The following is a 50,429-nucleotide window of genomic DNA, read 5'->3' as shown; positions in this document are numbered from 1 at the left end:
TTAGCCCGGAATCTGGCGCTTAATCTCTACCGTGACTATGGCTTCGACAACATGGCTCAAGCTCAACGCAAAGCTGGGCATGGGCTCAGTTTACTAAAATCTCTTTTTAGAATGAAATAGCCCTGGGCAGCTGCTACAGCTTATCCAAGGGTAATTTCAAAATGAGTTGTAATCAGCATAACCCAGCAATTGCCTCGATACTAGTCAGTATCAGATAAGAGGCTGACCAAAAGCTTGTTAAAGCTCCGATAAAATTTAGATTTCGAAAAAATGAAAATGATGATTTTCACTTAGATCATAGATTAAATCAAGTTAATATATGCGTAAGCACAAGGAAATTCTATTTATTTGAATCCTTTTGCGAGCGGGGGATTTGTTTTTAGAGGTTCAGACTATCAGAGATCACAATCTGGTAGTTGTAAGGGGGCCTACAGGGTAGTGCCATTTTCAAAATAGAATAGGAAATTATCGAAATCAGTTGATAGCCATTTTGCAATGTAGTTTTTCCAGCTACGGTATGGTTTCTCTATATTTCACAAGGTAGTATTTACCTCGCGTTGATTGATTTCTACCGTTTCTACCTCGGTGGCTAAACTTAGTCTATCAAGGTGTTCTCATTTTAAATTTTGCACTCTCTTCATCTATTGAAAAAAGTTATAAAGTTACTGAAAATCGGAGGCCATAGGCTGAAAAACTTTCAGATTCTGTCTCCTAATTTCAAATTTGAGCCGCATTCGTTTTTTCCGTGTTATTTGATTATTCCTACACGCTGCTTGAGTGAGAGGTTGAAATAACATGGTGAACTTAGGCGATCAAGTTTGTTTTGTCATTGTTGTTATCTGGACGATTGACAAAGTCAGAAGCTTTTTTCAACCGCCAAGATAGTGAAATAAACTTTTGCTGGGGTATAGTCTACTGCTTGATATAGATTCTCTTGGAGTGAATTTTAACTGTATAAGAGATGATTTATATAAGATTCTAGACCTAGTTATATGTAGGCAGCGGTCGTAAGATCACTGATCTATTTATCTCTTTAGTTCCCATATTAGTTTAATCTTTCACTTTTTTTGATGGAAGATAAAAATAAATCCCAAACAGCACTAAGCGTTTATGCTTTGTGTTTGATAGCGTCTCGTTAAATATTTTTCGCATTACTCATACATAAATGAGTAGTTTATCGAGACTCTTAAGGGGGGCCTTGAGCGAAGTAAAAGGTGTTTCATCGTAATTAAATACCTGGTCTAAATTAACCGATGTGGAGCGCTCTTATAACATCGGCTAAATCTTCGCTGCATTGTTTTAGCTAGAGATTTTCCCTGTAACATTTGACTAGAATTATCTATGGTTATTAACTTTAATAATGCTGGTGCCTTTGGCGGTGTCAACGGTGGCCAAAATGTTCTTTCTAACCCAACATCACTGCAATTTGGCCCTGATGGACGGCTGTATGTGTCCGAACAAAATGGAGCAATTAATGCCTTCACAGTGGCAATTCAAGATGGTGAATATATCGCAACAGCTCATGAAGAACTACTCCTGCCCAATGGCAGTGGGGTTGTTAAGTCTATTCAAAATCACAACGACGATGGAACGCTTAGCAGTGCAAGCAATCGTCAGGTAACCGGTATTTTGGTTGCTGGCACAGCATCAAATCCGGTACTATACGTTTCTTCAAGCGATCCACGCATCTCGACAAATGGAGATGTAAATCTTGATACTAATTCAGGAGTTGTTACGCGCGTAACCTGGACAGGAAATGAATGGGATGCCGTAGACATCATCCGTGGCTTGCCACGTTCAGAAGAAAATCATTCCAACAATGGCATGGTGTTTAGTGCCGATGGCACTAAGCTTTATCTCACAGTTGGTGGGAACACAAACAACGGTGCGCCATCTAAGTTTTTCTCATACACAGGAGAATATGCACTGTCTGGTACGGTGCTTGAGATTGATCTCAACGATATTAATAGTCGCACGATTCTAACTGACCCTACAGCGGGACAAAACGGCCAACCACGGCAATATATATACGATTTGCCAACCCTAGATGATCCATCTGTTGCCAATGACGGTGTTAGAGAAAATGCCAATGGTTTGGATGTGGCTGGCCCCTGGGGCGGTAATGACGGGTTTAATATGGCAATTCTGCCATCTGATGCTCCATTGCGTATTTACGCTGATGGCTTCCGTAACCACTATGATTTGGTGCTCACTAAAGCTGGAAAACTATACACACTTGATAACGGCTCCAATGGCAACCTGGGTGGTAATCCTATTCTCGATGCCAATGGTGAGGCAACAAATCAGCCGAATAATGGTGGTTTCGGCGATCCAGAGCCCCTTTTCCTAATTGAGGATGGTGACTATTATAGTCATCCTAATCCAGCACGCTCTAGTCAAGACCTGGCTTGGACGGTCTATGACGACAGTGGAAATCCTGATACCAACATCACTCCTAACAATGTCTCTAAGCTGTCTGACTTAGTACCTGATAGTGTCAATATCCAAAGTGGTTTCATCATCGACCCAAGTAAATTCACCAGCAATCCGGCTCGCCTTTCCGAAAGCGGTATCCGCGTCGGAAACAACAGTCCACAGAGTAAATCATTAGTCAATATCGGGTCATCTAGCAACGGCCTTGTGGAGTATACCGCCGATGCATTTAATGGTGAACTTCAGGGAGATCTTCTGGTTGCCCAGTTCAACGGCAACGTTGGGCGTTTAGATTTGAATGCAGATGGAACCGCCGCCACCTACGAGACAATTAATGGTCTGAGCGGTCTAGCTCTACCCCTTGATGTTACAACTGGGCCAGATGGAAGCGTTTGGGTCGCTGAATTTGGAAGTGACCTGATTAGCGTATTTTCACCATCAGATGTTGTTTTGTCCAATCCTACAGATGCTGATAATGACGGTATTTTAAACATCAATGATCCCTTTATTCGAGATAGCAGTAATGGCACTTCCGTAACACTCTTTCCAGGTCAAACCTTGTTATGGGACTTTGATGCAAACCAGGACAATAATCGACCTGGACCAGATGGATATGGCGGTGGTTTGACGGGGGTAATGATCGATGGCACTACTGATTTTGAGGTGTTTTTCCAGGAACCGTCCAACCTGCCTGATCAGAACATTAAGCTTGATAATGTCAAGTTTATTACTGCTGCTGCTGGTGGGACAACTGTCATTGAGAATGTCTCAAATGGAGATCCCACTGTAGCCCCTAATAATGGAGAGTACTTATTTCATACAGGTGTAACTATCGCACCCACTGTTGAGGCGTTTACAATTAAGTGGAACCTGTTTAATCCAGGAGATGCCTTTACCGGAAGCCTTCAGCAGCTTGGTGGCTATATTGGTACAGGCGATCAAAGCAATTTTCTGAAGGTGGTCGCTATTCAGAGTCCTTCTGGTGAAATTGAAGTTTCACTAGAGGACGGTGATGTTATTCAAGCCAATACCTTTATCCAGGCTGATGACCTGTTTAGTGTGGCAGTAACGGACAACAAGCAAATCTTTATTGAATTGTTGGTAGATCCATCAGCAGAAACAGCTACTCCGACTATTACCTATGAGACGAATAGTGGAAATACAACGGTCAGTGGTACCCCTATTAGCTTAAGTGGAACAGCCGTTCTTGATGCCATCAGAGGAGACTATACGGTTGCAGGCCAAAGTACTGGTCTGGCAGTCGGTCTATTTTCCTCTAATAATGGCCAAACCGTGGCTAATACCTTCCAGGCTATCTTCGGCGATATCGAGATTACTGCAGCTGAGGATACATCTTCCACAGTTTTGTATCGGGTCAATGCAGGTGGGGGAGCGATTGCCGCCATTGATGGTGGCCCTGACTGGTCTGCTGACACCAGCGCCAATACCAGCCCATTTCTCTTGCCGGGCAGTAATAATACAGCCACATTCTCAGTCGTTGACCCAGGTGGTTCAGTTCCTGCCACTACCCCAGGAACGATATTCGATACTGAGCGATGGGATGCTTCGGGAGGATCCGAAATGCAGTGGGCGTTTAATACCCCTGACTCTGGGGTCTATGAGGTTCGGCTGTACCTAGGTAACGGTTTCAATGGCACCAGCGCGCCGGGACAGCGGGTTTTTGATGTCGCCATTGAAGGCAACACACCAGTCAATCTTGACGATATTGATCTGTCTGACCAGTTCGGTCATAAGGTTGGCGGCATGCTGAGCAATGTGGTCGAGGTCACCGATGGCACTCTCAATATTGACTTTCTTCATGGAATTGAAAATCCCCTGGTCAATGGCATTGAGATTATTCAGTTGGAGGGTAGTCTCCCCAGCAATACCCCACCGACCATAACAACTCCTGCATCAGTCAGCGTTGATGAAAATCAGACGGCAATACTGGACATCAATGCCACCGATGATGTTGATAGCGAAGGCAATGGGCTAACCTACAGTCTCAGTGGTGATGCTGATGCCGCACTATTCTCCATTGATGCCACAGGAGCTTTGAGCTTTATTACAGCCCCAGACTTTGAAAATCCTGGCGATGCCAACAGTGACAATATCTATGAGGTAGATGTTACGGTCACTGACTCTGGCACTCTGTCGACCACCCAAACCCTTAGCATTACCGTGAGTGATGTGATTGAGTCAGGGACAGTGCTATCGATTGCTGCACCATCACCTAGTTCTGTTCAAGAAACTGGCGATACTGGAGTGACCACATTACTCTTCCCGGTCACCTTTAATACGCCACCCTCAAGTGATGTCACTGTTGAGTATTCAGTTGAGATTAATGGCTCACTGACTACAGGTCTAACCCAGGCACTGGGAGCATCTGATGGGTCAATTACTGTAGATATCCCCAATGATGACTTGGACAATGGCCCTGAAACTGTCAATGTGACCCTAACAGCCATCACCGTTGGTGGAGATGTTGCCAACCTTGGCAATACCACAGCCACTGCAACCGTTACCGAAGATGAGAGCACATCTTCCACAGTTTTGTATCGGGTCAATGCAGGTGGGGGAGCGATTGCCGCCATCGATGGTGGCCTTGACTGGTCTGCTGACACCAGCACCAATACCAGTCCGTTTCTCTTGCCGGGCAGTAATAATACAGCCACATTCTCAGTCGTTGACCCAGGTGGTTCAGTTCCTGCCACTACCCCAGGAACGATATTCGATACTGAGCGATGGGATGCTTCGGGAGGATCCGAAATGCAGTGGGCGTTTAATACCCCTGTCTCTGGGTTCTATGAGGTTCGGCTGTACCTAGGTAACGGTTTCAATGGCACCAGCGCGCCAGGACAGCGGGTCTTTGATGTCGCCATCGAAGGCAACACACCAGTCAACCTTAACGATATTGATCTGTCTGACCAGTTCGGTCATAGGGTTGGCGGTATGCTGAGCAATGTGGTCGAGGTCACCGATGGCACTCTCAATATTGACTTTCTTCGTGAAATTGAAAACCCCTTGGTCAATGGCATTGAGATTATTCAGTTGAATGATGGAGCTCCAAGCAATACCCCACCGACCATAAAAACTCCTGCATCAGTCAGCGTTGATGAAAATCAGACGGCAATACTGAACATCAATGCCACCGATGATATCGATAGCGAAGGCAATGGGCTAACCTACAGTCTCAGTGGTGGTGCTGATGCCGCACTATTCTCCATTGATGCCACAGGAGCTTTGAGCTTTATTACAGCCCCAGACTTTGAAAATCCTGGCGATGCCAACAGTGACAACGTCTATGAAGTGGATGTTACGGTCACTGACTCTGGCACTCTAGCAACAACCCAAACCCTTAGTATCACGGTGAGTGATGTGATTGAGTCAGGGGCAGTGCTATCGATTGCTGCACCATCGCCTAGTTCTGTTCAAGAAACTGGCGATACTGGAGTAACCACATTACTCTTCCCGGTCACCTTTAACACGCCACCCTCAAGTGATGTCACCGTTGAGTATTCAGTTGAGATTAACGGCTTACTGACTACAGGTCTAACCCAGGCATTGGGCACATCTGATGGGTCAATTACTGTAGATATCCCCAATGATGACTTGGACAATGGCTCTGAAACTGTCAATGTGACCCTAACAGCCATCACCGTTGGTGGAGATGTTGCTAATCTTGGCAATACCACAGCCACTGCAACTGTTACCGAAGATGAGAGCACTCAACAGGTAGGAGAAGCAGTCCTCACAGTAACCGTAAATAGTAATAATGTTCAAATCTCAAACTTTGGCAATAACTCTTTTCAACTGACGAATACCGGTGAAAAGGCTATAGAGAGCGTTGAGCTTGATGTTACTAATGCGCTCTATCCAGATAGTGTCTTTGACCCATTTGGTTTAGCTGGGGATACAGCATCAAAAGGTTTAACCATAAATACCTCCGGCGGAACCGGTGTTATTGCCCCCAATAACAACCCCAACGATCCTAATAATCAAACCTATCTTGGTGCCGGTGGTACAGCAGGATTTGAAGCTATCCAACTATTCTTTGATGAGACTAGTAATAATGGCTTTGAACCCGGTGAGACCGTCGGATTTTCCGTAGACATGGATCCAAATTCCATCGCTGGCGCTGCAAAAGCTCCTCTTGATGCTGGTTCAAATCCATCATGGGATGTTGGCGGCGTCTCCGGTGCCGAGCTAATTGGCTCAACTTTCACCGTCACTTTTACCGATGGCAGTACCGCTAGTGGCCAACTTCAAGGGAATAACAATCAAGCTGGTGCTAAGGGTTTAGCAACTCAAGACCCTCAAAACCTCAATGTTTCACTGACGGTTAACGGTCTCAGTGCAGGTGATATCGGCACTTACAATGCAGCTGGCCCCAATGTAATTGTCAATGGTCCTGCCGGGCAGACTGCAAGAATTGTCCTAACCAAAGGCTTTATTCAACCCGTCACAAACAATTTCACTGGAATGTTTGGGGCCCAACTCGACCAGCAACTGGCAGACCTGGCTGCTTCTGATTTCCCCGCCAACAACGCTGTGGAGTTTCAGACGGTCGATATCCTCTTGACTGGTGCAGACCAGGATATTTCTGGACAGTTTGATTTCTCTGGAGTATCGAGTTATAACTTCGCGGGAGAGGACCAGTTGCCTCTTGGCTTTGTTGCTAGCGTCATTGACCCTGCGAATGACAACTTACCGCTAGGGCCGGTTACACAGCCCATTTATCTAAAATTTGATGCGGTCCCAGGTAATCCGGCTGTTTCAATCGTCAGTGGTTCTCAAACTATCAATGAAAATGGGGGTCAGATCCAAATTTCTCTAGCAACGGATGTGACAGTGCCCAGCAATGAAACAGTTAACATCTCCTTCGAAATTGTTCCTGATACAGCAACACCAGGCACCAATGGCGATTATGACTATGTATCGACCAGTGCCACCTTTGATTCACAAACAGGTGTCTACACCGATATTGTAACCATTGCCGGGAGCTCATCTGACGTCACCATTCCCATTGATATTCTGCAAGATACTCTTCAAGAGACGAGTGAAGCGTTTACAGTTAACATTACGGGCGTTAGCTCGAACGCAATCATTGGTGCTTCATCATCTGCAACCATTACCATCACCGATGATGACTCAGCCTCTACGATTCTATATCGGGTCAATGCAGGCGGGGGAGCGATTACCGCCATCGATGGTGGCCCTGACTGGTCCGCTGACACGAGTGCCAATACCAGTCCGTTTCTCTTGCCGGGTAGCAATAATACAGCTGCATTCCCAGCTGTTGCTCCCGGTGCTTCAGTTCCTGCAACTACCCCAGGAACGATATTCGATACTGAGCGATGGGATGCTTCGGGAGGATCCGAAATGCAGTGGGCGTTTAATACCCCTGTCTCTGGACTCTATGAGGTGCGGTTGTACCTAGGTAACGGTTTCAATGGCACCAGCGCGCCAGGACAGCGGGTCTTTGATGTCGCCATCGAAGGTGACATCCTTACCAATCTTGACAATCTTGACCTGTCTAGTCAGTTTGGTCATAGGGTTGGCGGTATGCTGAGCAATGTGGTCGAGGTCACTGATGGCACTCTTAATATTGACTTTCTCCATGAAATTGAAAACCCTCTGGTCAATGGCATTGAGATTATTCAGCTGGGTAGTAACACATCGGCAATGAGTGTGAATAATACTGGTCTAAACAATGGGGATATGCTTTTTGGAGCGAGCGTAACCAACCCAATTACAGGTGCATTAGAAGACACCATAATGACTAGCGTATAAAGAGGACTTTGATCAAGTCTGAGCTTTGGGCGGTTTTCGATGATCTACATAGAGCTTAGGGAGCCGCCAAAAGAGTCCTCTTATAGACGTTAGTATTATCTTCAATTAGAGTAACGTGTGTTGTTTGAGCACTACATTGATCGGGTCAGTCAGTCAGTTCAAGCCTTTGTAAGATGTGAACAAACCGTTTAACTTGTGAAAATCTGCCCCAAGCCCTCAATTTTTGGGGGCCTTGAGCCTAGCCTCCCCCAGAATTGAGGGCTTGGGGATCTCGACATCTGATAGCTAATTGGAACTACCTACTATCGAGTGGGATTGAGGAACTAAGTGCAGCCTCGCGGAAGGCAGGATTATATCCCTTTTGCCCATTCGCAACCATACCTAACACAGGTGTGGGATAGGCTTGTAAGGATTTGATAGCTTGATTTAAAAGTTCCTGGTTAGTTTGATCCAATCGAACAACCAGGGCTAAGCCATCCATGTAGCGACTGATGATAGACGTATCTGCCAGCCCTAACACAGGTGGAGTATCTACAATCACCAGGTCGAAGAACTCTCCATAATGGGAGAGAAGGTGATTCATCTTATTAGAAGCTAGTATGCTGGCTGGATTTTCAACAACTGGTCCTGCCGTCAATACATAGAGTTTCTCGTCAGGATAGACTTGCTGAATTCCCCGGGTCGGTCCAATATTTTCGGTTAGTAAACTACTAAGACCGATATCATTGGAAAGACTTAAGACCTCATGCAGCTGTGGTTGCCGCAAAGCGGCATCAACTAGCAACACTCGCTGACCCATCGTAACAGCAGTTTGGGCCAAGTTTAGCGCCAGTGTTGTTTTGCCATCGCCCAGGGTGGCAGAGCTAATGGCTAGAAACTTAACTGGCTCGGATGGGTGGCTCATCTGCAAATTTGTGTGGATAACTTGCAGAGACTCTAAAAATTCGGCGGAGCTATCGTATTCATCTAGTAAGGAAAGTGCGATCGCACTTCTCGATCTGGATATCTTCGCACCGGTTTTGATCGCCCAAAGTCTTAGCTGACTAAGCAGTTTACGTTTTTTGCGTTGTCCTTTACCTCCCAGACTCTGGTTAAGGAAGAGCTGTTGATTAAAGGGAAGTACACCTAGCAAAGGTAGGGGAATTTGTCGCTGAAGGCCATCAGCTGTGTGGTAAGTTCTATCAAGCTTCTCCAGCAAGAATGCTGCTCCCACACCAAGGGCGAGTCCCATAAAGAGTCCCTTCATCAAATCGCCACCAACATCTGGATTAATTGGGTAGCTACCTGGAGCACTTACCAACTCCCAGGGAATTTCCTGTTGAGCGGCTTCAACTTGAAGCTCCTGGCGGGTTTGTAGAAAAGCATTCAGACTATTTGACGTAATCTCTAACTCTTTTTCAAAGTTGCCATACTGTCGAGTTAAGGCAGGGATCGTTTGCAATTGTTCTGTCAACCTAGTCTGAGCCGTCTTGATCGCGCTCAGCTGAGTCTCTAGAGCCTGGGTTTGAATTGTACCTTCTGCTAAGCGCGTATCCAAAAACTGCTCTGCCTGCTGTTGTAGAAGAGGTAAGAGATTATCCCGCTGCTTCTCTAGAGTCTGAATGGCTGGGTTATTGGGACGAAACCAGGTTAGCTCGACCGCAATTTGAGCCTCAATCTCCTGCATTTGATTTAACAAGCCTTGGTAAGCTGATGACTGTTCTAGGGCCACCTGTATACCATCGTCCTGTTGCAGAGTCGACATCTGAGCTCGAACAGCCACTAACTGTTGCTCCAGTTCTTGCTGTTTTTGCTCTAAGGCAACCTTCTGGTCTAAGAGCTGAGCTGAGCGAGTTGCAGGATCTGTAAAGCTATTTTGCTCCTGGAAGCCTTCTAACTGATCCTGAAGCTGATCAACCTGCTGCTGCTGGGTATCAATCTGTTCCTCAACAAACTTTAAACCCTGACGTAAATAAGTTTGTCGCTCATTAAGACTGTATTGCAAATAGCTATCTGCCAATGCATCCAGGACGGCCTGGGTTTGAGCAGCATTACCACTTTGGTAGGTAATCTGCAGCATTTTGGTATTCCCAACTCGAGAAACATTGATGCCACCGCTGAGAGCCCCGTAGCTTACACCTGGATAGGCAGGCTGTAGGGATTCTGCGACTTCACCTAAGAGTTCTGGACTTTTGAGAATGGCAATTTGGGTAGGATAGTCTAAGCCCCCTGCCCCCTGACTTTGGCCGGTTGGATCTGCCAGGCTGGCATTGTCCGCATTGACGGGCTCCACTAAAATCTGAAAACTCCCAGCGTATTTGGTTTGTTGCTGGAGAGCAGACCAGGCTGAGTAACCAAAAAAGGCTGTGGCAACAGTGATAATCACAAGGGCACGTCGCCGGATTAGACCTATCCACTGCCCACCGCCTCCCTGATTTTGATCAGATGCAGTGGGCGTTGCCATAGGACTTGGTGGTACTAGAGAATGACCGTTTTGGTGAGACCTTACGAGGGACATCTCGGGTAGAGAACCAGGCATAGCATTTGAGGAAGAGATAGGTCAGTGTATCAGGGGCAAATGGGTATTATTGCGGCGGCTGGGGGAACAGGAAGAAAGCTACAGAGAAATGCTTGGCACCATAGGTTACAGCCCTAGCAATAGGAGAGGCAACAATAAATTCAAGGTGCCAGATAGGTCATTAAATGTGTCCTCAAAGGCGGCTCTCGCCGATCGACCCACTAAAATCACATCATTAGGGCGTAGGATAGGATTGGTTTCCTCGTTGATTTCTTGGGATAGATCGACTTTTATCGGTTGCTGACTAACGGTACCGTCAGGATTAAATCTAATCAGGGTAACCTTGCCGCGAGTTCTTCGGTTTAGTCCTCCCGCACTTAAAATAGCCTGATTAAGAGAAGTATTAGCACGAACCTGCTGAGCGCCTGGACTTTCAACTTCACCCAGCACATTGACTTCAATGGTGCCTGTTGAAAGTGTAGAGGCAGTAAAGGCAGTTAACTCAGCAATTGGAGTGTCTGGCGCAGTAGGGACAACTAAGGTATCTCCCTGTTGCAGTACCAAGTCTTGACTAAGGTCACCAGTTTGGAGAAGTTCCCATAGATTTACTTCAAAGAACTGATCGTCACCTTGACGGGTTTTGCGTCGCAGTTGAACATCTCGTAAATTGGCGGATGGGGTAATCCCCCCGGCCTGCTGCAGGGCTTGTACAACCGTGGTGCGGCCACCTTCAACGCCTAATCGATAGGGACCAGGCTGATTCACTTCTCCAACAATAGCGATATCGATAGGCTGACCGGCGTTGTTGCGTAAATTTGAGGCTGATAGCTGATCCAGGGCAGCCATATCAACAGCTGTAGCAGATGGGATCATAATAGTATCGCCATCCTGCAGGAAAATATTCTGACTAATGTCGCCGTTATTCAGTAGTGCGAACAGATCGACACGAAGCGTGGTTTGTCCACCATTGGCGGTGCGACGTCGGACTTCAACCTGCTTAATATCAGCCGCTTGGGTTAATCCGCCAGCTTGCTGAAGCGCTGTGAACAAACGGGGATAAGGCGTACCCTCGGGCGATACGGTATACAGTCCGGGTTGGATGACTTCCCCTGCGATCGCAACCTGCACAGGGCGTTGTTGCACAACCTGAACTGAGATCATGGGAGATTCCAACGTAAATTCATAACGGGCTGCAATCTCATCGCTGGCCTGCTGTAGGGTCATGCTGTGGACCAGAACCCGTCCCAACTGCGGTAACGTGATTGAGCCATCCGCTGCAATGCTATGCTGACCGCTGTAGTCTGGGACATTAAATACATTGACTGAAATAACGTCTCCCGGACCTAGAATGTAGTTCTCATTTACGAAAGGGCTCAGGGCAGGAGTACTGGTCTGTTGGGCAACAATATGGGATGCCTCCCGACCAAAGGTCAGAGTAGGCAGAGTGGCATCGGCATCAACAAAAGGAAGTGTTATCAGGGATTCAGAGATTTCAGTTTCTGCGATCTCCGTGTCAGGAATTTCTGCTGCTGTACTATCTAATAGTGGAGTCTCAGATGCCGAGATTACAGACTGGTCTAGAGAAGATTGCATCAGATCAGGATAAAGTTCTTCCGACTGCTCGATTTCCAGCTGCTCGGTGGATGAATTGTCAGACGACTGAGCAGTTGGCTGTTCAAGCTGAGGCTGTGTAATAACTTCTGAATTAGCAACAGCCATGAACGGTTGTTCAGAGACAGCCGTTTTAACCTCTGAAGATGTCTCGTCTGTCTGGGGCTGTGCTGTAACTTCTGGATTGGCAGTTGTAGCCGTCTCTTCGGATATCTCGTCTGCCTGTACCGGGTTAGTCACTTCTGCAGTTATTATCTCAGCCAGTGCGGGTGCTACAGCAATCTCAGGTGTTATGACAGCTACCTCTGGAGATGCAGACGGCCCGAGGGAAAGTGCAGCCAATGCACTTTGAGTTGACTCAGACACTACCTGCCTGATTTGGTTGCGATCAATCCTGACGGGGACTGGAGGGTTCGTTGCTATCGACAGCGAAAAACTTCCCTGGACAGTTTGCTGAGTAACTGGAGTAGTGCCTGGCACCTCTACTACAGCATTCTTAGATAGAGAAGACTTAGATGGAGAAGAAAATTTAGGTTGATTGATTGATGCCCAAGGTCTTACATCGGTCGATGGCTGCTGTTCAATAAAAGGCTCAGCTGTTTGAGAGTCAGCCGTCTTTATTGGAGGGGCATCTGGTTCAGTACTTTTTATGGGTTCAGCCATCAGCTTTTGCGTCCCATACCAGCCCAATACACCACAGGGAGCAATACTTAACGTTAGTAATGGTAATAAACGCATAGGAGGCACCATCTATAAACTTTATTAGTAAGGTCGTCTTCTATTTAAGTGGCCTGGTAAAGTGAAGCCACTGGTTAAAGCGATGTGATCTAAAGACAGAGTCCAAGAGTATTAGATGCTTCCCTGTCATCTAAAGCCAATAGTCATTGAGCGCAGCTGTAGCTTGAATAGTCGATAGTTAGAACATCTATCTGATGTATAAACTGGCACGGCTACGCACTCCTATTCGTTGTACACATCACAGCCTGTCAGATCAGGATGCTCACTGACGGTAAAACCGCACATATCAAAATTTTGTACAGCAGCTTAGATTGTTAAGTGTCATCTAATTGTTAAGGTCTTTAAATCATTACTGCCAGATGACAAAAATTGGTGATGCGCTGCTTTCTGCAGCAGGCTTTTTGCTACGCCTTCTATCAGTTGATACCGCATGTTAGATATTGTTGACTCCGTATACGCCAGATAGCTTATTTATCCGTAAATTTCCTGATTGTGTCTGAGGTATTTGATGAATCAGATGTAAATCAAAAACTTTTGATATGAAGACTTACTTGGGAAAACCTACAGTCCAGACAAAAAAGAATCAAGATATGCCAATGTAATATCTAATACCTACTTGTTAGATAGGAATAAACTCAGGCTGAAAATTGCTTTTGAAGATAGGCATCATAAATCAGAAGTCAAATCTCTCAGGATTCTAATTTTCTGTCTAATTGGGGTTTCCTAGCCGAATGAAATGACCTATGAAATAGTTCAACAATTTGTTGAGAAACATTTTCGACTTAAGTAGGTATACGTAAGTTTCAAACTTTTGCTATCCTCTTGTGGCACATCAAAGACATTCCTTTGGATAATGGTGTCTCCATTAAGAGGGTTTAGATGGAAAAGATGATTGGGTAAATCTGCCAACTGCTCTTTAAATAAGACATCTAGAAGTATATTCGAACTATTTTATGAATCAGATGTAAATCAAATATCATTGATGATAAAGACTTCTTTGGGAAAACTCAAAATCCAAATTAAAAGTATCTGGATGTGTCAATGTAGTACCTAGCGAACACTTTTCAGATAGCTAAAAAAATATTAGAAGGCATTATCTGTTGGATAGGTGACTACATACTAACTATCTTGCCGATATTTAACTGCCTCTGTTGCTCTCCCTTAATGCGTTGGGATTAAGAGACATCTGCATAAGCATGATGTCTCTGGCAATGATATTGAAAGAAATGTCCCCAAAAACGATCGGGTGAGTCTGCCACTCTGCCCTGTAAAGAAATCTGGAGATAACAGTCCTATGCCTGTCTCCTTCTTCCCGATCGAGTTAATACACATAAGATACTACATATTGGCTGCTGTCACCGCATTTACGGTTGTGTTGGTAGTCACGCCAATTGTTAAGACAATTGCCCTAAAGCATCAGCGAGTCGATCTGCCATCAGATCGAAAAGTGCATCATCAGCCAATGGTTCGTCTGGGCGGAATCGCAATTTGCCTGGGTACCCTACTCGCCCTATTTATTGTTTGGATAACAGGAGGAGTAGCCCAGCTGCCATTATCCATGCTCTCTGGGTACTGGGTTGTATTGCTTGGCAGTATTGGCTTTTTTGCCATTGGTTTGTCCGACGATCTGTTTAATCTATCGCCTCTTTTTCGACTGGGTCTGCAATGTGTCATTGCCAGCCTGGTTTGGATGATGGGCGTACGCATTGATTTTCTCACTCTGCCTGGATTTGGATTAGTGCATTTGGGCTGGTTAAGCCTACCCCTGACCGTATTTTGGTTGACTGGTGTGGTCAATGCAATCAATTGGATCGATGGACTCGATGGGTTAGCCTCTGGTATCGGCATTATTGCCGCTGCTACTAGTTTTCTCATCTGTTTATATACCGGACAGCTGGCTGCAGCATTAATTGGTATTGCCCTGGTTGGCAGCCTGCTCGGTTTTCTGTTGTTTAACTTCAATCCGGCCCAAATTTTTATGGGAGATGGCGGATCTTATTTTATTGGTTTCCTGCTATCTAGTATAGGAGTAACCGGTTTGGTCAAGAGTGCAACCGTCACAGCTATCCTATTACCGCTGCTAGTGTTAGCTGTTCCCCTTGGTGATATGACCCTGGTGATTTTGGCTCGGTTGCGCGGCGGTGTCTCACCGTTTTTAGCGGATAAGCGACATTTGCATCACCGATTGTTAAATGCCGGATTGCCACATCGACTAACGGTGTTGGTAATGTACGCCCTAACCTGGTGGGCCAGCAGTCTCGCACTGCTATTTGTTGGAATTCCCAGCGGCCCCATGTTAATCAGTAGCGCTACTGGATTACTTGGGCTAATGGGTTGGAAAGCTTGGAGCATTGCTCAACAAGGCTAGCGTTGTTCCGCGTTGTTGATTTGAGAAATGTGTTTGCCAAGTAACTAATCTACTGGCCGATGCATTCAGAATTCAGTCTCCTCGCGTCCAAACTGAGATTGCCACGCAACACAGTTTTCTAATAAGGACATCTGCCGCCCTAAGCATTATCTACCAATTGACTGCAGGCGTAAGGAACAACCTTAAATTTGCAAGCACGTCTTTACTTTCCCCTAATCTTATCTTCCCTGTAATTTTAGCAAAGGACTATCGCATATGGTCAGTATCTTTAAAAAAGCAGAACTGCCGGTTGCCTATCGAACTTTTAAGGCAGTTAACACTGAACCGATTCGAGTGAGTCCTTCCACTTCTCAACTGAAATTGTCGGTCATCACTCAGTTTTTTCCCCCTGATTATGCTGCGACAGGACAACTCATTGAAGAGTTGGTTAAACAGCTAGAGCAGCAGGGAATGGATATAAAAGTCTTTTCTGGTCAGCCAGCCTATTCTAATAAAACTGCGGTGGCTCCTCGGTTAGAGGAACAAGGAAACGTAACCATTGTTCGATCTCGAATCACGAAACTTTGGGGCGGACGATTGCGGAGTAAAGCCTTAAGTGGTCTAGCCTTTGCATCACGAACGATTTTACATCTGATTAAAAATTGTCGTCGTCGTAATCTTGTCTTAGTGACTACGGCCCCACCTTTTTTGCCGATTCTAGGCTATCTGGCCAATCGGTTGCTAGGCATGCCCTATATTTGTTTGCTATACGATCTTTATCCAGATATTGCTATTGAACTGGGTGTAGTCTCTCGTCAAAACTGGATTGCTAGACTCTGGCATGCTTTGAACAAGCAAGTTTGGCAGCATGCCCAGGGATTGATTGTGTTAAGCCCTGCCATGAAGCAGCGCATTGTGGATCACTGCCCAGCAGTAGAAGACAAAACCTATGTAATTCATAGCTGGGCCGATCCACGTAAAATTGTGCCAATTCCTAAAAAAGATAATTGGTTCGCTCAGAAACATGGTCTGGTAGACAAGTTCACTGTCCTTTACTCGGGCAATATGGGTCGCTGTCACGATATTGACACTATCTTTGAAGCAGCCTTGCTACTGCGGAATGAGCCGATTCGGTTTGTGTGCATTGGTAGCGGTGCCAAACGAGATGGGTTAATTCAACAGGTTAAAGACATGGGGCTAAACAATTTTGTGTTTTTACCCTATCAGGACAAGAAAGTATTGCCATATTCGCTTACCGCCTGTGATCTATCACTGGTCAGCGTGAGCCCTGGTATGGAAAGTTTGGTTGCTCCCAGCAAGCTGTATTCAGCTTTAGCTAGCGGTCGGCCGATTGCAGCCGTGTGTCCACCACACACCTATTTGCGACAGATGTTAGAAGAAGGTAACTGTGGGGCCTGGTTTAACAATGGCGACGGTCGTAAGCTGGCGGAGTTTATCCGACACTTGAGTCGAGATGAACAGACGGCTCAAGCTATGGGTCATGCAGCCCGTGCATGTCTGGAGGAAAACTATGCCCCTGATATTATTGCGCAGCAGTACGCAGATGTTTTTCATCAAAGTAGCTTATGTGAAACCTCTCATATTTTTGCATAGTGCTTACGCATATTGTTGCTATAGGCGAGCTGCAAAAGTTGCCGAAGATGAAGTCTAAGTCTTGGGTATCACTGTCGGCTGACCTAAATTTGAGTTTAGCAATCATCCGACTTTGTTGCCCAAGTACTTAGGCAACTAGGAATTAGGGGTTAAGTGTTCTACTACAGTGTGATCTATCTGGCTAATTGGATGTTGAAGAATGTCTAGGAAAGTTTGAGCAAACTCTACTAGATTTCAGTCAAAAGGTATCGGGTTAGCTAGCGCAATCATTGTTTACATCTCGTGAGATTTAGTCAATATCTTGAGGCAGAAGAAATATGAATTTTGGAAAAATTGGGGCTGCTACGGCAGTTACAACCATGGTAATAGCAGGTTCACTGCTAGGCGCAGAACCAGCTAAAGCAATTTCAGTTGGTGATGTTCTAAGTTTCACCACTACTGATATAACTAGCGGTACGCCTACGCTGGTTGAGAACATGGACGGAACATTCACTTTCAGCATGGGGAATATTTCGATCAATCCAGAAACTTCTCCCGTTTTTGGAAATGAAGGAGATCCAATCACCTTTGCAGATCTTACCCTAACAAATGTAGGAGGAAACCAATACACTCTTGCTGAAACTACTCCATTTACATGGATCACCGGTGGATTACTCGATAGCCGAACCTATAATTTAGAGAGTTTTAGCTTGACTGCTACACAAATTCTACCTACTAGTTTGTTCACTTTTTCTTCCATTGGTTTTAGTGGATTCTTCGAACCACCTGGCATAAATGGCATTGGTGCTCTTGCAGGAGTTGGGCAATTAACTGTAGATGGTTCTGGAGTAGTTTCTGGTGCTATTGAGGTAGTACCCACTCCTGCTGCTGTTCTCCCTGGTCTAGCCGGAATGGCCACTGCAGCCTTCCGCAAGAAAAAGCAGGAAGAGGACAACGAGCTGGCTACCGTAGGAGCCGAATCTCAAGCATAGATTTTCTGTTATTGAAGGGCTAACCTTATGAAGGTTAACTCTCGATAGTGTGGAGTCTATATACTTGTGTCTTCGCATCCTGTTAGTTAGGGGCTCTATGCTTTGGCATCTTAGCCCCTAGTCTTTTTCATCACCTTGTTGGCATGCAACCTAGTTCTGAAAGCTGTTGATCGAAGATTTTAACCATAATTATTTCGATATTTTTAGCTATCCGGATACTAAAGTAACGAACTGAAATCCTTTGAGAAAGCCCAGTGCTTAGATTAAATTCACTTTACGCTTGTTTGTAACTATGGCTTACGTTTCTGCATCTGTTCCTGGCAAATTAGACGGTTCTTACAATGTCAAAAATATTTGTCGTGTTGTCGGTTTAGTTTGCGTGGCAGGCTTTATTTTTGACATGTTGGTATTGACATTACCACCACAATTTGGAGTCGAATGGCGAATTGGTGTAATGCAACAGTTTGCTAACCGCAGTATTATCTTGTTATTTGGTCTGGCATTAATTATTTATGGTAGCCAGGGTAACAGCACCAGTCGTGTTCGATTGGTATCCAAACTGTCGATGGGCTTGGGCGTTCTTTTCTTTTTGCTCAGTTTACTCTCTGTGGTTGACAGTGTGCGCTTGAGTCAGCGGACCGTTAGCAATATTAGTACGCAAGAATCCCAGCTACAAGCGCAGCTGCGGGAAGCTCAGGCTAATCCAGAGGGCTTACCAGAGAATGTTAATCTGGACGATCTGACTCAGTTTTCTCAACAGCTAACGGCACAAGCTGACACCTTAAAGAAAAACGCACAACGTACTGTTCTTAAAACAGGAATTTCTAATATTGGCAATCTTTTATTAGTTGGTGCAGGTCTACTGGCGTTAGGTCGTGGTGGTATTCGTTTGTCTCGCTCTAAAGGATAACCAGTATGAATTGGCAGACACCCAAAATTGATGCTAATGGTCTGTTGCACGTAGGACGAACCCTATTGCAGCAAGGTTTGAGAAATACCCATAACCGCTTGGTCATGGCAGGTTTGTTTGTTGGTATCGTGTTTTTGCCCTTTTGGCTACAGGACATTATTGTAGGAACAATCCATGGCGCAGCTAGTTTGTTGTTGGTTTCTGCACTAGGACTAGGGCTATATCAGCTCTGGTTACAGCGGAGTCACCTGGCTAAGTTAAAGGCCTCCAGTGAGGATAGATGGTTAGGGCATCTAATTATTTTGGTTGGTCTAGGCGCTGCACCGTTTTGTGCTGCTGCTGAATGGTCTCAAAAATTGATTTGGGTCATGATTTTATGTGGTATCGCCATTAGCTCTTGGGGATTCGCTTTTTTCCCAAAGTACTCAGCATCTGTGTTTCTAATCGCGGTGGGGTTATTTCCTCAGCCAACTGCTGTTGGTAAAGCTGTTTGGAATACATTCACTCCCCCTGAGATACTGGAACGCTTTATGGCTTGGTGTGGTGGTATTAGCCTGAATTTAATCGGGCAGGCTGCAACTGTCAACTGGACCGATATTTCATTACCAGGAGGTACGGCCAGGGTGGATTGGGGCTGTAGTGGTTATGATCTGGCGTGTATTGCTGCGGTAACTAGTTTGCTGATGGGGCTATTTTTTAAACAATCATTTTGGAAGACATCGCTCATTATTTTGGTGGGGATTGTGTTGGCGCTAATTGCCAATGTCCCCAGGATTATGTTGATGACCATGGCTAATGCCTATTGGGGGGAAGAGTCCTTCGCATTTTGGCATGGTTTTTGGGGCGGGCAGATTTTTCTGTCGATTTTGTTTACGGTGCATTACTACGCTGTAATGGCAATCGTAAAGCAAAAACCGACTAAAAAGGTAGCCTAAGCTACTCTAAACGCATCACAATTACCCGGTTGATTACGGAGACCTGCGGTATAGATAGTCAGAGATTAATCAAAGCTCGTATTAGAACTGAATTAAACGTTGGCATAGCCCTGTTGAGTAAATCAGTAGTGGAGGTTGAATCCGATGCATCAAGAAAGATTGATAACACAACAAGCTGATAGCAAAAGGTCTAACCTCAGACGTCATCGTAATCGAAAACGGTCTAAGCGACGGGAGATTTACTGTCCTGAGCATGGATGTTATTTAGACAGCGTTAGCCCCAAGCGAACACTGTATGCTGACAAGCCGGAGCATTTACGGCAGAAAGGTGTGAGTCGTAAGAATGCGCTAATGCTGATTGCGCAAGAAACAACAGTAGCGTTAGAAGGAGAGTGGTTAGAAGCGTTTTGGTGTGAGTGCTGTCAAGAGACAAAGTGGTATCATGTATTTCGAGAAAGTAGTGGTGCTTATAGTCTTTCTGTAGCCCCTCGTGAGCTATGGCAGCAGGCTCAAGGCGTGATTCATCCGTACGGTAATCCTTCTGTTGGTGAGTTTACACGTCGTAGTGCCTGTATGGTTGGCTACCAAGGCATGAAGCAGTTTCAATTTATCAAGTAATTAGCAGCTGTAACAGTTTGTTGATAGCCTCTAAACCAATTAAAATATTTTATCTTTTTAGGAGTTGGGCTTCGATGGTCGCTTTGATCTCAGTCCCTCCACACGTAGCCTTCAGAACCCTAGACGAAGGCCGAATATAGGAAAACTGTGGCTAAAATTTGAACTGCGCATATTCTAATTATCTTAAGCATAGTGAAAAATCTTAAATCTACACTGCGGTCTCCTGCATATCAGCTGATTATTGCGGTTGCAAAACGTAATTGGCCATTATTGGCTGCTAACTTATTTACTAATCTATGTGGCGCAGTTTTAGAAGGAACAACGCTGGGAGTTATTTATCTAGCGATTTCCTTTCTAGCGGAGGATGAGCCAAGACAAAGCTACTCTGCTCAACTTGTATGGCTCTTAAACAGGGTACCGTTAAACGGAAACCAAATGTTTTTAGCGTTGTTAGTGGTTGCTGTAATACTACAGACGCTTCTGAGTTTGAGTAACTACTGTAATAAGGTGAGCGCTGCTTATTTTTCGGCTAGAGTGCAGCCTCAAGTAACAGGCAAGGTATTTGAACGAATCATGTCATTTAGTTTTGCCTGTGCTAGTCGCTATAAGGTTGGCGACCTGATTAAATTTACTAGCAGTGCCCCAGGTACCGTAAATACACAGGTTACAACTATCAATAACTTGATTGTTAGTCTGACTTTTGCTGCCACCTATTCTTTTGTTTTAATCAAGCTATCACCGCTTTTAGCCTTTGCTGCAGTTGCTCTTGCTTTCGTTATTGTTTTAGTACAACGTTTTCTAGTACCTAAAATAGCTGTAGCTGCCAAGCAACTGATGTCGGTCCAGGTAGAATCTGCCAAGTATATGACTGAGAGTATTCAAGCATTGCGGCTACTACATACATTCGGCACACAAGATCGAGCCGTCGAAACAGCTAACTTACTCTTAAGAGATATTCAAAAGAATTTGCAGAAACGGTCAAAACTAGTTTTTTTACCAGAGTCTATCTTGGAGGTTTTACCCATTCTTGCGTTAGCTATTTTGGCTGCGATTTCATACAGCTTTACTGCCTCCACTGAGGCAATATTGCCAATGTTGTTAACGTTCTTACTAAGCTTGCAACGTTTGGCGATTCGGTTGAAGGGCGTGGCTGGCGCGTTCACTAAATTTGCAGATAATACTGCTGGCCTAAACCGGCTGAACAGTATTCTAAAGCTTGATGATAAGCAATTTTATTCTAAAAATGGTGACATCTTTAAAGGCTTAGAAGAAGATATTAAACTTGAGAACATAAGCCTTTCATATACTAATGACCAATCCCTTGCTCTCAAGAACCTGACTTTTACTATTCCCAAGAATAAGGTCACGGCTTTAGTTGGTCAGTCAGGGGCAGGGAAGTCTTCTATTGTGGATTTATTGCTTGGGCTCTATCAACCCAGTAATGGACGTATAGTAGTTAATGGAAAAAATCTACAGCAGTACGCACCACAGATCTGGCAGCATCATATTGGCGTAGTCAGTCAAGATACCTTTATCTTTAATTGCAGCATTCTAGACAACCTACGCTATGGGCACCCAACAACAACAGTAGAGAACGTCATCAAATCTACTAAAGCTGCACAAGCTCATCAATTTATTATGGATCTACCAGACGGATATGACACCGTTGTTGGAGAAAGAGGCTATAGACTTTCTGGTGGGCAGCGACAGCGTTTAGCACTAGCACGAGCAATTTTGAAGCAGCCTGAGATCTTGATTTTAGATGAAGCAACTAGTGCACTGGATAGCGAATCTGAACGCCTAATTCAACAGGCACTAACTAACTTTCAGAAAGATCGAACTGTGATTGTAGTTGCTCATCGGCTATCAACCATTACAGATGCAGACCAAATTATTGTTCTAGAGAATGGCTGCATAGTTGAAAGAGGAGTACACGAATCTCTTAGACAGCATAAAGGCCGCTACGCACATTATTGGAAACTACAGACTCAAACCGTAAGTCTATGACTTTATGACTAAGCAAAAGATAAGAATTTTATATCTTGGCCCAAACCTGTTTTCAAAAGTAGGAGGGGCTAAGAAAGTAATGTTGGACATCGTCAATAATTTAGAACAATCTCGCTTCAGCACAGGCATCTTATTCGTGAAAGGAGACCCACAAGAAATTAGAAAGATTAAGAAGCACGTTAGACTTTTTGATTTTCGATGGATTTCTAAAATACGCAAATCGGGAAGACTAAGTAATCTATGTATTATTTACACAATTTTAGCTTTCAAACCCGATATCGTGTTGATAGCAGGCCGTCGTTTTGGCTTCTTCTTTTCTAATAAACTTAAAAAGCTTTTCCCAAAAACAAAATTTATTTTCAGAATGGGAGGAGTGATTTCAGATTCAGAAACTAATGATATAGATTATGTAGAGTGGCTAAAAACTAGATATTCGAAGGCTGACGCCATAATCTGTGCATCTCAAGCTACCAAGGAACAATATATATCTAAGCTAGGAATATCACATGACATCATTTCCGTAGTCTACAACGGAATTGATTTACAGAATATTTGTGATGATAATAGCCTTAAAGATTCAAATATACGACGTTTAGAAAATTCCAAAGTATGTTGCTACGTTGGAGCCCTCAATGAACGAAAAGATCCGTTAACTCTAATTAAAGCATTTGAAATAGCAAAGCAATCCATACCTAACCTTGCTCTTTGGATTGTTGGTGAGGGTATGCTTGAAAAAGAATTACAGGAATACTGTAAATTTCATGGATTAAATAAATTTGTTCAATTTCTAGGTTATAAGCAAAATCCTTATCCTTATATGAAGGAATCAGATCTGTTTTTATCAGCATCTACAAGAGATGGATTTGGATTGACTTTACTTGAAGCCGCTGCTTTACGGAAACCGTTTTTTTATGCAAACGGAGTTATTGGAATAGCTGAACTACTTAAGAAATATGACGTCGGCCGTTATTTCCCACCACATGATTTCCTAAGTCTTTCAAGTTTAATAATTAGCTTTTTTAAATCAGAAGAAAAATACTCTTTCGATGGTTACGAGAAGTTAGTTGATGAATTATCAATGAGTAAATTTATTCAAGGATATTCAAATATATTTGAATATCAATTAAAAAATAATTAAAGAATTCTTTGGAGAGTTGTATTAAAACATCAGTTTTCCAACGATTTTGGGAGGCTAAATTCGTTGATCTATAGAGTCGAGCCCCCATATAGAATTACAGTTTATTAAATTAATAAAACATCATGATCTATGTAGTTCTTGGTATGCATAAATCGGGAACTTCATTAGTTTCTCAAATTTTACATGCTTCTGGCATCAATATGCTTGACCAGAAAGAGTGTAGATTAAACTATGATCAAGGTAACAAGTGGGAGAGAGATTCGACTAAGGATATTAATAACCTAATATTGAATTCCAAGGGCTTATACAGCTTGGATATTCCTTTTGGAACTCACTTCGTATCTAGTCAAATCAGAGAAAAAATTCAATCTACTATTGAACAGTTAGATTCAAATGATCATTGGGGATTTAAAGATCCTAGAACATGTTTAACTTATTCTATGTGGGCTTCAGAATTGCCTCAACATAAATTAATTGGCATTTATCGCTCTCCTTTTGAAGTTTGGAACCGCTACAAAATGCAAGCCAATCATAAAAGGAGAAATATGAATATCGAGATATTCAAATTTGTAAGGGCTTGGTCAGTATACAACACGAGTATGCTGAAAGCGCTAAAGAACAGTGGGCGTGAAAGCATTCTGTTAGAATACTCCGATCTCATGAGATCTCAAGACTCTTTTGATAGGTTAGAAGATTTTGTTGGTCAACGCCTCACAGACAGAAGAGATGCTGCTTTCCATAGAAATCAGAAAGTAGCTCAAAAAGAGCAAAAAATGCTAGCTATTACAAGCAAACTCAATAGAATTTATGGGCAGCCCGATATTAATAAAATAGTTAAACTTTTGAGAAATTTTGAGGAAAGTTAGTTACCCAAATCCCTTTGAAGAATCTTAAATGTATAGGTAAAAGGAGTCAAGTATGGACACATCTACTTTCAGAACCAGCCCAATAGCTCAATTTGCCAAGCGTAAAATTGGTAAATTACTATGCACTCCTTCCAAAAGTTTTGTATTTGTTGCAACTACTGGACGCAGTGGAAGTAAGACTCTTTATGAGCTCTGCCGGACTATTCCAAGCTGTGCCGCATTCCATGAACCTATACCTAAAATGAATGCAGATGTTCTCCATGATTTTAATGGTTATAGAGAGCAAAAAATGTGGTTCTACTTTAAAGATTTTAAGCTCCCTGCTATTTACAAAGCATCAATTCAAAAAAAGTGGTATATCGAGACAAATCATGCATTTATCAAATGCTTCGCCGATGCAGCAGTTAAAGAATTTGGAAATCGCTTAAAAGTCATACATTTAGTGAGAGATCGACACGAAGTTGCGAAAAGTTTTCTTTATCGCGGTTCAATACCTGGAAAGAAATGTAAGCGAGGAGATTGGGTATTGGAACCGTATGCGCCTCGAAACATCATTAGATTCGATAAACTTGAATTACAGAACCCAAATTTTAAGCATCCTTATCTAAAGTGTCTTTGGTATTGGTACGAAATAGAAGCCCGTACTCGACAGTTTATTCGCTTAAATCCGAACGTTTTAATATATAAGCTAAGAACCGAAGATTTGAACAACTTAGAAATTTTGATTCCTGCATTTGAGGAAATATTTGAAGGATTTGATAGACAGACGCTTATTCAGAAAGTTGGAGTCAGGGCGAATAAATCACAACTAAAACCGAAATTCCCAGATGACATCAGCAAATCACTAATAAAAGATTTTGATTTAGCCTGCGAAGAACAACTAGAAATGTTATCTAGCGTTTTTTAAAGTAACTTCCTGCATAAAGATGGTTAGCCAGATTAAATTGAAAGAATATGTTGCGAATAAATTATATGAGTGGACTAAGCTGGCTGAAAAGAAAGACTTAGACCATAAAAAAAGAGCGATGATTGGAAGCCTTAAATTATGCGGTCATCACTTAACAATACGAGGAAATAACAGTCGAATCAGTGGTACTCAAAATATTGAAATTGGACACAATGTCCATATTGGAGAAAACGCATTTATTCGAGGAGAAGGAGGCTTAAAGATCGGCGATAATACTCATATTAGTAGAAACTTGGTTCTTTATACAGTTAACCACCAGTATCATGGTACCTACCTTCCTTATGACCACACTACGGTTAAAAAAACTGTCGAGATTGGTCGCAATGTCTGGATTGGGATGAATGTATGCATCACACCCGGCTCAAAAATTGGCGACGGAGCCATCGTAGGCATGGGTGCTGTTATTGCTGGCGAGGTTCCACCTTTAAGCATTGTAGGAAATCAAAAATTTAGAATTCTTGGCTACCGCGATCCCGAGCATTATCAGCGCCTCGAAGAAAATAAAGCCTACGGTGGTGTCAACGGTAGACCTCTGCAGCTGGATAACAAATAACTAAATTACTCCCTAGTGAAATAAATTTGTGTTCTTAGTGCTACCTCAAACTATTAAGAATATCTTGGTTAAGCGACTCTATCGCTGGCTCCAAATAGAAAAGTCACTTGAAACTGAAAGGATTAACCAAGAATGGATCAAGCAGTTGAAAAGTTGTGGCACAGGGCTACATGTTGTCGGAACCACTAAATTAAGTGAAGCTCGGCATACTGAGATAGGTAACAATGTTCATATTGGTGAGAATGCATTTATTCGAGGTGAAGGCGGTTTAAGAATTGGTGATAATACTCATATTAGTCGAAACCTTGTACTTTACACCGTTAACCATCAATATCAAGGACATCGGCTACCTTATGATCAAACCACTGTTAAAAAGCCGGTAGATATCGGGCGCAATGTTTGGATTGGCATGAATGTTTGTATTGCACCTGGTTCTAAGATTGGCGATGGAGCCATCATCGGCATGGGAGCTGTTATTGCCGGAGAAGTCCCATCTCTCAGTATTGTTGGTAATCAAAAATTTCGAATTCTAAGTTATAGGGATGAAGCTCACTATCAAGAGTTAGACGAAGCAAAATTATTTGCAGACGCCCAAGGTCGAGCTATTGGCTTTGAGTCTCATTCTTGAAAAAAGCTCTTTTGCGAATGGTATTTTTGATAATACAAAAAATATTAAGCACACAACCATAAAAATTGAAAATGACTAAAATTGGCTTTGGTTCTTTCCAAATACCTAAGTTGGAACGCAAGATTGTTTATAAGTCTGGTGTTCAAAAAATTGTTGGATGGCCAATTCAAGAAGAAGGTTTCGCCAGAGTTATTGGGATTCGAACTTCTGAAAATAAATGTAGAAAAATTGTCGGTGTTGGACTTGGAAAAACAGGAACTACTTCGTTAGCATACTGCCTCACTTACTTAGGATATAGACATCAATGGTACGATCCTGACGTACAGTTATCTTTTCAAAAGAACCGAAAAGCTGTGCTTGAAATACTTTCTAATAAAGACAGCTGTGAGGATTTTCCTTGGCCATACTTATATCAAGACATTGATGAGATTTATCCAGATAGTAAATTTATTTTAACTCTTAGGAAAGATCCAGAAACATGGTATGCCAGTCTATGTAAGCATTTCGATAGGGGAGGCACTAACCAGCAAAAACAGATCGCTTATGGTTATAGCACCCCTCGTGGCTTCAAAAAAGAACACATTGACTTGTATCTCAAGCATGCCCAAGCAGTTCAGAATCATTTCTCTGACCGTCCTGATAAGCTGCTTGTTGTTTGTTGGGAAAATGGAGATGGTTGGCGTGAAATTTGTCGATTTTTAGGTCATTCCGAACCCAACATTTCTTTCCCTCATGCTAATAAAGCACCAAACTGGCAAAATACATGATTTGCTACTACTATGACAGTCTATGAATGTTTGAAAAATCATATAGCAGTGATTTATTTTGAATAAGTTTCAAGACAGAAAAAACTAGAAATAATACTAGAAAATCTTAATAATTTTCTCTAAGCTATGGATTGTTACTCTCCTTTAGTAAGCATCGTTATCCCATGCTATAACGCGGAAAACTATGTTTCTGAAGCTATTGATAGTGCCCTCTCGCAGAGCTATGCCAATGTCGAAGTAATTGTCGTAGATGATGGCTCTTCGGACCAAAGTAGAGATATCGTGCAGTCATATGGCGAAAAAGTTAGATTCAAACAAAATCACCATCAAGGAGCTTGTTGTGCTCGAAATACCGGATTAGAAATCAGTCAGGGAGAATTTATTCAATTTTTAGATGCAGACGACGTATTGTTACCCCATAAACTTGAAACACAGCTGCCTTTTCTAGTTTCCAATCAATACGATCTTGTCTTCTGTAATGGTTATCTCTTCGGTGACGATCGCCCCCAACGACCGATCAAAAAGCTCCGAGCTTTACCATCACCAACTAATACCGATCCTTTTATATATTGTTTCTTTAATGGCTTTGGTACGGAAGGTCCCCTTCATCGACGTAGCCTGCTAGAAAAAGTAGGCGGATTTCGTGCAGGTTTAGTCGGCGCACAGGAATATGACTTGCATGTTCGTCTCAGTGCAACTGGTGCCCGTCTCCATAAGCTTGATGACTATCTTTTTTGTCATCGCAATCATAACGATCCTAATCGCATCACCCGTACACCTAAACCACCTGGTTTCTATGCAGAAATGCTGATAGGGCTATTAGTGCGTCTACAGCAGGACTCACCTGAGGCTCTCACACCAGAACGCCGCCAAATCTTTGCAGGTGTTTTGTTTCAGCGCTCAATCAATGCTTACCGTAGTGGTGCCGAAGCAATCGCAGCAAGAGGCTTTAAACAAGCTAAAGCCCTTTCCAACAAGTTGGAATATAATGAGCGACGCTTTTATAAATTAATCGCTGAAGTTGTTGATCCTATGTTTGCAGAAGGCTGTCTAAAACAAGCTCGTATGATCAGAGACACCCTCAAAAAGCCCTTTAATTCATCACTAGCAGGCATTTCCTAACCTTACCCATGCGCATTGCCTTTATCACCCCTGAATTCGTTACAGAGCCAACTTACTCTGGCGGCCTAGCCAACTATCTTGGTCGAGTTACCGTTGCCCTTACTCAGGCAGGACATACTGTTAGTGTTTTCACACGATCACAATCTTCAGGTCAAATTGAGTTTCAGGGGGTAACGGTTCATCGCGTAGTTCCTCTTTGGGACCGCCGCATGGTGTTTGATCATATTGATCCGTTAATTCCCAAAGTATTCTACAGCCCTTATCAAGACTTGAAAGCTGCCTGGTGCCTGTGGAAAAAATGGAAACAAGTTCATCGGCAAAAGCCATTTGACATCGTCCAAGTCGCTAATGTCATGGCGGTTGGTTTATTCTTTCGGCAAGAGTCTCGAGTGCCTATCGTCACCCGACTATCAAGCTATCGCCCCTTTTGGGATCGGGCAGCCGCTATCCAAGAGACTGCAGGAGTTAAAGCCCGTTGGTATATGGAAAGGCTGGCCATTACCGGATGTAAGCATCTCTACGCACCCACCTACTTTGTTGCCAAACAGGTAGAAACAGGCTACAGCATTCCTAGTGTTGATGTTATTGAAACACCTTTTTTCCCTGAGCAGCCAGCTTTGGATTTTGAAGTCTTTGATCGGCAACTAGCAGGTAAGTCCTACGCACTCTACTTTGGGCGGATGACCCAGATGAAAGGTGTACATATCTTGGCTCAAGCATTACCAGAGGTTCTTAAACGTTATCCCGAAATGTATATGGTATTTGTTGGAGGAGCAGGTATATCTCCCGAAGCAGGTAGTATGCGAGAGTATATCGCTAAAAAATTGCAAGATTTTGCTGAGCGTATTGTTTTCATAGATTCTTTGCGCCATGACAGACTTTATCCCATTATCAAAGGCGCTAAAATTGTTGTCTTACCTTCACTTATCGATAATTTACCAAACACCTGTCTGGAATCCATGGGTCTTGGAAAAGTAGTCGTTGCCACTACAGGTTCATGTTTTGAACAGGTTATCGAGCATAATAAATCTGGCATTTTAGTAGAACCAGGGAATCCAACCACTCTAACAGAAGGTATTAGCGATGCTTGGCAATTGGAAGAAAATCAAAGGTTAACGATGCAGCAGGAAGCAGCTAGCAGTATTGAGCGTCTTCATCCTGATAACGCTATTCCGAAGCTTGTTACTTACTATGAATCTCTAATAAAAGCTAGCTAGTCATTTTTTGTTGATGTCCGATCTTCCGATCTGTTAATCCTAATTTGTAGCTGATAATACTAGAGGTTTATAAAGTATGTCCTTAGGTGCTTTAGCGCTGAAAGTGCGCCAAAAATATGAGCATGGTCTTACGGTTGCTCATTACCGCGACACCGTGCGTCCCCGCATTCTCAAAACACGCTCTATTGAAAACACAGTTGATACTACCTGTGAGATCCACGTACTCACCTCAGCCAAAGACTGGCTCAACTTGATGTGGGCACTCAAATCCTTTTATTGGGCCTCTAACCGCCATTATGCCCTCTGCATTCATGATGACGGCACCCTCACCTCTGAGCATCGTGACATTTTTCAACACCATTTTCCTAAAGCAAGAGTGATTGAGCGTAAGACAGCTGATGACTTTGTTCTCGCAGGTTTATCTAACCATCCAAAATGTTTGGAATTTCGTAAAACTAATCACCTAGCACCCAAGGTATTCGACTTTGCTGCCTATTTAAGTAGCGATCGTATGCTGCTACTCGACAGCGATATTCTCTTTTTTGAAGAGCCTGCAGTACTGTTAAGTCGCATCGAAGACCCTGAATATTTGCTCAACACTGTCAATGGTGATGTTGCTAGCGCTTTTACTGTGGATCCAGCTGTTGTCAAAACACAGTGTGATTTTGACATGGTTGAGCGCTTTAACTCTGGGTTAGGCCTCATTCATAAAGCCTCAATGAATCTGAACTGGATTGAAGAATTTTTGGACCTGCCAGACGTTATTGGTCACTTTTGGCGCATTGAACAAACCCTATATGCTTTATTTAGCTCTAAGTTTGGAGCTGAGTTACTGCCCTCTGCCTACGATGTCCACCTTGAGGGCAATATTAATGGTGCTCCAAGCCGTCACTACGTTGGTCCAATTCGTCATTTAATGTATGGCGAAGGCATGCAGCATCTAGTCAAGCAAGGTATTCTCAAGGAGCTGGGTTAGATGCGAGTACTGATGATGCCCGACTGTCGGATAGATAATCCCTATCAGGCATTACTAGAAAGGGCGCTACAGAACACAGGGGTTGAAGTATCCTTTCCAGTGGGCTATCGCCGCTTGCTGCCTTTTTACAGAGCTGTTAATACTCAACCAGACAAGGTCGATGTCCTACATTTACATTGGCTGGGGCCATATCTTAAAGGCAACTCTGTTATCAGTCGGTGGTTTTATGCTATCAAGTTCTTAGTTGATATCTTTATAGTGCAGATATCAGGAGTAAGAGTCGTTTGGACAGTACATAATCTTATTGCTCACGATACCCAATATGGTTGTTTAGAACGATGGATACGGCGGCGGTTAGCAAAAATTGTTGATCAACTCATTGTCCATAATCATTCTTCCAAAGAATCGGTTGTTGATCTTTATTTAGCGACTGATAGCTCTGTCAGTGTTATTTCCATTGGTCATTACCGAGAGATATACGAATCCCCTATTGATGCTTCAGCAGCACGCAAAATTTTAGGCTTACCAGCTATCGGTAACATTTACTTATGGCAGGGACTCTTACGTCCGTATAAAGGAGTCGAATCATTATTAAAAATTTGGTCTGAGCATAAGGAAGTTTTTGCTGATCACACACTTGTGATTGCAGGAGCAGCCCCTGACAAGAGCTACGAAGAGAAGATTGCTAACATGGCTGCTCAAATTCCAGGAGTCCACACACACTTAGAGTTTATCGAAGATAACAGAATGCATCTGTTCTTTAGTGCTGCAACGGTTGTAGCATTGCCCTTCAAGCAAATCTTAACCTCTAGTAGCCTTGTTTTGGCAATGTCTTACGCAAGACCTGTAATTGCTCCACGCTTGGGCGGGATTCCAGAAACGTTGGGTGATGCAGACTGGTTATTATATGATTCCAGTGATGAGCTAGGTTTACTACATGCTTTTAAGGAAAGCATGGAAATAAATTTATCCGAGTTAAGTCAAATTGTAGGCCAGGTTTGCGATCTCATGGATTGGCCCAACATCGCCAAAAAAACTCAACAATTATATCAGTCCATATTAAACAATTAAAAATCCTCTTAAGGACATCAAGAGATTAAAACTATAGATATGGCGATATTTGGTTGGTGCTCCAAATCTTGAGAGGCTAATAGGATAAGGGCAAAAACTAGACTCAGCAAACATCATTGCACTTACCTCAAAGAGCTACTCTCAACTTGAGTCTTATATAACTGGAATACTCAAAATGAACACATCAATACTGATTACACTTCTTATCTGTACACATAATGGGGAGCCAAATATTCAAAAATGTTTAGAGGCAATAGCAAATCAATCTGATGTACCAAAAAATCTCTTCGAGATTCTTTTAATTGACAATGCTTCTAGCGATAGAACAGCAGAAATTGCCTCCACAACCATAGAAAATATGCAGTTGAATGGGCGAATTTTATATGAACCTCGCGTTGGTAAAGTCAATGCCTTTCTAAAAGGTGTCAGAGAAGCTCAAAGCGAACTTATCAGCATCATTGACGATGACAACTTTATAGAACCTGGCTTTCTACGTTATACTCTTGAAATCTTCGAGAAATTTCCAAATGTAGGTATGGTAGGGTCGAAAAACAGCATTTTTGCTACCCAACCTATTCCAGAATGGTTTTCCTGGACAACAGGACGCTATGCTTGTGCTCAACCTATGCTATCAGATGTTGAGATACAAATTCCTAATGGCGTAGTTGTTGCTCAATCAGCGGTTATTGCTGGCGCTGGTTCAACCTTTCGAGTGAAGCCAATTATAGAATGTATTGATAAGGGATATAGTTTCTTTAATGATACTCAACGCGGAAAGAATATGAGTGTAACTGGTGAAGACTTGGAATTATGCTACTTGATGTATAGTCTAGGAAAATACAAATTTGCCTTTGATCCCCGTATTCAGATTCGTCATTCTGTTAAAGCTGAACGTTTAAATCTCAAATATCTATCAGTTCTTACTGAAACCCAGGGAGCTGGAGCTTTGGGCGTCGATCCATTTATGTTCACGGATAAATTTAGTGGTGGAAGATGGCCATTTAAGTGGACTTGGCAATGGCAACTACTTTCAAAACTGAGACGCTACATAAGATTTAGTTTCCTTTGTATGTTTCCGGTTAATCAGGATGCAGCAGAACGTTTTAGGAACTGGAATTTTCGAGTGGAATGTATGGGTTCTATTAAAAGAATTCTTATTGAACGTAATAAATATACTCATCACATACGCCAAGTTGCTGCAGGTGAATGGACAGCTCTTCGTGTTCGTTAGTTAGACTTTCGAGATAATCGAAACTAATAACTGGCTTTGCACAATGAAAGGACGTTTTTGTGGGTGCATCTGATGGAATTTCCTGACTGTCGATCAGACCATGTTTGTAAGAGTAGTTATCGACCTAGAAGCATCCCGTAAATCAGCAACGCCAAGATAGAATCTTAGGTCAACCTTTCTAGCACTTACCATAACTTTCTGCAGGAAACCCAAATATATAATTAACCAATGCCATGGCAATTGAAGCATGAGAAATAATAAGCATGAGAAATATTTGTATCGTAGCTCCACAGTTAGAGTGCCTTAGTTACACTATTGTGAGAGCAATCTCGTCTAACGACGTTTGTGTTTACGTTTTAACTAGCCCTAAAGAAAAAATTTCTTATCGAGGTCATACGTTCTATTACGAACGTATTGAGGATATAAACAATGTCTTTGTTATCAATGAGTTGAAGCCTTTAGACTGGGACTGGATGTATTTTCAGATTATGTCAGAACTCAGACAGTTTAATTTGAAGGCGCTTGCCAATCAGACTCAAAATATAGGGATTATCTCAAATTGCAGAAAATCATCCTACCCGCGAACGTTATGGTATGAACTTAAGGAAACACTTAAGTATTTTCCTCTCATATCTAAAAGCAAGCGCATCTTTTTCTTAGAGGGATATCATACACTTGATATTTATAGCCTAATTGCTACCAAGAAGCTTATCGGCTTTGATGTTCACTCAAACTTTCTGATTGATGAAGACCTGAATCGTAAAATGTTCTCATTTGACTGGTCTCCACAAGCATATAGAAAATATAAATTCAATTTTATTGGTAATAGAAAACCTGCACCAAGAACGCAAATTTTACAACGTATTAAAGCCAGGCTAGATGAGTGGAAGAAAATACCCGATAAGGGGTTAGAAAATAAAGGATTACTGTGGATAGAATACGGCGATGATCCCTCTAAACCTAGAGGTTTACCTCCACAAGAATTCATCAATTGTCTAGAAGAATCAGATTTTACCCTTTGCCCGCCAGGCTACAGTAAGCTCACCCATCGAGTCATAGAAGCTCTCGTAAAAGGGAGCATTCCCATACTTCATGAAGATGAATTGGCACTTTATGATATCGATCTTAAGGATGGTGTTAACTGTATTTCAGTGAAAAGTGAGAATTGGACCCAGGCCTTAGATATTGCTATGGGTATGAGCCATTCAGAGGTTTCTCTCATGAGAAATAAGATTTTGTCTATGCAAGATGACTACTTATCTGAACGCGCTTTTTCAAGCAAGCTACGTCAAAAAATGGGTTTAAATTAAGTTTAGCTATTATTTATTCCTAATATTAAATGTCAACTAAAGTTAGTATCCTCATCCCCTGCTATAACGCAGAACGGTGGATAGCCCAAGCAATTCAGAGTGCGTTAGAGCAGAGCTATCCTTATAAAGAAGTCATTGTTGTTGATGACGGTTCTACCGATGGGAGTTTAGCAGTTATCCAAAGCTTTGGCGATGCTATCCGTTGGGAAACAGGTCCTAATCAAGGTGGCAATGCGGCTAGAAATCGTTTACTTGAGATGAGTACGGGGGAGTGGATTCAATACTTGGATGCCGATGATTATTTGCTAGCTGATAAAATTGAGAAACAAATCCAATCTCTTAACGATAACTTGCTCGCTGGAGTTATTTACAGCCCTCACATTACTGAACACAAAGAGCAACAGAAGCTTATACATACCGCTTCTAAAATAACAGAGTACACAGAGCCTCATGACCTATGGCTACTCGCCAGTCGATGGCATTTACCTCAAACAGGTGGTTTACTAACTCGCAAGCAGGCGTTGATGGATATCAATGGTTGGCGTAAGGAACTAAAACATTGTCAAGACTATGACTTATATATTCGTTTGCTCAAAGCAGACAAGAAATTTATATATTGCAATCAAGCCGGTGCCGTCTATCGTTGGTGGTGTAGCGGTACTGTGACGCGTAGAAGTGCTTTAGAAATTTATCGCGACCGTTTAGACGTACAAGAAGCAATTGAAAAGTATTTGTTGTCAACTGGCCAGTTAACTCAGGCAAGAAAAGATGCGATCTATCAGGCCAGATTTGAATACGCACGTCGTATTTACAGCTGGAATAGGCAATGGGCAGCTCAGGTAGCAAAAGCAATTAAAGATAGCGAACCTAATTTTGAACCTTCTAGTCAGATCGCACCTGGGCTATATCAAAAACTATATAAGGCAGTCGGTTTTACCGGAGCAGAGTTTATTGCAGACGTAAAACGCAGAGTCTGGAAGTAAAAACTATTTGGAAAACAACAGACTAAAATCCACGATGGAACTAGCTGAAGTTAGAATCCCCACTTATAAGCGTCCGGATCTCTTAAAACGATCTATTCAAAGCTTGATTGACCAAGATTACCCTCATTGGCGCGCTATTGTGATGGATGATTCGCTTGCCCAGGAAGCAAAAGCAGTCGTAGAGAGTTTTGCCGATAGCCGTTTGATCTATCGTCCGAATCCAAAAAATTTAGGAAGTGCAGGTAATCTTGACCAAGCCTTTACAACAAACAGTTTACTGGGTGGCACCTATGCGTGTGTTCTAGAAGACGATAACTGGCTATTGCCAACCTATTTATCTGAAAATATTGCTGTTCTAAGAGCTAACAATGTGAAGCTGTTGCTGCGCAATCAGGCAATTTGGCAACAAACTGAGTATGATGCTAGACCAACTGATCGAACCACAAGAGGTGACTGGTTCACATCCAAAATCTATAGCCCGCTAGAGTTTTATGCCTATCTATTCTTTTTTGAAGGGGCCTCAAATGGTGGGCTATTTTGGCATACAGAAATGCAATCTCAGCTTCAGGTTGGGCCTACAGTCAAGGATGCAGGATTACAAGAATATTGTAGAGCTTTACAAATAATAGAGCCTTTTAAGTTTGAGCCCAAACCACTTTGTTGTTGGGCTGAAATGACCTCTAGTCTTTCCTTGAGAAACCCAGCCGACAATCGAACATTTGCTCGTGGTGTTCAATCAATTAAGCAGCATTTATTAAAAAAATATGGAACTGAGATGTTGCTCGAAATTGAAGCTATTGCTCTTTCTTTAGATAAGAATCTTGAGTTTGAAATATCTCTAGCTGATGCATTGTTTCCTTATCAAGTTCTACAGACAAAAGGCATCCTACGAAAGATAAAACAATATTTAAAGTCCTATACAAGAAGTATCTGGATTGAGAATCCGCTAGAAGATTATCTCCATGCCTAATCTATCCAATGAGTTACATATCATGCATTAAATAGGATAATAGACTAGTCATATAATCTCTATTTCAGTTATTTTTGCTGACTTCAAACCAGGCTAAAGTTTTTGATGGAGTTTTATTGATTATTAAATTTCAGTTACTTTAAATTAAAAATAAAGAGCAAACTTGAAATTAAGTATCTAATAAAGTATTTGATTTCAAGTTTTAGTTTTTTTGAGATTTTTGAGATATTATTTTTACGCATAAATTGAGCTTGAAAAAATGAGATTTATATTTATAGAATTATTGAATTTTTGAAACACTATGACATCTCAGTCAGATATTTTTGCTATTGGTGAGAACTTGAATGGTAAGCCGTTGGTTATATTTTTGCATATTCCAAAAGCAGGTGGTACTACGCTTAATGGCATCATAAATCAAAAATATTCCAAAAATAGAACGTTTAGATTTAATGGTATTAACCAAAAACATGAGCTAGCTAAAATTGCTGAATATAAAAGACGAAACTTACAACTGATTCGAGGCCACTTTGCGTTCGGGCTACATAAATATCTTTCTTGCCCTTCAACTTACTTTACTCTGCTAAGAGAACCAGTTAAACGCGAAATATCTCACTATCATTATGTTCGCCGAAGCTCAAATCTAAAAGGATTCAACGAAGTACAAAGTCAGACTTTAGAGGAATTTATTCTGGCATCTAAAGGGAACATACAAACTCGTTTATTATATGGATTAAGCGATATCAAAGCACAGAATGACAATGAAATGTTGAAAATTGCAAAGCAGCATTTAGAACAGTATTTCTCAGTTATTGGCCTTGTTGAACGATTTGATGAGTCTTTGATTTTATTGCAAGATGCTTTTGATTGGAGCACACCTGTTTATGTAAAACAAAATATAACCTCGCAGCGTCAATTAAATAGTCAGAGTATTTCAGCCTCTACCATGGAACTTATTCAAGAACGAAATTCAATGGATATTAAGCTGTACGAATATGCCAAAGAAAAATTCGAGCAGCAGATTGATAGTTTAGGGGAGCGTTTTGATAAGTTATTTCAGATTCAACAACACCGAAATCATCTCTACCAGCCACTAGGTCGAGCTTATAACTTTAGTCGATATGTGTTTCTTAAACATATATTGCAACGATATTAAACTGATTATCATCTCTATTGTGTAGTAAGTAGGTGGCTAAAGCTATTCAGCATACCGGAAACCAGCAGATGAGCATCTTAGCGATTCAGGGTATGTTTACTTATTGCCACCTACTTACTTATTTCGAGAATCTCAAATATAGTTAATTTAATCCCTGCTTAGCTGTAGTCTTTGATCAAAACCTTTAAGTTTTAACTGTAATGATTCCATGTCAAACATTGTGAGCATGTTGCCTATCTCTGTTATAGTACCGACTCGTAATCGGGCAAAGGTTTTTGCCAGAACACTTGAGAGTTTGGCTTTACAAAAATCTCAACCGGCAGATATGGTTGTTGTGGATGCTTCCGATGGCAATGACACTTATGAACTCTGCCATTCTGATATTTCTGGCCTCTCTACAAAAATCGCCTATTATCGAGCCATTGCTAAAGGAGCCGCAGTCCAGCGAAATCAAGCTATTCAACATGCATCTCATCCCTACATTCTTTTCTGCGATGATGATATTCTTTTTGAGCCCGATTGCATTGCAGAAATGTGGCAAGCATTGAGCCAAGATTCAACTTTAGGGGGGGTCTGTACTTTAATTACTAACTGTCATTACACAGCTCCAGGAAGATTCAGTAAAGCCATTTTTCATTTTCTTAATGGCCATGCTGAAGAAAGCTACGCAGGCAAATGCATTGGACCTGTGATGAATCTGCTACCAGAAGATCGCGAAGACTTGCCAACCGTCGTTCCCGTTGAGTGGATGAACTCAACCTGTACGCTGTATCGACGGGAAGCCATGCCAGACCCTCCTTTTCCCTCCAATTTCGTAGGTTATTCTTTAATGGAAGACGTTACCCTATCACTTCAGGTGGGTAAACGTTGGAAACTAGCAAACGTTCGCACAGCAAAAATTTTTCATGACAGTCAGCCCGGTGATCATAAAAACGATCCTGCGGTGCTGGCCAAGATGGACCTAGTCAATCGCTACTACGTAATGACTCAGGTTTTAGAACGTAACCGGCCTGGCGATTATTTTAAGCTCTTAGTGCAGCAGCTATTTAACCTAGCCGCTTCATTACAATCGTGGCAAGGATGGGCAGCCCTACCACGAGTTTTATTGGCAAAACTCAATGGCGTTTTTGAAATACTTACAACGCAACAGTCTACTGCTCAGCAGCCACAGTCATAATGTTGTTTGCACCTAGAATAAATGTTGTTGCGAATTAAAAGAGGGCTTATTAGCCGCTGGCATAATTTTTACTACAAAACTTTGGGCGTCAGGTTACAAGGCTATGCTTGGATTGGTCGTATTGAAATTCCTCGAAACTTTAATGATATTGAACTGGGTATAGGATGCTCGTTAGATAGTGGTGTTGTGCTACTTAGCAGCGGTGAAGAGACTATTCAACCTAAAATTTGCATTGGTGAAAGCACCTATATTAATCGCAACACCTTTATAGACGCCTCTATATCCATCAAAATTGGTCGGCAATGTGGCATAGGTCCTGGTTGCTACATCACCGATCATGATCATGGTATGCAAGCTAACCTACCTCCCCTCAACCAACCCCTGATTGTCAACCCAACTTACATTTTTGATCGGGCCTGGCTTGGTGCTAACGTAACTGTACTCAAAGGCGTTACTATCGGCAAAGACTCAGTCATTGGGGCCGGTAGCGTAGTGACTAAAGATATTCCAGCCGGAGCGATTGCTGTGGGTGTACCGGCCAAAGTAATTAAGTTTAAGCCTGGTTTTGCTCCTCTTACACCCGTTAATTAATCCCTATGACACCTTCTCCTGTCACTGTTGTTATTCCAACCTTTAACCGCCCCGACCAGTTGCTGGTCACGTTAGCAAAAATCTATGAGTGTGTTCCTGCGCCTAGCGAAGTCATTGTTCACATTGATGCCAATGACCATGTTACACAAGCAGCACTAGACAACAGTTTGTTTAAAGCTGTCAAGATTATTCAAAGTGATTCTCAGATGGGACCAGGAGGTGGCAGAAATCGAGCTATTGACGCTGCCAGTCATGAGTTGATTGCTAGCTTTGACGATGACTCTTACCCGCTTGACCAAGACTATTTCCTTAGATTAATCGAACTATTCGAGATGTTTCCGAAGGCAGCTGTTATTGGGGCAAATATCTTTCACATCGGAGAACCAGTCACACCTGATGATTTGGTGGCGCGATGGGTACCCGATTTTATCGGCTGTGGCTGTGCCTATCGAAAAAGTGTATTTCAGCAAACCAATGGCTACGTTCCTCTGGAAGTTGCCTACGGTATGGAAGAGGTCGATTTGATCTTACAACTACGTGACTCAAATTGGAAAGTTCTGAATAGCTCCTGGCTGCGAGTGTTTCATAATACCCAGCTAACCCACCATAGCCGCCCTAAAGTAACAGCCGCCAGCATCGCGAACTTAGCCTTATTGGCCTATCTTCGATATCCAGTATCGTTCTGGTGGTTAGGCATAGCCCAGTGCCTTAATCGTATCCTCTGGTTGGTTAAGAATGGTCGATTACAAGGCATTCTTCAGGGAATTACATCAATACCCCGATTAATTTATCAGCATCGTCAACAAAGACAACCTATTTCTGCTCAAACGCTCCAATCGCATTTACAGTTACATCGCTCTCAGTCCCAGACCATTGAGATCAAAGAGAAATTGACTTATCTTGCTACGCAATGACCTCCTGGATAGTTTGCCAACTTGGTGCTCGCGAACACTATGCAATTCCTCGTGCTTTGCATCAGACAGGGCAACTGCATAGTTTAGTAACCGATGCCTGGGTCACTCCCCAGTCATGGCCAAATCATTTACCGGGGTTAAAGTCACTTTGCGATCGCTATCATACCGATTTAGCTGACGCACAAATAGCTAACTACACCACGGGGCTATTAAAGTTTGAAATAACCCATCGTCTGCAAAAAACTGCTTCTTGGGATCGAATGCTCGCTCGGAACCAATGGTTTCAAAAACAGACAATTAAAACCCTGAAGAGCTTTCAAGAACGAATAGAAGCAAACCATCGTCCAGTTTTGTTTACCTATAGCTATGCAGGCTTAGAGTTGCTCAGATTTGCTAAGCAAGCTGGCTGGCGTACTGTTTTAGGACAGATTGATCCAGGCATTGTCGAAGAACAAATCGTCATAACAGAATGCAAAAAACACTCTGACATCGCCCCTGATTGGGAAGCAGTACCTTCTGTTTATTGGCAAAACTGGCAAGAAGAATGCAAACTCGCCGATCATATTGTAGTTAACTCTAACTGGTCAAAGTCTCTGTTAGAACAGGTAAATGTTCCCACTAATAAAATTGAAATCGTACCCCTCGTTTATCAGCCACCGATAGAGGCTACTAAGTTTGTTCGAACTTACCCCGCAGAATTTTCTGCTGAACGTCCGCTACGAGTTTTGTTTTTAGGACTTATTACTCTTCGCAAAGGTATTGCTGCCTGCTTAGAAGCCATCCATCAGCTCAAGGGACACCCGGTTGAATTTTGGATGGTTGGCTCACAGCAAATTGAAATTCCTGCTGAGCTAAAAGATCATCCTCAAGTTCACTGGACTGGTCCTGTACCCCGTAGTCAAACAGCCCAGTACTACCAGCAGGCAGATGTCTTTTTATTTCCTACGTTATCTGATGGTTTTGGGTTAACCCAGTTGGAAGCCCAAGCCTGGAAGCTACCCATCATTGCCTCCCAGCACTGTGGGGAAGTGGTAGAAGATAGGCAAAACGGCTTAATACTATCCAAAATATCCTCGCAGGCAATAGCTGATACGATAACTTATTGCTATCAAAACCCTGAAAAACTTGCAGACTTTTCAAGTCGAGCAGTTTCTCTCGATAACTTTCGACTCGAAAATTTATCTAAACACTTCAATCGTCTTGTTAGTTCCGTCACAAGCTTCTAGGATTATAGTTTGAATGCAAACACTAAATAGTAATACTTTTATTATCTTTCTACATATTCAAAAAACGGGTGGTATTACTTTACAAAGATTACTTCGTCGTAAACTTGGTATCTCGCTTAAAACACGAGCGATTAGATTATTTGCAGAGAGACATTCAGCAGCTACTGTTGAGCAACAGCTCCAACGAAAAAAGCTACAAGATCGATATGTTGTCGGACACTTTTGCTATGGCATCCATCAATACTTGCCGCAGCCGTTCACATATATGACGTTTCTTCGTGAACCAGTGGCTCGAATTATCTCTCTCTACGATTACTCAAGGACAAATCCAACTGCTTACTACCACCAGCACGCCTTAAATAAATCTCTGGAAGAGTTTGCATTGCAAACCCAGCTAATGGAATTAGATAACGGTCAAGTGCGTTTTTTAGCAGGTGGCTCAAACGACTATTTTATTAATCGTACCCCTATTGGCAAATGTGATAGTACACTGCTTGAAACTGCTAAAAGAAACATAGAAACTCATTTTTCTTTTGTGGGCATCACAGAATACTTTGATCAGTCAATTTTGCTGTTGCAGCAAATGATGGGATGGAATAGCTGTCTATATCTGCGTCGAAATTCTAGCCATATCAAAGCCAAAGCCATTGTTTCAGATCAGCTTAAACATCAAATAGCTGAGCGTAATTGGTTAGATGTACAGCTTTACGAATATGCTGAAAATCTGTTGTTGCAAAAGCTAAAAAGTAGCCACTTAGATAACCCAGCAACGCTTGAAAATTTCAAACAAGCAAACGCCAAATTTAATGCGCGATTAGGAGCCGGATATAGTATCTATAGCCAGGCTAAGGCATTAATTCGCGGACGGATGGGACGTCCTTCCTAAGACTCAATCAAGTACAGGCTAACACTATGAAGATTCTGTTCTTAGCGTCATACTTTCCTAAGCCTGATAATACGGTCATGGGAACCTGGGCACTCAGTCAGGCACAGGCATTGGTGCGACAAGGTGTTGACTTGCAAGTAGTGTCTTTCACATCTGCATTGCCCAAATGGATAGCATACTCACCAGGTGCGAAAGCCTATGCCCACTGCCCAGCCGACTATGTTTGGCCGGGGTCAGTTAGCGTGCAGTATCCACGCTGGTTATATTATCCAATTGCCCCCTTTAAGCAACGAGCCTATATCAATCCACACCCATTTTTACAGATGGCTTGGTGGTCTGCTCGAAAACGCCTTACTGAAATTATTAGAGGTTATCAACCAGATATCCTCTTTTGTCACCATAGCCTGCCTAACGGTTGGATTGCTGCACAACTACCCGACCGCCCTCCTTTATTTGTGCTAGATCACGATTATGACGAGATTACAGACTGTTATCAGTATCCCCGTCGAAAAAAGGCGATGCAACAGATGGTCAAACGAGTTGAGCAGCTGTTAGCGGTATCCACTCGTTTGGAAAAAGATATGCAACAGCTTTTTCCAACAGCACCTACAGCAACATTGCACAATGGCATTGCCCTACCACCATCAAGCCTAAAGGATCGTCCTCGACCACCTCAGCTTAAACAGCGTAGGATTATTTTAACCTGCGCACTATTTGCCGAGCGTAAAGGGATTCCCCTACTCATCAAAGCATTTCACAGGATCTCCACTAAACATCCCAATGCAATTTTACGGATTATTGGAGCAGGCCCTGAAGAAGAAAAGATCAAGCAAACGATCAATCAACTGAGCGTGCACGAGCAGGTTCAACTTCTAGGTAAAGTCCCCCATAAGGATGTTTTACAAGAAATGGCCTGGTCAGACTGCTTTGCCTTAGTAGGATGGGATGAGCCCTTTGCAACTGTTTATCTAGAAGCAATGGCAGCAGGCAAACCCATTCTTTGCTGTAGCGACGGTGGTATTAATGATGTGATAGAGGATAGTGTTCATGGTTATACAGTACCCCCTAAAAATATTGATGCTACAGCTGAGGCTCTAGATCGGCTGCTGAGCAATGATACTAAGCGTGTTGACATGGGCAACCGCGCTCGTCAGCTGATTGAGCATCATCTAACGTGGGATGCAAAAGCAGCCGAACTCATTCAGCGATTTGAAACGTCTATTTCCACTAAAAAGCAACGATCGATAGCGTCTCAGTCCGCTTAACCTTATGCAATCCTCGACCCCTTGGCAGCTAGCTACTAACAACGATGCGGATGCTAAGTCCTACTACCCCCCAGCTCCCTCTGTTGGGGGGACTGCCTGCTTTTTAGCCAGTATTGGTATGGCGTATACTCTCTACTCAGCCGAGCAATCAGTAACAGCTATGGCGAGTGCGGCGGCTACTAGCGTTGGCATTGGATTTTTAGCCAGTGTTTTCTTTGATAGCCGTAAGGGCTTGCGTAATTTATTTCGCACTGACTTACTGTGCCTATTAGCTATCTATGCACTCACATTAGCAGAATTCTTATTTCCTCAAGAGGGATTTCTTGAAAAGGCAACATCAGAGCAAACAGCACTAGCACTTAATATTGTGTTAGTTGGTATGGCCGCATTATCCATAGGACGTCATTTAGTTGAGCCGAAACCAGTATCTTCTCCCTGGTTAGCGTTAGATGAGGTGTCTAACAAAACACTATTTCAAATCTTTCTATTTGTGGCTTTAGTTGGCTACTTACACAAGCTGATGTCTGTTCAGTTTAATCTATTTGAAATGGTCAATGCCATGATGGGTGCTCGCTTTTCTCAACCGTGGACACGGGCTAGATTAGGCGGTTTGAGCAGCCTGTTGATAGAGCTGTCGTTGATGGCATATGTTGTTCCCCCTCTAGCGGCTGTTGTTTGGAATCGGCGACGCTCTTTTTCTGGAGTTCAAATTTTCACAGTGATTGTGATTTTTGCTTTTACTTTATTTCAAGGCTTTGCCAGTGGGACACGAAATATTTTTATTACCTATGTTGCCACCTTTATGATGGCTTACATATTGACCTTACAAAAGAACACTTTTAGAAATACGGTCATTCCTATCTTATTAGCAGGCTTTATTTGTACATATGGTTCATATCATATGCTTGAGTTTAGGAATATTGGTCTCCGTAACTATGTCGAAAATAGAGTTTATGCTAGCGAAGAAACCCGCAACACTTTCGCCGTAGATTATAACTTAGCATCTATTGGGTGGGTTGCTGAAGCAATGCCACAAACCTATCCTTTTTTAGGCCCAGAAGTGCTTGTTTGGTCTTTAGTACGCCCTATCCCTAGAGCGCTCTGGCCAGGAAAACCAGAAGGTCTCACTGTGAGCATTGAAGAGATTGCAGGAGCTGATGGTTGGACGGTAGCTGCAACCTATTTAGGAGAAAGTTATATGATGGCAGGCATGTTTGGTGTCGTAGCCATGTCGTTATTTTTCGGGGCATTAGCTGCTTGGTGGAATCGTATGGCGATGCGGCAACAGTCAGACTATGCGCTGGTTGTTTATGCCCTCGGTTTCTTCGCAGCTGGCATCACAATGCGTAGTATGTTTTGGTTAACAACAACTATTTTGCCCGTGCTTGCGCTCATTGCCTTAAGAAAATTTGGTCCGCTGAAATAGACATTAATAGGTATTAAATTTATATGCATCTTACTATTATTTTTAATCACATAGGTAACTACCACCTTGCTCGGCTAAGAGCCGCTAGCCATGTTTGTCAAACGAATGGTTGGCAACTAACCGCGATTCAAGCAACCGATCAAACCAAAGAACATCCATGGGGTGACTTGCTGAATGTTGAAGGATTTTCACTACAAACTTTGCTGCCAGCGTCTAAAGCTCCTCATAACGTTCACCCTGATTCGCCAGAGGCCGTTGCAGCTTTGATGCCTTGTTTAGATAGTATTAAACCTGATGTACTTGTAATTCCGGGTTGGGGATTTCCCGTATCACGGGCAGCTCTAAGCTGGTGTCGACGCCATCAGGTGCCTACTATTTTGATGAGTGAAAGCAAATGGGATGATGAAAAGCGAACATGGTGGAAAGAGCGGCTAAAGTCTTGGCTCTATGTTCGAAAGTATGACGCTGCCTTGGTTGGAGGCCCTGCCCACAAAGATTATCTAGTCCAGTTAGGGGTTTCTTGCGATCGCATCTTCTTCGGCTACGATGTTGTTGACAATGATTACTTTATACAGCAAGCTGCTATTGCTCGGCAAAACTTAGAAACAACTCGACAGCAGCAGCCGCAAATTCCAAATAAGCCTTATTTTTTGGCTGTTACCAGACTAATACCCCGTAAAAATATGGTCCGTTTGATAGAAGCCTTTGCTGTCTATTGCGACAAAGTTGGCATAGACCAAGCATGGCCTTTGATCATCTGTGGTAGTGGAGAAGAGAAGCCCCTAATTCAGCAGCTGATTGCAGAGCAAAAGTTGGAGCATGTGATTCATCTTCCCGGATTCCTGACGTACCAACAAATTGGTAGCTGGTACGGATTGGCTGGTGCCTTCGTACATCCAGCCTTGATTGAACAATGGGGCCTAGTTGTCAATGAAGCCTGTGCAGCAGGTTTACCCATTCTTTGTAGCAATACTGTTGGGGCTTGTCACAGCCTTGTTAAAGATGGTGAAAATGGATTTACATTTGACCCACACCAAACTTCGGACATTACCCAAACCCTATTAAACATGCATTCTATGGATGAGGGTGACCGTATCAAAATGGGACAAGCCAGTCAAAGAATTATTTCTCAGCACAGTCCTGAACGTTTCGGCGAGGGGCTATTAAATGCCGTCAATACTGCTTTAGCCGTACGAACAAGAAGTTAATCAGTCAAACTGAAAGAGTATGAAAATCTTGATGGCAATTCCCTACCTGGCCACTGTCTACGGTGGACCCTCTAAAGTTGTACAAGAACTGGCTCAAAGTTTAGGTCGTAAGAGCGTTAGTGTCGACTTGATCACAACAAATGCCAATGGTAACCAAAAACTGAGTGTGCCCCTTGGAGATTGGATAGACAAAGAAGACTACAGAGTCAGATACTTTGACTGTGTTCATCACAATGATGCCATTCTCAGTTTCTCTTTAGGAAGTTGGTTGGCAAAACATGCATCAGACTATGACGTTGTTCATACTAACAATATGTTTGCACCGACAATGTCAATAGTCCGATGGATTTGTCAAAGAAAACGGGTTCCCTACATCACTACACCACACGGTATGCTTGAACCCTGGGCACTCTCCTATAAAGGATCAAAGAAAAAAATCTATTACAAATACTTTGAAGTACCAACCCTCAAAGCAGCCAGTGCAATTCATACCCTTAACTCCTTAGAAGCAAACAATGTAAACATCCTAGGCTTTTCGCAGACAGACATTATCCCTAACGGACTCCATCGTGAAGAATTTGAGACTTTGCCGGATTCAAACATTTTTTATCAGCGCTTTCCTGCCATCAAAGGAAAAAAAATTATCCTTTTTTTGGGACGCATTGATCCCAAAAAAGGTCTAGATCTTCTAGCCCCAGCTTTTGCTAAAGCTCATCAACAGTTTCCTGATACCCATTTAGTTTTAGCAGGGCCTGACAGTATTGATTTTTTGCCAACAGCCCGCAACTACTTTTCCCAAGCTGGCTGTCTTGAATCTGTGACCTTCACGGGTATGTTGACGGGTGCCTTTAAACGCTCAGCATTAGCTGCTGCTAGCGTTTATGTCGCCCCTTCCTATTCCGAAGGATTTAGCATGTCTGTGCTCGAAGGCATGGCTGCTGGGCTTCCATGTATTATTACAAAGGGGTGTAACTTCCCCGAGGCAGCCACTGCGCAAGCAGCTCATGTAGTCGATACGAAGACAGATGCAATCTATGCTGCGCTGCATCAAGTCTTAAGCCACCAACGGCACGCAAAAGCTATGGGACAACAAGCGCGAGAGTTTGTGCTACAAAACTACACCTGGGACCGTGCTGCCGAGAAACTAATACAACTCTATCAAAACATTAGTCTGCCATCTTTAGTTTCAGGAACTCGTCCCCCATCTCCAGTCCTTTAAACAGCCTGTAACAATACCAACTACTTGTTTAGTAAAGCGTGATTGTTGGCTGAACTGGTCGATAAAGCTTTGATCAACACTTCAATAAAATTTCAAAGAGATTGTCATATTTTTAACGTGACAGTAGGAAAAACTGGTCAAGCACCTGTGCAATATAAACATGTACACCGAAAAATTACATCACCCCAAAATGCTAATGACCGCTTCCTCTGATCAAACAGAAAATTGGGTTCAGGAACTTCTTGCTTATATTACACCAACTGCAGATCCCTACAGTTGGAATGATGGTGTTTTATCCTTCCCAATTAAAAACAGTTCGCCCGCGCTTAAGGCTAATAGCTATTACTTTGGCCACCCTGAATGGGCTAGGGACTATCTCGACGTTGTCCATAGGGATCAATACTTTCAAGATCGCTGGTATGCAATGACCGGTAGCTGGACAGATAAAGTTGTCGTTGATATTGGTTGTGGGCCTGGCAATGTCTACGCAGAACTCAAAAACAAAATGGGTACACCAAAGCGCTTGATTGGAGTTGATGTTTCCCATGGTGGCTTGAAAATGGCTGAGGAGTTTGGCTACCGGCCTGTTCTAGCTGACGCCCAAGCCTTGCCTTTTATATCTGAGTTTGCAGATATTGTGACGATCAATGCCTCTTTACACCATTGTGACGACATGGAACAGGTACTCAAAGAAGCAGCCCGCATTGTTAAACCTGGAGGTTTGCTGATTACCGATCACGATTTGCAGTTAAGCATGTGGGGAGATAACATTATTGCTCGGCTAATTTGGAATGGACGTTTACCAATTTATCGCTTGTTACGCCGGGGTGGCCATTCCACTAACGATGAGCAACATTGGAGTCAAGCAACTGAGGCCCACCATAAACCAGGTGACGGTGTTACCCCAGCATTTTTCCACAAGACCCTAGAGCCGTTAGGTTTCTCAGTCAGGCTGTTCCCCCATAATCGCACAGCAGGCGCAGAGGTATTGCAAGGTGAGTATGGCCGTTCCGCATGGAATATTCGCTGGGCACAGCGATTGAGCGGCGTTAATCCTGACTCGGCTGAGGGAGCATTGGTAATGATGTGTGTTGCTCAGCGAACCCAATAAAGGGACAGAAGTACCGTTTTCTTTTCAACTTAAGCTTAGCTGCCCCTATCTCGATTATCAGGCAACGGATACCGTTACTAATTTCACAACCCTAATCGCGCAGTTTAAGCAGCACAATATTCGACATCTGTATGTGGTGACCTCAGACTTTCATATGCCTCGCGCCAAAGTCATCGGCTCGATTGTCTTAGTCCAAAGCAGTATGACCTTTACGCCTGTAATCATGCCAACCAACGAGCGTGCAGAATCCTGGCTGCGGATTGCCCGGGACGGTGGTCGCTCGATACTGTGGACAATGACTGGGCAAACGGGTGAATATATAGGCCGAAAACTAGAAGCAAAACTATCTCAAATATCAGCAAATCCATTCAATAACTAAGTAGGTCAGTTCAATCTTTTGTCAAATCTCAAATGGGTGTCATTGAAGGGGACATCGAGAGCTGATAGCTAATTGGGACTGCCCACCTAGTTTGATCAACCTGCTTATACCTACTTATTCATGAATTTGAAAAGTATGAAATTGTCTGGCAACGCCCTAAAGCAGACCGTTTTTGCAGGCATGGTGGGTATTCTGCTAATTTGGCTGGGCAGTATCGCAATAAAGTTTGAAATGGCAGCACACCAGGCTCCTGAACCGGAGGCGATCTTGGTCCTGGGCGGAGGAGCTGGACGAGAAGAGAGGGCCGCTGAACTGGCAAAAAACAATTCGGAATTATCTGTTTGGATATCCAGTGGAAAACGCCTACCTGAAGCAGCGTATGCCGTTTTTCAAGCAAAAGGTATTAGGCGTGAGCGGGTATATCTCGATTACCAAGCAACAGATACCGTCACCAACTTTACAACCCTGGCTCCTCAGTTTAAGGAAAACAATATCCAACACATCTATGTAGTGACCTCAGACTTTCATATGCCTCGTGCCAAAGTCATTGGCACGATTGTTTTGGGGCATAGTGGTATGACGTTCACACCTGTTTCTGTTCCAACCAGTCAGCCTGCAGAATCCTGGTTCCGAATTGTCCGAGATGGTAGTCGCTCGTTTTTATGGACGGTTAGTGGGCAAACGGGTGAGCATGTCGGCCGAAAACTACAGGCAAAACTGTCTCAGATGAAAACAGATCGTTCCGACAACTGATTGTATCAACCTGTTTATACTCACCCGTATATGAAGCGTATTAGAAAATACTGGCTTTTTGGGATCATGGCTTTGCTAACGGTCTGGCTCAGTGTGATTCCGATCAGGATTGCGATCGCAACGAGCCAAACTCCTGTTCCTCAGGCAATGTTCATCTTAGGTGGAGATCCTAAAAGAGAACTAGCGGCTGCCCAAATAGCGGCTTATTATCCTGACATAAAGATCTGGATCTCTTCAGGGGAACTACCCACACAAACCCAGGCAATGTTTCAGACAGTTGGTGTCACAGCAGATCGGCTTAATCTTGACTACAAAGCCTCAGATACGGTGACGAACTTCACAACATTGGTGTCGGACCTGAAGATACAAGATATTCAACATGTGTATTTGATCACGTCAGATTTTCATATGTCCAGGGCTAAGGCCATTGGAACGATTGTTTTTGGAAGCCAGGGAATTGTATTTACACCGATTGCGATCTCCAGTAATCGTCCGGCAGAACCCACATATAAAATGGTAAGAGACATTGGCAGATCGCTACTATGGTTAGCCATTGGATGTACAGGAAGGAGTCTTAGACCATTGGAAGAATCATTGCAATTGGATAGTTAAACGAGCATAGGATTACATGTAGTTTATTGAATAGGCTGTTGTATTAAAACTCCTTGAACTAAGTATCTACAACCTTGTGATATATTTCTCGCCAGCTAATATAAATCTATAGCAAGACTACGTTGAGAGAGGTCACCTCGGTCATAGGCCTTGACAATCTTCTGACGTAAGTCCAATGAGTACGGCTTAGGCATCAGTTCTAATCATCTTAGGTACACTTAATTTATGATGACTAG

General features: G+C 42.9%; 38 protein-coding genes. 36 read left to right on the top strand and 2 right to left on the bottom strand.

What is annotated here, in order from left to right; all coding sequences use genetic code 11:
* The first annotated feature begins 1,341 nt into the window (after window positions 1-1,341).
* Window positions 1,342-8,226: a malectin domain-containing carbohydrate-binding protein gene (locus QGP82_RS22160; RefSeq protein ID WP_499061054.1), complete on the top strand. Its 6,885-nt coding sequence runs from the start codon at window positions 1,342-1,344 to the stop codon at window positions 8,224-8,226.
* A 295-nt stretch (window positions 8,227-8,521) separates the two neighbouring features.
* On the opposite strand, the gene QGP82_RS22155 is transcribed toward QGP82_RS22160, so the two are convergent.
* Together QGP82_RS22155 and QGP82_RS22150 are read right to left on the bottom strand one after the other, a co-directional pair.
* Window positions 8,522-10,669, bottom strand: coding sequence for a GumC family protein (locus tag QGP82_RS22155; RefSeq protein WP_499061053.1), 2,148 nt, complete (start codon window positions 10,667-10,669; stop codon window positions 8,522-8,524).
* A gap of 180 nt (window positions 10,670-10,849) precedes the next feature.
* Entirely contained in the window at window positions 10,850-13,072 is a 2,223-nt protein-coding gene (locus QGP82_RS22150; protein ID WP_499061052.1) for a polysaccharide biosynthesis/export family protein, read from the bottom strand.
* 1,294 nt (window positions 13,073-14,366) lie between these two features.
* Between QGP82_RS22150 and QGP82_RS22145 the strand changes: the two genes are divergently transcribed.
* The 35 genes from QGP82_RS22145 (at window position 14,367) to QGP82_RS21975 (ending at window position 50,193) form a co-directional block, all read left to right on the top strand.
* Complete coding sequence (locus QGP82_RS22145; protein WP_499061050.1) at window positions 14,367-15,440, top strand: glycosyltransferase family 4 protein; 1,074 nt, start codon at window positions 14,367-14,369, stop codon at window positions 15,438-15,440.
* 255 nt (window positions 15,441-15,695) lie between these two features.
* Window positions 15,696-17,033, top strand: coding sequence for a glycosyltransferase family 4 protein (locus QGP82_RS22140; RefSeq protein ID WP_499061049.1), 1,338 nt, complete (start codon window positions 15,696-15,698; stop codon window positions 17,031-17,033).
* A 317-nt stretch (window positions 17,034-17,350) separates the two neighbouring features.
* A complete protein-coding gene (locus QGP82_RS22135) occupies window positions 17,351-18,004 on the top strand; it encodes a PTPA-CTERM sorting domain-containing protein (protein ID WP_499061048.1) in 654 nt (217 codons plus the stop codon).
* Window positions 18,005-18,296: 292 nt separating this feature from the next.
* The gene (hpsJ-C, locus tag QGP82_RS22130; RefSeq protein WP_499061047.1) at window positions 18,297-18,914 is read left to right on the top strand and encodes an HpsJ-like protein, cyanoexosortase C-associated; all 618 of its coding nucleotides are present in this window, start codon (window positions 18,297-18,299) and stop codon (window positions 18,912-18,914) included.
* 5 nt (window positions 18,915-18,919) lie between these two features.
* Complete coding sequence (crtC, locus tag QGP82_RS22125) at window positions 18,920-19,849, top strand: cyanoexosortase C (RefSeq protein WP_499061046.1); 930 nt, start codon at window positions 18,920-18,922, stop codon at window positions 19,847-19,849.
* Window positions 19,850-19,993: 144 nt separating this feature from the next.
* Entirely contained in the window at window positions 19,994-20,467 is a 474-nt protein-coding gene (locus QGP82_RS22120) for a hypothetical protein (RefSeq protein WP_499061045.1), read from the top strand.
* A 192-nt stretch (window positions 20,468-20,659) separates the two neighbouring features.
* On the top strand, window positions 20,660-22,474 hold the full coding sequence (locus QGP82_RS22115; protein ID WP_499061044.1) for an ABC transporter ATP-binding protein: 1,815 nt from the start codon (window positions 20,660-20,662) through the stop codon (window positions 22,472-22,474).
* Window positions 22,475-22,478: 4 nt separating this feature from the next.
* Window positions 22,479-23,612, top strand: a complete 1,134-nt coding sequence (locus QGP82_RS22110) for a glycosyltransferase (RefSeq protein WP_499061042.1) — start codon at window positions 22,479-22,481, stop codon at window positions 23,610-23,612.
* Window positions 23,613-23,734: 122 nt separating this feature from the next.
* Entirely contained in the window at window positions 23,735-24,478 is a 744-nt protein-coding gene (locus QGP82_RS22105) for a sulfotransferase (RefSeq protein ID WP_499061041.1), read from the top strand.
* Between the two features lie 52 nt (window positions 24,479-24,530).
* Window positions 24,531-25,385: a hypothetical protein gene (locus QGP82_RS22100; RefSeq protein ID WP_499061040.1), complete on the top strand. Its 855-nt coding sequence runs from the start codon at window positions 24,531-24,533 to the stop codon at window positions 25,383-25,385.
* 19 nt (window positions 25,386-25,404) lie between these two features.
* The gene (locus tag QGP82_RS22095; protein ID WP_499061039.1) at window positions 25,405-25,998 is read left to right on the top strand and encodes an acyltransferase; all 594 of its coding nucleotides are present in this window, start codon (window positions 25,405-25,407) and stop codon (window positions 25,996-25,998) included.
* 64 nt (window positions 25,999-26,062) lie between these two features.
* A complete protein-coding gene (locus tag QGP82_RS22090) occupies window positions 26,063-26,626 on the top strand; it encodes an acyltransferase (protein WP_499061037.1) in 564 nt (187 codons plus the stop codon).
* A 71-nt stretch (window positions 26,627-26,697) separates the two neighbouring features.
* Window positions 26,698-27,393 carry a sulfotransferase family protein gene (locus QGP82_RS22085; protein ID WP_499061036.1) on the top strand — a complete coding sequence of 232 codons (696 nt, stop codon included), beginning with the start codon at window positions 26,698-26,700 and terminating at the stop codon, window positions 27,391-27,393.
* 126 nt (window positions 27,394-27,519) lie between these two features.
* Entirely contained in the window at window positions 27,520-28,515 is a 996-nt protein-coding gene (locus QGP82_RS22080) for a glycosyltransferase family 2 protein (protein WP_499061035.1), read from the top strand.
* An 8-nt stretch (window positions 28,516-28,523) separates the two neighbouring features.
* Window positions 28,524-29,732, top strand: a complete 1,209-nt coding sequence (locus tag QGP82_RS22075; protein ID WP_499061034.1) for a glycosyltransferase family 4 protein — start codon at window positions 28,524-28,526, stop codon at window positions 29,730-29,732.
* A gap of 76 nt (window positions 29,733-29,808) precedes the next feature.
* Window positions 29,809-30,708: a hypothetical protein gene (locus QGP82_RS22070; protein WP_499061033.1), complete on the top strand. Its 900-nt coding sequence runs from the start codon at window positions 29,809-29,811 to the stop codon at window positions 30,706-30,708.
* Window positions 30,709-30,807: 99 nt separating this feature from the next.
* Window positions 30,808-31,779, top strand: a complete 972-nt coding sequence (locus tag QGP82_RS22065; RefSeq protein WP_499061032.1) for a glycosyltransferase — start codon at window positions 30,808-30,810, stop codon at window positions 31,777-31,779.
* A gap of 175 nt (window positions 31,780-31,954) precedes the next feature.
* A complete protein-coding gene (locus QGP82_RS22060; protein WP_499061031.1) occupies window positions 31,955-33,010 on the top strand; it encodes a glycosyltransferase in 1,056 nt (351 codons plus the stop codon).
* Window positions 33,011-33,327: 317 nt separating this feature from the next.
* The gene (locus QGP82_RS22055) at window positions 33,328-34,320 is read left to right on the top strand and encodes a hypothetical protein (RefSeq protein WP_499061030.1); all 993 of its coding nucleotides are present in this window, start codon (window positions 33,328-33,330) and stop codon (window positions 34,318-34,320) included.
* A 29-nt stretch (window positions 34,321-34,349) separates the two neighbouring features.
* Entirely contained in the window at window positions 34,350-35,303 is a 954-nt protein-coding gene (locus QGP82_RS22050) for a glycosyltransferase family 2 protein (protein ID WP_499061029.1), read from the top strand.
* 34 nt (window positions 35,304-35,337) lie between these two features.
* Entirely contained in the window at window positions 35,338-36,273 is a 936-nt protein-coding gene (locus QGP82_RS22045) for a glycosyltransferase family A protein (protein ID WP_499061028.1), read from the top strand.
* Between the two features lie 301 nt (window positions 36,274-36,574).
* Window positions 36,575-37,426, top strand: a complete 852-nt coding sequence (locus tag QGP82_RS22040) for a sulfotransferase family 2 domain-containing protein (RefSeq protein WP_499061027.1) — start codon at window positions 36,575-36,577, stop codon at window positions 37,424-37,426.
* Between the two features lie 208 nt (window positions 37,427-37,634).
* Window positions 37,635-38,603, top strand: a complete 969-nt coding sequence (locus QGP82_RS22035; protein ID WP_499061026.1) for a glycosyltransferase family A protein — start codon at window positions 37,635-37,637, stop codon at window positions 38,601-38,603.
* Between the two features lie 81 nt (window positions 38,604-38,684).
* The gene (locus tag QGP82_RS22030; RefSeq protein WP_499061025.1) at window positions 38,685-39,194 is read left to right on the top strand and encodes an acyltransferase; all 510 of its coding nucleotides are present in this window, start codon (window positions 38,685-38,687) and stop codon (window positions 39,192-39,194) included.
* A gap of 5 nt (window positions 39,195-39,199) precedes the next feature.
* Window positions 39,200-40,108 (top strand): glycosyltransferase family 2 protein, encoded by a 909-nt coding sequence (locus QGP82_RS22025; RefSeq protein ID WP_499061024.1) that lies wholly within the window; start codon window positions 39,200-39,202, stop codon window positions 40,106-40,108.
* On the top strand, window positions 40,105-41,334 hold the full coding sequence (locus tag QGP82_RS22020) for a glycosyltransferase family 4 protein (protein ID WP_499061023.1): 1,230 nt from the start codon (window positions 40,105-40,107) through the stop codon (window positions 41,332-41,334). Before QGP82_RS22025 ends, QGP82_RS22020 begins: the two co-directional genes overlap by 4 nt.
* Window positions 41,335-41,347: 13 nt before the next feature.
* The gene (locus QGP82_RS22015) at window positions 41,348-42,220 is read left to right on the top strand and encodes a sulfotransferase family 2 domain-containing protein (RefSeq protein ID WP_499061022.1); all 873 of its coding nucleotides are present in this window, start codon (window positions 41,348-41,350) and stop codon (window positions 42,218-42,220) included.
* A 26-nt stretch (window positions 42,221-42,246) separates the two neighbouring features.
* Entirely contained in the window at window positions 42,247-43,485 is a 1,239-nt protein-coding gene (locus QGP82_RS22010; RefSeq protein ID WP_499061021.1) for a glycosyltransferase family 4 protein, read from the top strand.
* A 160-nt stretch (window positions 43,486-43,645) separates the two neighbouring features.
* Window positions 43,646-44,911, top strand: coding sequence for an O-antigen polymerase (locus QGP82_RS22005; RefSeq protein WP_499061020.1), 1,266 nt, complete (start codon window positions 43,646-43,648; stop codon window positions 44,909-44,911).
* A 23-nt stretch (window positions 44,912-44,934) separates the two neighbouring features.
* Window positions 44,935-46,119: a glycosyltransferase family 4 protein gene (locus tag QGP82_RS22000; protein ID WP_499061019.1), complete on the top strand. Its 1,185-nt coding sequence runs from the start codon at window positions 44,935-44,937 to the stop codon at window positions 46,117-46,119.
* A 31-nt stretch (window positions 46,120-46,150) separates the two neighbouring features.
* Window positions 46,151-47,338: a glycosyltransferase gene (locus QGP82_RS21995; protein ID WP_499061018.1), complete on the top strand. Its 1,188-nt coding sequence runs from the start codon at window positions 46,151-46,153 to the stop codon at window positions 47,336-47,338.
* Window positions 47,339-47,534: 196 nt separating this feature from the next.
* Window positions 47,535-48,449 carry a class I SAM-dependent methyltransferase gene (locus QGP82_RS21990; protein ID WP_499061017.1) on the top strand — a complete coding sequence of 305 codons (915 nt, stop codon included), beginning with the start codon at window positions 47,535-47,537 and terminating at the stop codon, window positions 48,447-48,449.
* The gene (locus tag QGP82_RS21985) at window positions 48,427-48,828 is read left to right on the top strand and encodes a YdcF family protein (protein WP_499061016.1); all 402 of its coding nucleotides are present in this window, start codon (window positions 48,427-48,429) and stop codon (window positions 48,826-48,828) included. Before QGP82_RS21990 ends, QGP82_RS21985 begins: the two co-directional genes overlap by 23 nt.
* Window positions 48,829-48,963: 135 nt before the next feature.
* A complete protein-coding gene (locus QGP82_RS21980; protein ID WP_499061015.1) occupies window positions 48,964-49,581 on the top strand; it encodes a YdcF family protein in 618 nt (205 codons plus the stop codon).
* 66 nt (window positions 49,582-49,647) lie between these two features.
* On the top strand, window positions 49,648-50,193 hold the full coding sequence (locus QGP82_RS21975) for a YdcF family protein (RefSeq protein WP_499061014.1): 546 nt from the start codon (window positions 49,648-49,650) through the stop codon (window positions 50,191-50,193).
* Window positions 50,194-50,429: the final 236 nt, after the last annotated feature.

This window comes from Leptothoe sp. LEGE 181152 (genome assembly GCF_032906605.1).
GTDB lineage: Bacteria > Cyanobacteriota > Cyanobacteriia > Phormidesmidales > Phormidesmidaceae > Leptothoe > Leptothoe turfae.
This window is presented reverse-complemented; position numbering and strand designations above follow the sequence as displayed.

What these genes read in the sequence shown, in the direction of transcription:
- QGP82_RS22160 (WP_499061054.1), top strand. Translation starts at nt 1,342, where the DNA reads ATGGTTATTAACTTTAATAATGCTGGTGCCTTTGGCGGTGTCAACGGT.
- QGP82_RS22155 (WP_499061053.1), bottom strand. Translation starts at nt 10,669, where the DNA reads ATGGCAACGCCCACTGCATCTGATCAAAATCAGGGAGGCGGTGGGCAG.
- QGP82_RS22150 (WP_499061052.1), bottom strand. Translation starts at nt 13,072, where the DNA reads ATGCGTTTATTACCATTACTAACGTTAAGTATTGCTCCCTGTGGTGTA.
- QGP82_RS22145 (WP_499061050.1), top strand. Translation starts at nt 14,367, where the DNA reads ATGCCTGTCTCCTTCTTCCCGATCGAGTTAATACACATAAGATACTAC.
- QGP82_RS22140 (WP_499061049.1), top strand. Translation starts at nt 15,696, where the DNA reads ATGGTCAGTATCTTTAAAAAAGCAGAACTGCCGGTTGCCTATCGAACT.
- QGP82_RS22135 (WP_499061048.1), top strand. Translation starts at nt 17,351, where the DNA reads ATGAATTTTGGAAAAATTGGGGCTGCTACGGCAGTTACAACCATGGTA.
- hpsJ-C (WP_499061047.1), top strand. Translation starts at nt 18,297, where the DNA reads ATGGCTTACGTTTCTGCATCTGTTCCTGGCAAATTAGACGGTTCTTAC.
- crtC (WP_499061046.1), top strand. Translation starts at nt 18,920, where the DNA reads ATGAATTGGCAGACACCCAAAATTGATGCTAATGGTCTGTTGCACGTA.
- QGP82_RS22120 (WP_499061045.1), top strand. Translation starts at nt 19,994, where the DNA reads ATGCATCAAGAAAGATTGATAACACAACAAGCTGATAGCAAAAGGTCT.
- QGP82_RS22110 (WP_499061042.1), top strand. Translation starts at nt 22,479, where the DNA reads ATGACTAAGCAAAAGATAAGAATTTTATATCTTGGCCCAAACCTGTTT.
- QGP82_RS22105 (WP_499061041.1), top strand. Translation starts at nt 23,735, where the DNA reads ATGATCTATGTAGTTCTTGGTATGCATAAATCGGGAACTTCATTAGTT.
- QGP82_RS22100 (WP_499061040.1), top strand. Translation starts at nt 24,531, where the DNA reads ATGGACACATCTACTTTCAGAACCAGCCCAATAGCTCAATTTGCCAAG.
- QGP82_RS22095 (WP_499061039.1), top strand. Translation starts at nt 25,405, where the DNA reads ATGGTTAGCCAGATTAAATTGAAAGAATATGTTGCGAATAAATTATAT.
- QGP82_RS22085 (WP_499061036.1), top strand. Translation starts at nt 26,698, where the DNA reads ATGACTAAAATTGGCTTTGGTTCTTTCCAAATACCTAAGTTGGAACGC.
- QGP82_RS22080 (WP_499061035.1), top strand. Translation starts at nt 27,520, where the DNA reads ATGGATTGTTACTCTCCTTTAGTAAGCATCGTTATCCCATGCTATAAC.
- QGP82_RS22075 (WP_499061034.1), top strand. Translation starts at nt 28,524, where the DNA reads ATGCGCATTGCCTTTATCACCCCTGAATTCGTTACAGAGCCAACTTAC.
- QGP82_RS22070 (WP_499061033.1), top strand. Translation starts at nt 29,809, where the DNA reads ATGTCCTTAGGTGCTTTAGCGCTGAAAGTGCGCCAAAAATATGAGCAT.
- QGP82_RS22060 (WP_499061031.1), top strand. Translation starts at nt 31,955, where the DNA reads ATGAACACATCAATACTGATTACACTTCTTATCTGTACACATAATGGG.
- QGP82_RS22050 (WP_499061029.1), top strand. Translation starts at nt 34,350, where the DNA reads ATGTCAACTAAAGTTAGTATCCTCATCCCCTGCTATAACGCAGAACGG.
- QGP82_RS22045 (WP_499061028.1), top strand. Translation starts at nt 35,338, where the DNA reads ATGGAACTAGCTGAAGTTAGAATCCCCACTTATAAGCGTCCGGATCTC.
- QGP82_RS22040 (WP_499061027.1), top strand. Translation starts at nt 36,575, where the DNA reads ATGACATCTCAGTCAGATATTTTTGCTATTGGTGAGAACTTGAATGGT.
- QGP82_RS22035 (WP_499061026.1), top strand. Translation starts at nt 37,635, where the DNA reads ATGTCAAACATTGTGAGCATGTTGCCTATCTCTGTTATAGTACCGACT.
- QGP82_RS22025 (WP_499061024.1), top strand. Translation starts at nt 39,200, where the DNA reads ATGACACCTTCTCCTGTCACTGTTGTTATTCCAACCTTTAACCGCCCC.
- QGP82_RS22020 (WP_499061023.1), top strand. Translation starts at nt 40,105, where the DNA reads ATGACCTCCTGGATAGTTTGCCAACTTGGTGCTCGCGAACACTATGCA.
- QGP82_RS22015 (WP_499061022.1), top strand. Translation starts at nt 41,348, where the DNA reads ATGCAAACACTAAATAGTAATACTTTTATTATCTTTCTACATATTCAA.
- QGP82_RS22010 (WP_499061021.1), top strand. Translation starts at nt 42,247, where the DNA reads ATGAAGATTCTGTTCTTAGCGTCATACTTTCCTAAGCCTGATAATACG.
- QGP82_RS22005 (WP_499061020.1), top strand. Translation starts at nt 43,646, where the DNA reads ATGGCGAGTGCGGCGGCTACTAGCGTTGGCATTGGATTTTTAGCCAGT.
- QGP82_RS22000 (WP_499061019.1), top strand. Translation starts at nt 44,935, where the DNA reads ATGCATCTTACTATTATTTTTAATCACATAGGTAACTACCACCTTGCT.
- QGP82_RS21995 (WP_499061018.1), top strand. Translation starts at nt 46,151, where the DNA reads ATGGCAATTCCCTACCTGGCCACTGTCTACGGTGGACCCTCTAAAGTT.
- QGP82_RS21990 (WP_499061017.1), top strand. Translation starts at nt 47,535, where the DNA reads ATGACCGCTTCCTCTGATCAAACAGAAAATTGGGTTCAGGAACTTCTT.
- QGP82_RS21980 (WP_499061015.1), top strand. Translation starts at nt 48,964, where the DNA reads ATGAAATTGTCTGGCAACGCCCTAAAGCAGACCGTTTTTGCAGGCATG.
- QGP82_RS21975 (WP_499061014.1), top strand. Translation starts at nt 49,648, where the DNA reads ATGGCTTTGCTAACGGTCTGGCTCAGTGTGATTCCGATCAGGATTGCG.